Consider the following 49,201-nt stretch of genomic DNA (forward strand, 5'->3'; position numbering starts at 1 on the left):
CAGGAAAAGAGCGCCGCCCTGATGGCGCATCTTCGCGCCTCCCGCGGCAATCTCGAAGACTTCCTCGCCCCGGTCGGCACGGTCAAGGCGACGAGCGACATTGATGGCCTGCGCGTGGCACTGACCGACGGCAGCACCATCCATTTCCGCCCTTCCGGCAACGCCCCGGAAATGCGCTGCTACGTAGAGGCCGCCAACCAGGACGAGGCCGAAACGCTGCTGAATAAGGGCCTCGATCTTATCCGGAATTTCGCCCAAGGATGACGCCGTGCCTCCGGAAAGCAAGCTGGCTTTCAACCACCATCGGAAAGACGACAAAGAACTTCGAAGCACAATGTCGCACCCCGCCATTGCCCTGTTGCTCTTCCCGCCTCCGAGAGCGATAAGGGCCGCAGGGTCCAAGGAGGCGGACGATGAGCGGCGAGACCATTACCCTTTATGAAGCGATCGGCGGCGACGCGACCGTCAGGGCGCTCACCCGGCGCTTTTATGAGCTGATGGACACGCTGCCGGAAGCGGCGCGTTGCCGTGCCATCCACCCGGCCGATCTTTCCGGCAGCGAGGCGAAGTTCTACGATTATCTGACGGGATATCTTGGCGGACCGCCCGTCTATGTCGAAAAACACGGCCATCCGATGCTGCGGCGGCGCCATTTCGTTGCCCCCATCGGCCCCGCCGAGCGCGACGAATGGCTGCTGTGCTTCCGCCGCGCCATGGACGAGACCATCGAGAATGCGAAGCTGCGTGAGATCATCTGGGCACCGGTGGAACGCCTGGCCTTTCACATGCAGAACCAGGAGGCGGATAATCCATGACCCACGAGAGACTGCGCGCCTTCATTCTGCTGCTGGGCGGCCTGCTGGGAGCTGCGGGCGTGATGCTGGCCGCCGCCGCCACGCATACGGGTGAGACCTATATGCTCGGTAATGCCTCGGCCATGGCGCTGGCGCATGCGCCGGTGCTGGTGGCACTCCATATCGGCGCGGACCGCATCAGGACCGCCATTCCGGCGGGCCTGATCCTCGGCCTCGGCACGGCGGTGTTTGTCGGCGATCTGGTCGTGCGGCATTTTTCCGGCCACAGCCTGTTCCCCTTCGCCGCGCCCACGGGCGGTCTCGGCATGATTGGCGGATGGCTGGTACTCTCCGCCGGAGCGTTTTTGAAGCCAAAGGGCTGATCCGGCCTTAACGGCGAATCCACCCAAAAGGCAGGATGTTGCGCCCTCTTTCCGCCGCCTCGCCAAGTTCGAAGGGCGGCGTTTCGCCCGGCTGGCGGGTACGCAGATAAGGAAAGGTCACGACATTGCCGCCGATCCTGGCGGCGCGGTTGCGCCTTTCGCGTTCACCGACGATTTCATAGAGTTCCGTCAGGGCCGGATCGGCCGCCTGCCCGGCCATCTTGTGCAGTTCGACGCAGCAGGCCTCGGCCGCCGGCTCTTCACCCTTAAAATTATTGCGCTCGTCGCTCATCGTTCGAGGTCCGTTCATTCATCGTCTGCAGCGCCCGCTCCAGACTGGATTTGCTGCCATTGCGCAGCGGAATGAATGCCTTGCCGAATTTCTTGCAACCCGACTTCACCCGCAGACACGCATCGTGGCTGATACAGTCGATCGGGCAGAAAACGCAGTCGACGGAGGGAAGCACGGTATCGATGCGTGAGACCGCCTCACGCAGGCCGCCATCGTGATGGATAAGCTCGGCGCCGAAATTGCTGGCGATCTGGCGAAGATGGGCGACCTGGCAGTCACGGCCGCCGACATAAAGAAAGCTTTTCGGACCGGAAAGCTGCTGTTCGGCCACGTCCTTTTCAGTTTGTGGCGCGCCCTTGCCCTGCTTGCCGCCGCGTTCGGCCTTCTTCTTTTCCTTGCGTGCCATTCCCTCACCTGCCGGTTGATTTTTCATGCCCCGGACGTTCGGGATAGCGGCACCATAATAAAGATGAGTTTTGGAGTAAAGTATAAAGGTGATAATTTCCCTCATGTTTCTGCAGAAAGAATCGATCACCCATTCGTGAGAACCCTTGCGTTCAGCCGCTTATCCGCAATCCGCCCATGAAAAGCTGCTCCAGATGCCGGGCCGCATCCTCAAAACGACCATCGCCGCCGTTCTTTTCGCCCAGCACCGCCCGCACCTGCACATCGAAATCCGCATAATGCTGGGTGGTCGACCAGATCGAAAAAATAAGATGGTAAGGATCGCATTTGGCGATCCGCCCGGCCTTGATCCAGGCGCGGATGACTTCCACTTTTTCATCCACCAGTTGCTTCAGCGGGCCTTTCAGCTCGTCCTCGATATGCGGTGCGCCCTGCAGGATTTCATTGGCGAAGAGGCGGCTTTCCCGCGGAAAATCCCGCGACATTTCCAGTTTGCGGCGAATATAGGAGCGGATCTCGCTTTCGGGGTTGCCCTCGGCGTCAAAAGCCCTGAGCGGGTCGAGCCAGGTATCCAGCACCCGCTCGATCAGCGCGCGATGCATCGCCTCCTTGGTGCGGAAATAATAAAGCACGTTCGGTTTCGACATGCCGGCCGCCTCGGCAATCTGGTCGATGGTGGAGCCGCGAAAGCCGTTTGTGGAAAAAACACTGAGCGCAGCCTCCAGGATAGCTTCCTGCTTTTCTTCCTGGATACGGGTCCGCTTCTGTGTTTTCGCTGCTCGCGGTATGGCCATTCTCTACTCTCTGTTTTTTTTCGGTGCAATTGCCGCCACAGTATGCTTAAAAAATAATCGTCGCGCACAGTTTAGGCAAAATTAGTGCGATTCGTCACGAAATTCCCTTGCTGACATCACTGCGAATTTGCAATGTTTACCAGCCGGTCAATTTATCCCCCATCGCCATCTTTAGGCAATGGCTGTTATCTTAACCGGCAAAAAAGGGAACGGCACAAGCTTTGCTTCGATAAAAACAAAACAGGTGAGGACGACACTTCATGGCGGCGGGTAAGAACTTGACGGTCAATGGCGACCGTCTGTGGGACAGTTTGATGGACATGGCGAAGATCGGCCCCGGCATTGCCGGCGGCAATAATCGTCGCACGCTGACGGATGAGGATGCGGAGGGCCGCCGCCTGTTCCAGCGCTGGTGCGAGGCGGCGGGCCTGACCATGGGCATCGACCGCATGGGCACGATGTTCGCCACCCGCCCCGGCGAAGACCCGGATGCGCTTCCCGTCTATATCGGCAGCCATCTCGATACCCAGCCGACCGGCGGCAAGTTCGATGGCGTGCTTGGCGTGCTGGCGGGGCTGGAAGTGGTTCGCAGCCTGAACGACCTCAACATCAGGACAAAACACCCGATTGTCGTCACCAACTGGTCGAACGAGGAAGGCGCGCGATTTGCGCCCGCAATGCTGGCTTCGGGCGTCTTCGCCGGCATTCACGATCTCGATTATGCCTATAGCCGCACCGATACCGACGGCAAGACCTATGGCGAAGAATTGAAACGCATCGGCTGGCTGGGCGAAGAAGAGGTCGGCGCGCGCAGGATGCACGCCTATTTCGAATATCACATCGAACAGGGGCCGATCCTCGAGGCGCAGGGCAAGCAGATCGGCGTCGTCACCCATTGCCAGGGCCTGTGGTGGCTGGAAGTGACGCTGACCGGCAAGGAGGCCCATACCGGCTCGACACCGATGGCCATGCGCGTCAATGCCGGCCTGGCCGCCGCCCGCATTCTTGAAAAGGTGCAGGAAGTGGCCATGGCCCACCAGCCGGGCGCCGTCGCCGGCGTCGGCCAGATGATCTTCACACCCAATTCCCGCAACGTGCTGCCCGGCAAGGTGGTCTTCACCATCGACCTCCGCACGCCGTCTCAGGCGAAACTCGACAGCATGCGCACCATCTTCGAGCGCGAGGTGCCTCGTATCGCCGAAGAACTCGGCGTCGGCTGCAGCGTCGAAGCCATCGGCCATTTCGACCCCGTCACCTTCGATCCCGTGCTGGTGGGCCGCGTGCGCTCTGCCGCCGAAAGACTGGGCTACAGCCACATGGACATCATCTCCGGCGCGGGCCACGATGCCTGCTGGACGGCAAGGGTCGCCCCCTCCACCATGATCTTCTGCCCCTGCGTGGACGGGCTTTCCCACAATGAAGCGGAAGAGATTTCGCAGGAATGGGCGGCCGCCGGCTGCGATGTGCTGCTGCATGCGGTGCTTGAGACTGCGGAGATCGTCGAATGACCGCCACCATCATCAAAAACGGCACCATCGTCACCGCCGACCTCACCTACAAGGCCGATGTGAAGATCGAAGGCGGCAGGATCACCGAGATCGGGCCTGACCTGACAGGCGGCACGCTGCTCGATGCGACCGGATGTTATGTCATGCCGGGCGGCATCGATCCGCATGTGCATCTGGAAATGCCCTTCATGGGCACCTATTCCGCCGATGATTTCGAGAGCGGCACGCGGGCGGCCCTTGCCGGCGGCACGACCATGGTGGTGGATTTCTGCCTGCCGGAGCCCGGCCAGTCGCTGCTTGAGGCTCTCACCCGGTGGGACAACAAGGCGACGCGCGCCAATTGCGACTATTCTTTCCACATGGCCGTCACCTGGTGGGGCGAACAGGTCTTCGATGAGATGAAGACGGTGGTTCAGCAGAAAGGCATCAACTCCTTCAAACACTTCATGGCCTATAAAGGCGCGCTGATGGTGAATGACGATGAGATGTTCGCCTCCTTCTCGCGCTGCGCCGAACTGGGCGCCATTCCCTTCGTGCATGCGGAAAACGGCGATATCGTCGCGCAGATGCAGGAAAAGCTGATGGCGGAGGGAAACGTCGGGCCTGAGGCGCATGCCTATTCCCGGCCGCCTTCCGTGGAAGGCGAAGCCACCAACCGCGCCATCATCATCGCCGATATGGCGGGCGCCCCGCTTTATGTCGTCCACACCTCCTGTGAGCAGGCCCACGAAGCAATCCGCCGCGCCCGCCAGAACGGCATGCGGGTTTATGGCGAGCCGCTGATCCAGCACCTGATCCTCGATGAAAGCGAATATGCCAATGCCGACTGGGATCACGCCGCCCGCCGGGTGATGTCGCCTCCCTTCCGCAACCGGCAGCATCAGGACAGCCTCTGGGCCGGCCTCGCCTCCGGCTCGCTGCAATGCGTGGCGACCGACCATTGTGCCTTCACCACCGAGCAGAAACGCTTCGGCCTTGGCGATTTCCGAAAGATTCCAAACGGCACCGGCGGGCTCGAAGACCGCATGCCGCTGCTCTGGACCCATGGCGTAACGACCGGCCGACTGACGATGAACGAATTCGTCGCCGTCACTTCCACCAACATCGCCAAGATCCTCAACATCTATCCGAGAAAAGGCGCGATCCTCGTCGGCAGCGATGCCGATATCGTCGTCTGGGATCCGGCGCTTACAAAGACCATCAGCGCGGCCAACCAGCAATCGGCCATCGATTACAACGTGTTCGAAGGGCGAAAGGTCAAGGGCCTGCCACGCTACACCCTGTCGCGTGGCCTCGTCAGCATCGAGGAGGCCACCATCGAAACGCAGGAAGGCCACGGCCGGTTCGTGGCCCGCGATCCTTACCCCGCCGTCAGCCGGGCGCTTTCCACGTGGAAAGAACTGGTTTCGCCGCGCAAGGTGGAGCGCAGCGGCATCCCGGCATCGGGTGTGTGAGCCATGAGCAGCAAGCCGAAACGGGAAATCGTCATCGCCGCCGCCATTCTCCTCAACGAGCGCCGGCAGATGCTTGTCGTGCGCAAGCGCGGCACCACGCAATTCATGCAGCCGGGTGGCAAGATCGATCCGGGCGAAACGCCAGAACAGGCACTTCACCGCGAGCTTGCCGAGGAAATCGGCCTGACGCTGCCCGAAAATGCCACGCGTTACGAGGGCATATTTCGCGAGGAAGCCGCCAATGAGACCGGCGCCGAAGTCGTCGCCCATGCCTTCATCGCCAGGCTTGATGCCGATGTCTCCCCACAGGCGGAAATCGAGGAAGTGCGCTGGCTCGACCTCGACAGCCACCCCGGCGTGACGATCGCCAGACTGACGGAAACCCAGATGCTGCCGCTTGCGCGCGCAGCACTTTCGGAAAGCGACAATCAGCCAAGATGAACCAGGCCCCTTCCTATTCCGTCGTTTCCGCCAGAAAACTGGGCCTCACCTTCGAAACGGGGGATGGCCCGGTCCATGCATTGTCGAATGTCGACCTGGAGGTCGGCAAGGGCGATTTCGTCTCCTTCATCGGCCCTTCCGGCTGCGGCAAGACCACCTTCCTGCGGGTCATCGCCGATCTTGAAAAACACACATCCGGCGAGATCACCGTCAACGGCACGACGCCTGAAAACGCCCGCAGGGACCGCTCCTACGGTTATGTCTTTCAGGCCGCCGCCCTTTATCCCTGGCGCAGCATCGAAAAGAACATCGCCCTGCCGCTCGAAATCATGGGTTACAGCAAGGCCGAACAGCGCGAACGCATCGACCGCACGCTCGACCTCGTCAACCTCACCGGCTTCGGTAGGAAATATCCCTGGCAGCTTTCCGGCGGCATGCAGCAACGCGCCTCCATCGCCCGCGCACTCGCCTTCGATGCCGACCTGCTTTTGATGGACGAGCCCTTCGGCGCGCTGGATGAGATCGTTCGCGATCATCTGAACGAACAGTTGCTGAAACTCTGGGACACGACCGGCAAGACCATCTGCTTCGTTACCCATTCCATTCCGGAGGCGGTCTATCTCTCGACGAAAATCGTCGTCATGTCGCCGCGACCGGGGAGAGTGACGGATGTGATCGAGTCCACATTACCACGGGAAAGGCCGCTGGAGATTCGCGAGACGCCGGAGTTTCTGGCGATTGCGCATCGGGTGCGTGAGGGGTTGAAGGCGGGGCATGGCTATGAGGGGTGATACTGGAACCGACGCCGTTGCGGCAAGCGTTACCCCCCTCTGCCCTGCCGGGCATCTCCCCCACAAGGGGGGAGATCGGCAAGCGGCGCTACTAACACTCCATCCACAAGCGTCGAGATGGTCGAGATCCTGCCGCGAGTCGATCTCCCCCCTTGTGGGGGAGATGTCCGGCAGGACAGAGGGGGGTAAACCGCACCCTCGGACTGAGCAGCGGAGCGAAAAACCATGACCCTCCTCCGCCACCGCATCCTCCCCATCCTCACCGTCCTCCTCGCCATCCTCTTCCTATGGCACCTCGCCGTCATCTATCTCAACATGCCCTTCGCCCGCGACCAGGCCACCCGCGCCGGCCAGACGCCGGGTTTCTTCGAACTCCTGCCGCAAACCTTCGCCCAGGAACGCCCGGTCCTCCCCGCCCCGCACCAGATCGCCGCCGAACTCTGGGATACGACGGTCAACAAGGCCATCACCTCCAAGCGCAGCCTGATCTACCACGCCGGCATCACGCTTTCGGCAACCCTGCTCGGTTTTGCCATCGGCGCGGTCCTCGGCATCCTGCTTGCCGTTGCCATCATCCATAATCGCGCCATGGACCGCTCCGTCATGCCGTGGATCATTGCCAGCCAGACGATCCCCATCCTCGCCATCGCGCCGATGATTATCGTCGTCCTGAACTCCATCGGCATTTCCGGGCTTCTGCCCAAGGCGCTGATCTCCACCTATCTCTCCTTCTTCCCGATCGTCGTCGGCATGGTGAAGGGCCTCAGGAGCCCAGAAACCCTCCAGCTCGACCTGATGCACACCTATAATGCCTCACCGGGCCAGATTTTCTGGAAGCTGCGCTGGCCTTCGGCACTGCCCTATCTCTTCACCTCGCTGAAGATCGCCATTGCCATCGCGCTGGTCGGCGCCATCGTCGGCGAATTGCCCACGGGGGCCGTCGCCGGGCTCGGCGCGCGGCTTCTCTCCGGGTCCTATTATGGCCAGACGGTGCAGATATGGGCGGCGCTGTTCATGGCTGCCGGTGTTGCGGCGCTCCTGGTCTCGATCATCGGCATCGCCCACGCCGCGGTGCTGAAAAGAATGGGGGCACGGCCATGACGAACCCCTTCTGGTTTATCGGCGCGATCCTGTTCTGGCTTGCCGCCTGGGCCTTCAACGAATGGCTGGTGCGGCGCAACTTCACCTCCTCCTCGGGAAAGCGCATCAGCCGCATCACCGTGCCGCTCCTCTTCGGCCTTGCCATTCTGGTGCTCTGGGAAGGTGTGGTGCGTGGTTTTTCCGTGCCGCCCATCCTCTTGCCAGCGCCCAGCGCCATCCTCGCGCGCCTTCTCGGCTCGTTGCCGATCCTCTGGGCGGATTTCCGCCAGACCTTCATCAAATCGGTGCTGACCGGTTACGTGATGGGCTGCGGCCTCGGTTTCCTCGTCGCCATCCTCATCGACCGCTCGCCCTTCCTCCAGCGCGGGCTCTTGCCCATCGGCAACTTCGTCTCCGCTCTGCCGGTGGTCGGCATCGCCCCCATCATGGTCATGTGGTTCGGTTTCGACTGGCAGTCGAAAGTCGCCGTTGTCGTCATCATGACCTTCTTTCCCATGCTGGTGAACACGGTGCAGGGCCTTGCCGCTTCCAGCCACATGGAACGCGACCTGATGCGCACCTATGCCGCCGGCTGGTGGCAGACATTGGTGAAGCTGCGCCTGCCCGCCGCGTGGCCTTTCATCTTCAACGCGCTGAAGATCAATTCCACGCTGGCGCTGATCGGCGCCATCGTCGCGGAGTTTTTCGGCACACCCATCGTCGGCATGGGTTTCCGCATCTCGGCGGAAATGGGCCGCAGCAATGTCGACATGGTCTGGGCCGAGATCGCGGTCGCCGCGCTCGCAGGCTCCGGCTTTTATGGTCTCGTGGCGCTCGCAGAGCGGGCCGTCACCTTCTGGCATCCGTCCGTCCGTGGGGGACGAACGTAAATAACGAAAAAGGGAACAGCGATGAAAATGAAACTTGCATCCATGCTTCTTGCCGGCGCGTCACTCCTGACCGCATTCGGGGCTCAGGCCGCCGACAAGATCACCCTGCAGCTGAAATGGGTGACCCAGGCGCAATTCGCCGGTTATTACGTCGCCAAGGACAAGGGCTTTTACGAAGCTGAAGGTCTCGATGTCGATATCAAGCCCGGTGGCCCGGACATCGCCCCCGCACAGGTTCTGGCCGGCGGCGGCGCGGATGTGATCGTCGACTGGATGCCGTCTGCACTGGCGACGCGCGAAAAGGGCGTGCCGCTCGTCAACATCGCCCAGCCGTTCAAGTCCTCCGGCATGATGCTGACCTGCCTCAAGGAAACCGGTGTCACCAAGCCCGATGATTTCAAAGGCAAGACACTGGGCGTCTGGTTCTTCGGCAATGAATATCCGTTCCTGTCGTGGATGGCGCACTTAAAAATCCCGACCACCGGTGGTGCGGATGGCGTCACGGTTTTGAAACAGGGCTTCAACGTCGATCCGCTGCTGCAAAAGCAGGCCGCCTGCATTTCCACCATGACCTATAATGAATATTGGCAGGTCATCGATGCCGGCCTCAAACCGGAGGAACTCGTCACCTTCAAATATGAGGATGAAGGCGTGGCGACGCTTGAGGACGGGCTTTACGTTCTCGAAGACAAACTCAAGGACGCCAAGTTCAAGGAAGACATGGTCAAATTCGTCCGCGCTTCGATGAAGGGCTGGAAATGGGCGGAAGAAAACCCTGACGATGCCGCCGATATCGTTCTTGAAAACGACGCCTCGGGCGCCCAGACCGAAAAGCACCAGAAGCGCATGATGGGCGAAGTGGCGAAACTCACCGCCGGCTCAAAGGGCGCGCTAGACAAGGCGGATTACGAACGCACGGTAAAAACGCTGCTCGGCGGCGGTTCCGATCCGGTCATCACCAAGGAGCCGGCAGGGGCCTACACCACGGAAATCACCGACGCGGCGCTGAAGTAGGTCGCGGCAGGCAAGCGAAGACGCGGGAGTATCCGCACGCCGTCACCCCGGACCTGATCCGGGGTCCAGCGCGATCAAGTCCTTGATCGCAGGAAAGTCCTTTCACGGCGCAGACGCGCCGTGGCTGGATGCCGGATCAAGTCCGGCATAACGAGGGTATTTTTCGCGCCCGTGACTCAAGCGCCGTTGGGTTGTATTGGTAACCCCTCCAGCGAATTACAACATCTGCGCCTATACAAAAATGTATATCAACCATAGCGGCTATGCGGATTGATTTGTACCGCAACAAGAATTACAGTCCCGCCCACAAGACTGCCAAATTTGATCTTGTAAAAAAAGCACGGGGCAAAGGTGCTTAAGATTCGCGTTGAGGGGCGCTTGAATCGGGAGGATCGAAAAGGAAGTATTGTGATCCCTTGTTTCACATTCGCCATCGCATGACCTTTTAAGATACGGCCCCGAGCCGCAGGACATGTGAGCGGATATTGCGCGAGCCAAGACACATGCAGCATAAAGTCACGTTTAACCGCTTCGTTTTCCTGCTTCTTTCCGCAACGGCGCTCCCCCTTTCCGCAGCAGCCGAAGGAGAGGCGCCGGTAAAACAGCAGAACCTGCCCTCGATCATCGTCGCGCATGCCGCAAAACGTGATCTCGTGGACCGCATCATCGCCACCGGCACCATCCGCCCGGTCGATGAAATCTATGTCCAGCCGCTGGTTGACGGCCTGTCGATCGACACGCTGAACGCCGATATCGGCGACAGGGTGGAAGCGAATGCGGTTCTGGCCGTGCTTTCCTCCGACAGCCTCGTGCTGCAGAAAAGCCAGCTTGAGGCCAACAAGGCCAAGGCGGAAGCTTCCGTCACCCAGTCGAAGGCGCAGGTGCTTGAAGCGCAGGCCAATCTGGCTGACGCTGTTCGCCAGCGCGACCGCGCCGCCAAGCTCGGCCAGAGCGGTTCGGGTTCCGTCTCCGAGACGGAAAAGACCGAGGCCGCCGCTCAAGTTGCGCAGGCCCGCCTCGATGCGGCCAAACAAGCCGTTTCCGCCGGCGAGGCCGACATCAAGGTGGTTGATGCGCAGATTGCCGACGTCGACCTGAAGCTGACACGCACCGGCGTGAAAACCCCGGTCGCCGGCATCGTTTCGGCCAAGAATGCCAAGGTCGGCGCGATTGCCAGCGGCGCCGGCAACCCGCTTTTCACCGTCATCAAGGACGGCGCGATCGAACTCGTCGCCGATCTGTCCGAGACCGACATCCAGAAGGTGAAGGTCGGCCAGAAAGCCTATTTGACGGTTGCCGGCGGAGCTGAGAAAATAGTGGGCAAGGTGCGCCTCGTTTCGCCCACCGTCGATCCGACGACACGCCTCGGTTCCGTGCATGTGGTGCTGCCGGAAAACAGCCCGGCGCGATCCGGCATGTATGCCAGCGCGGCCATCATCGTCGAAGAGACGAATGCACTCGCTTTGCCGCTGTCGGCCGTCACCTCCGGACGTGAAGGCTCGACCACCCGCAAGGTGGAAGGCGACGTCGTCAAGCAGGTGAAGATCGAAACCGGCATAGAAGACAGTGGTTTCATCGAGATTGTCAGCGGTCTTGCCGCTGGAGACAAGGTTGTCGAGAAGGCTGGGGCATTCGTGCGTGATGGTGACCGGATAAGACCGGTGGAAGCCCAGACGGCTGCGTCCAACTGACTGAGGGAATGAAATGAACTTTTCCGCATGGTCAATCCGTAACCCGATTGCGCCGCTGCTCGGCTTCGCGCTTTTGATTATCCTCGGCATGCAGGCGTTCAACACCCTGCCGATCACCCGTTTTCCGAACATCGACGTTCCCGTCGTGGCCGTCACAGTAACCCAGAGCGGCGCTTCGCCCTCCGAGCTGGAAATGCAGGTGACGAAGGAGATCGAGGATGCCGTCGCCGCCATCAGCGGCGTCGACGAAATCCAGTCCACCGTGGTCGACGGCCAGTCGACGACGACGGTCGTCTTCCGCATCGAAAAGCCGACTGAAGAGGCGGTTCAGGACACCAAGGACGCCATCGACAAGATCCGCAGCGATCTGCCCGCCGATATCGAAGTGCCGGTCGTCAGCAAGATCGACGTCGAGGGACAGGCGATCCAGACCTTTGCCGTCTCCTCGCCGAACATGACGCTGGAAGAACTGTCCTGGTTCGTGGATGACACGATCAAGCGTTCGCTGCAGGGCCAGTCCGGCATCGGCAAGGTCGACCGTTATGGCGGCGCCGACCGCGAGGTGCGCGTGTCGCTGAGCCCCGAAAAGCTCGACGCCTATGGCATCACCGCCACCGAAGTGAACAGCCAGCTGCGCGGCACCAATATCGACCTCGGTTCCGGCCGCGGCCAGGTGGGCGGCAACGAGCAGACGATCCGCACGCTCGGCGACACACGCGATGTGAGCCAGCTTGCCAACACCACGATCGCGCTTTCCAACGGCCGTTTCGTCAAGCTTTCCGAGCTCGGCACGGTCACCGACACCTATCAGGAACAGAAGTCCTTCTCGCGGTTCAACGGCAACCCCGCCGTCACCTTCGCGGTCTTCCGCTCCAAGGGTGCGAGCGAGGTCTCGGTCGCCGAAACCGTGGCGGCGAGCCTCGAACAGGTGCGCAAGGCCCATCCTGATGTCTCGATAGAGATGGTCGATGATGCGGTCTATTTCACCTATGGCAACTACAAGGCGGCGCTCGACACGCTGATCGAAGGCGCGATCCTCGCCGTCATCGTGGTCCTGCTCTTCCTGCGCAACTGGCGCGCAACCCTGATTGCCGCAGTTGCCCTGCCGCTCTCCGCGATCCCGACCTTCTGGATCATGGATATCATGGGCTTCTCGCTCAACCTCGTCAGCTTCCTCGCGTTGACCCTCGCCACGGGTATTCTCGTGGATGACGCCATCGTGGAAATCGAGAACATCGCCCGCCACATCAAGATGGGCAAGACGCCCTATCGCGCGGCACTGGAAGCAGCGGACGAAATCGGCCTCGCCGTCATCGCCACCAGCTTTACCATCATCGCCGTCTTCGTGCCGGTGTCCTTCATGCCCGGCATTCCCGGCCAGTACTTCATCCAGTTCGGTCTCACCGTCGCCTTCTCGGTGTTCTTCTCGCTGGCAGTGGCCCGCCTCATCACGCCGCTGATGGCGGCCTATCTGATGCGCGCCGAAGACGCGATGGACGACCACCACGACAATGACAGCCGGCTGATGAAGGCCTATACGCGCATGGTCACCGCCACCACCCGCAAATGGTGGGCGCGGTATCTCACGCTGCTCGGCGCGATTGCCTTCCTCGTCGCCTCCGTCATGCTTCTGGCCCAGGTGCCGGGCAGCTTCCTGCCGCCGGATGATGCCTCACGCGTCACGCTTTCGGTGGAACTGCCGCCCAATGCGACGCTTGACGAAACCGATCGCACGACGACGCAGATCTATCATGCGCTGCGTGACATCAACGGCGTCGAAAGCGTCTTCATCCTCGGCGGCGCCTCGCCCAAGGGCGACCTGGAGCTGCGCCGTGCCACCGTCAACGTCATCCTGCAGCATATCGACCATTCGCTGCTCAAGCTGGTGGTCAACAAGGGTCTCGGCTCCATTCCGCTCATCGGCCAATATCTGCCGAAGGTGGAGGAAAAGGGCCGTACACGTCCGCAATGGGATGTGGAGCGGGATATTTTTGCCCAGGTGCGCGGCATTCCGGATGTCCGCATCATCAAGCTCAACGACCGCGCGGAACGCGAGTTGTCCTTCAACTTCCTCTCCACCAACGAGAAGGATCTGAACGACGCCGTCGGCATTCTTGAAAGCCGCCTGCGCGCCTCGCCCATCCTCGCCAACGTCAGCTCGGAAGGTGCTCTGCCCCGTCCCGAACTGCAGATCCGCCCGCGCAAGGATGAAATCGCCCGCCTCGGCATCACGCCGCAGCAGATTTCGCAGACCGTGCGTGTCGCCACCATCGGCGATATCGATGCGCAGCTGACGAAGATCTCGCTGGATGACAGGCAGATCCCGATCCGCGTGCAAGCTTCGCTCGATACCCGCCGCGATCTCGCCACCATCCGCGCGCTGAAGATCAAGACCGCTTCCGGGTCGCTGGTGCCGCTCTACAGCGTCGCCGATATCGACTATTCGGAAGGTCCAAGCTCGATCAAGCGCAACGACCGCAACCGCGTCGTCTCCATCGGCTCCGACGTGCCCTTCGGCACGGCGCTCGATACATCGACGGCCGAATTCAAGCGCATCGTGTCGGAAACCGACCTGCCGGCAAGCGTCCGCCTTGCCGAAAGCGGCGACGCCAAGGTGCAGGGCGAAATGCAGCAGGGCTTCGTCAACGCCATGCTGCTTGGCCTGATGCTGGTGCTGGTCGTGCTCATCCTGCTGTTCAAGGATGTCATCCAGCCCTTCACCATCCTGTTCTCGCTGCCGCTTGCCATCGGCGGCGTGGCGGTCGCTCTCATCATCACGCAGAACGCGCTCTCCATGCCCGTTCTCATCGGCATCCTGATGCTGATGGGCATCGTGACCAAGAACGCCATCCTGCTGGTGGATTTCGCCATCGAAATGCGCCGTCACGGCATGGAACGGGTGCATGCCATGGTGGAGGCCGGCCGCAAGCGCGCCCGCCCGATCATCATGACCTCCATCGCCATGTCGGCGGGCATGCTGCCCTCGGCACTCGGCGTCGGCGAAGGCGGTTCCTTCCGCGCGCCGATGGCGATCGCGGTGATCGGCGGCATCATCGTCTCGACGGTTCTGTCGCTGATCGTGGTTCCCGCCTTCTTCCTGATCATGGACGACCTGTCGCGCCTGCTCGCCCACCTCTTCGGCCGCTTCGTCGGCAAGAAGGAAGTGGAGGAAGAGGCTCTCTCCAACGAGAAACTCTCGGAGATCGCCCACGAGAACAGCCTGGCGCTCTCCTCGCTGGAGGCCCGGGTCGCCAGCATGGAAAAGGGCACCGGCGACAAGGCCAGTGACAAGGGCAGCAATATATTGCGACTACCGCCGCTCGCTGCGGAGTGAAAGCTGCAACGCCGGGCCTTGTGCCCGGCGTTTTTATTTTGGCTTGCTTGTGGCACAGCGCCGCCGCTTGTTTCTTCTCCCCGCCGGGGAGAAGGTGGCCCGAAGGGTCGGATGAGGGGCTAGCTCTCCGTATATCTCGAACCTCGCCCCCTCATCCCGCTGCCGCGACCTTCTGCCCCCTCGAGGAGAAGAAACATGCCGCACCCACCCGCTCCATACTTTCCCCTGTGCTCCGGAGCAGGTCCGATCACATTTCCGCTCCCACAAACCCCATCAAACCCCGTTTGATCGAAATCAATTCGCTTTTCAGGTGAACTGCTAGTCTCCCTCGCATCGGGAATTGCCGGTCGAGGAAAAATGCGATGAGTTCTTTGCAGATAGGCGTGAGGGAGAAGGAACTTCCCCGGTTTCGTGTCGCTTCGGACAGCCCGGCAAAAGGTTTGAGCGGGAGCCGGATGGACGTGAACAAGACCGTGAAGCTGAGCAACAGGGACAGGAACATTCTGCTGCGCGCACCCTTGATCGGGATAGCGGATGACGCGGCGGCGCTGAAGCTGATGGAGGCGGCGGCCATCACCAATGTGAGCGCCCGCCATGTGTTCTTCAAAGAAGGTGAGCCGGCGCAGCATTTTTACTGCGTGCTGTCGGGTTATGTCCGCCTTTACCGGCTGGACCGGCACGGGCGCGAGGCGGATGTGCGCGTCAGCGGCCCCGGCGATACCTTCAACGAATGCCTGATCTTCGGCAGCGATACCTATCGTTACAGTGCGCAGGCGGCGGAAAGCTGCACCGTGGCGCGTTTCGAACTCACACGAATCCGCAGCCTGATCGATCAGGAACCAGCAATCGCCAAGGCCGTCATGCGCTGCCTGTCCAACAGCCTGCTCTCCACCATGGACTGCATTGCCAATGACCGGCTGCAGACGGCGCCGCAGCGCGTCGCCCATTACCTCATCAATCAGGGTCCGCGCGACGCCACATCCTTTTCGCTGCGGCTGCCGTTCCAGAAAAGCCTGCTTGCCGGCAAGCTCGGCCTTGCGCCGGAAGCGCTGTCACGCGCTTTTTCTGCTCTGAAAAAGGCCGGCGTCACCGTGCGCGGCCGCATCGTGCAGGTCAATGACGTCGCGGCGCTGAAGCAGATTTGAAAACACCGGGAGAGGAAGAAGGGCGGGATGCCAGCCGGCATGCCGCCCTTCAGCATTCCGGAAAAGCGGAGATCACGCCGGCTGCGGCAAAAGGCGGAAGCTGTCTCCCTGCCGCTCCACACGGAAAAACCCGCCGAGATGGCCGCCGGAAACCAGTAAGCCGTGATCGGCCACTTCAGCCAGCGCCTTGAGGCGTGTTTCGTAAGCAAGCGCGGCATCGATATCATAGACGAAACCGACGCCCGGATCCTTCGCCTGCAATTCGCTCACATGCAGCACATCGCCCCACAATAACAGCCGGTTATCGCCGCTGCCGATGAGATAGCCGCTATGCCCCGGCGTGTGGCCGGGCATGGCGATCGCCTCGATGTCGTCGTCAATCTTGCCCATGGGGATAGGCAGCAGCATCGCCCCGCAAACATCGAGCAGCCTTGCGGCAAGATCGAAGCCGCCCTGCCGGGCCGGCGGCAAGGTCTTGCGCGCATCCGCGCTGGAGAAAAAGCCGAGATCGGCCTCGGGTACCCATATGTCCGCGTTGGGAAAATAGGGCCGGTCGCCATCGATCAACCCCAGCGCGTGGTCGCCGTGAATATGGGTGAGGATAACACGGCTGACATCGGCAGGCTGAATTCCGGCATCGATCATGGCCGCCCGGGCGTGGCCATAACCAGCGCCCCAGGCGGTGCCGCAACCGGCATCGATCAGAAAAACGCCATCAGGCCCAGAGAGCGCGAAACAGTTGACGTCCATATCCACCGTTTCGCCCTGATGTCCGGCAAGGGCCGCAGCCAACGCTTCGGCACCCTGACGGTGGAGGAGATGGCCAACCGGCGCCTTGTAGACGCCATCGACAAAACGGGAAACCTCGTAAGCGCCGAAACGGCGGGACATGGCCATATTTCAGAGACCACCCTGCTCTTTCAGGAAACCGACGATACGATCAACGCCATCGCCGCGCTTCATATCGGTGAAGACGAAGGGCATGGCGTTGCGCATGCGGGTCGCATCGCTGTCCATCACCGTCAGATCGGCGCCGACATAGGGCGCGAGGTCCTTCTTGTTGATGACCAGCAGGTCGGAGCGGGTAATACCCGGCCCGCCCTTGCGCGGAATTTCCTCGCCCTGGCAGACGGAGATCACATAGATGGTGATATCGGCAAGATCAGGCGAAAAGGTCGCCGCGAGATTATCGCCGCCGGATTCGATGAAGACCACGTCGAGATCGGGAAACCGCGCATTGAGCCCGGCAATCGCCTGCAGATTGATCGTCGCATCCTCACGGATGGCGGTATGCGGGCAACCGCCCGTCTCGACACCGACGATCCGTTCGGAAGGCAGCGCCTGCATGCGCACCAGCGCCTCGGCATCTTCCTTGGTATAGATATCATTGGTGACGACGGCGACGGAATAATCGGCGCTCATCGCCTTGCAGAGCTTTTCCGTCAGCGCCGTCTTGCCGGAACCCACCGGCCCGCCAATGCCGACGCGCAGCGGACCATTACCCGATTTCATCACTCTGTTCCCTTCGCTATGCTTTGGTGTTTTCAACCATAATGCCTTGGACCGACGCTTCAAGGGCAAGCAAGAACCATGCCGCCTGTTTCTTCTCCCCGCCGGGGAGATGGTGGCCCGAAGGGTCGGAGAGTGGGCAGCGCCAGCGATAGATCGCACCCTCGCCCCCTCATCCCACTGCCGCGGACTTCTCCCCGGCGGGGAGAAGAAACGCGTGGCACCCGCTCGCTCCATAGATTGCTATGGCGCTCCCCTCAGGAGCGGAAAAGCCGCGTGCCCTGTGTTTCATGACGCATCGCCGCCGTATCCGCGATGATCGTCGCACTGCCGAGATCGTCGAGCGTGGATTGCACCGCCCGTGCCGCCACCTCCGCGATCACCCCCTCGCTTGCGGCAAGAATCGCAACGCCATCCTTTTGCCCGGCAACACCAAGACGGATACCGGCCGAAACAATCTGCGAAACGCCGGCATGCAGAAAAGCGGCAATTGTTTCACGCAACGGCACTCCGTGGCCGGCAGCCACAGCACCTGTGGCGACAGGATAAGGCGCCTCTTTCGGCAACAGCTCCAGAACCGCATGCGGCCACGCGCCGGCAGCGGCAATGAAGGCATCTCCCAGAAGCACCGTTTCGCGATAACGTTCCGCCGAACCGGCCAGCGCGCGGCCAAGATCCGCCGCTTCGCTCAACGCAACGCCATCCTTTGAGCTTCGCCAGGCATGTGCCAGAAACACCGCATCGTTCCACAGGCTGCCATGGCACAGCAGCGTTTCCACCCAGCCGTGAAGCGCCGCGGCATCACGCGCACGCCCGTCCTCCACGGCTTTTTCCAGCCCGCCGGAATAGGAAAAACCGCCGACCGGAAAGGCCGGCGACATCCAGGCCATGAGCCGCAGCAGCGCGGCAACGCCGCGATCTTCGCTCATTCCTCAGCCGTGGTCATGATGGTGGTGGCCATGCCCGTGATCATGGCCATGGGAGTGACCGCCATGGGCGTGATAGGCGCCGCGTGCCGGCTGGAAAGGTTCCTCCACATCCCGCACGGTGGCGCCGAGGCCTTCCAGCATGGCGCGGATGACGTGATCGCGCAGGATGAGAATGCGCTCTTCCTCGATCTGGGCGGAAAGATGCCGGTTGCCCAGATGCCAGGCGAGCTCGATCAGGTGAAGCCGATCCTTAGCCTTGATTTCGAACAGCTTTTCATCCGCCGCACGAACCTCGATCAGATCACCGTTTTCCACCACCAGCAGGTCGCCATGGGCAAAAAGCACGGCTTCCTTCAGGTCCAGCATCACCATCTCGTCATTCTGCAGATGCAGCAGCTTGCGGCGCAGATGCCGCTGGTCATGCGCCAGCGTGACATAACCGGAGGGCTCATCGCCGGGGGTTCCGGCGGGGTGATAGGAGGTGACGCGCAGCATGGGATGATCCGTTTCAGAAACAGTCTTGGGAAGGTGATTTTTGACGGATAGGCGGGGTGATTTCAAGGCGCGATTTCATAAGGTTGAAAAGGCAATGGCATCGTCGGCTCGGAGGGTTGACGTTACCTGGAAACCTCTCCTCGGTCCTGCCGGGCTTGACCCGGCATCCAGCCACAGCGCGTCTGCGCCATGAAAAGACTCCCACGTGATCAAAGACTTGATCGCGCTGGACCCCGGATCAGGTCCGGGTGACGGAGCTTGGAGAGGCCGTCGCGCGAGAAAGCAGCACCTCAGAAAAAGAAAAAGCCCGGCATCGCTGCCAGGCCTTCACAAAATCATGAAACCGAAATCAGGCCGCGGCGCGTGCCTTCAGGTTTTCGAGAATGTTCTGCGGCGAGGAAACGCCGTAAGGATCGGATTCGCAATTATCCGAATAACCCTCTTCCTCGAACCACTGTTCCACCAGACCGTCATTGATGACGGCGGCGTAACGCCAGGAGCGCATGCCGAAACCAAGATTGTCCTTGGCGACCAGCATGCCCATCTTGCGGGTGAACTCGCCCGAGCCATCCGGAATGACCTTGACGTTTTCGAGGTTCTGGCCCTTGGCCCAGGCATTCATGACGAAGGCGTCGTTGACCGACAGGCAATAGATTTCATCGATGCCGAGCGCACGGAATTCACCGGCCAGCTTTTCGAAATCGGGAAGCTGGTAGGTCGAGCAGGTGGGCGTGAAAGCGCCGGGCAGCGAAAACAGCACGACCTTCTTGCCCTTGAAATAATCGTCAGAGGTCACGTCCTGCCAACGGAACGGGTTCGGGCCACCAACGGCCTCATCGCGAACGCGCGTGCGGAAGGTAACGGCGGGCACTTTTTTGCCGAGCATGTCTTGTCTCCTGTTCTGGCGTTTTACGCGGACCACTTGGGATCGATCCACGCGGAATTCTTTTGCCGCTTCCATAGCGCAAGATGCATTGCGGTGCAGCATAAAAATCCGACTACCAGACGTCAAATGAGCGAAACGCCACACTGCACATTGATTAGTTGTGGAGCTCGACCGACCAGCGCAACAGCGGCGGCAATGGCGTCCACCAGCCGGTGCGAATACCGGCCTGCCGCAACATGGCGGCCGACCAGGTGTTGCAGCCGACCAGCGCATTGAACCAGCCATTGGCCTCGAAAAACGCATCCGTCAGGCCATAGGCGACGCCGGGCACAAGCTGAACTTTATCATCGTTTCTGGCAAAACTTGCCCCGATGCCCTCGACAAGGCGCTGATACCCCGCTTCGGAAATGTGAAGACGTGTCACCCCGGCCAGATCGGCGGGAAAATTCCCGGTCACATCCACATGCATGACGGAACTGTCCAGCGTGAACGAGCGCAGCACCGGCATCGGCTTCAGATCGGCCCAGGTGGGCGTCTGAATGTAAAACGAGCGGCCGCCCCAGCCGAACACCAGATAGGCAGCAGCCGGATGATTGACTGCAATGCCATCCTCCTGCAATTCGGCGAACACCCGCCGCAGATCGTCATCCACCGGCAGGGCGATATCGGTGTGGATCGGGTTGGACAACAGCAGAATTTCGCGATCTTTCGCGCCGTTTCCGTCATCGGCGAAAAAAGGGCGCGGCACGACGGTGCCGAGCACAAGAAGCACGACGATCAGCAGCACCGCGCTGCCGATCCATCTTATGAAACCTCTCAAGACGAAACGCCGTCAGAACAGGAAATAACGCTGCGCCATCGGCAGCACGGTCGCCGGTTCGCAGGTCAGAAGCTCGCCATCCGCCCGCACCTCGTAAGTCTCGGGATCGACCTCGATATGCGGGGTGAGCGAATTGTGGATCATCGACGCCTTGGAAATGCCGCCGCGTACATTCTTCACCGGCAGCAGCTTCTTGGCAACGCCGAGGCGCTGGGCAAGGCCGGCATCCAGCGACGCCTGCGAAACGAAGGTGACCGAGGAATTGGTGCGCAGCTTGCCATAGGCGGCAAACATCGGCCGATAATGCATTGGCTGCGGTGTGGGAATGGAGGCATTAGGATCGCCCATTGGGGCTGCGGCGATGGAACCGCCGAGCAGCACCATTTCAGGCTTCACGCCAAAAAAGGCCGGGTTCCACAACACCAGATCGGCACGTTTGCCGACTTCGATGGAGCCGATCTCATGGCTCACACCCTGAGCGATGGCCGGGTTGATGGTATATTTGGCGATGTAACGGCGCACCCGGAAATTGTCGTTTTCGCCGGTCTCTTCCTTCAGGCGGCCGCGCTGGCGTTTCATCTTGTCGGCGGTCTGCCAGGTGCGGATCGCCACCTCGCCGACACGGCCCATGGCCTGGCTGTCCGACGAAATGATCGAAAACGCGCCGATATCGTGGAGGATATCCTCCGCCGCGATGGTTTCCTTACGGATGCGGCTTTCGGCAAAGGCGATGTCTTCCGGGATGGACGGCGACAAATGGTGGCACACCATCAGCATGTCCAGATGTTCGGCCAGCGTATTGACGGTATAGGGCCGCGTCGGATTGGTGGAAGACGGAATGACATTCGGGTTGCCGCAGACCTTGATGATGTCAGGCGCGTGCCCGCCGCCCGCTCCTTCGGTATGGAAAGCATGGATGGTGCGGCCCCTGATGGCGGCGACCGTGTCTTCCACGAAACCGCTTTCATTCAGCGTATCGGTGTGGATCATCACCTGCACGTCATATTCGTCGGCGACCGTCAGGCAATTGTCGATGGCGGCCGGTGTGGTGCCCCAGTCCTCATGCAGCTTCAGCGAGGAGGCGCCGGCAAGGATCATTTCTTCCAGCGGTGCCGGCAGCGAGGCATTACCCTTGCCGGCCAGCGCCAGATTCATCGGGAAAGCATCGAAGCTCTCGATCATCCGCTCGATATGCCATGCGCCGGTGCAGGTGGTGGCGAGCGTGCCATGGGCGGGACCGGAACCGCCGCCCAGCATGCAGGTCACGCCGCTCATCAGCGCTTCCTCGATCTGCTGTGGGCAGATGAAGTGAATATGCGCATCCATACCGCCGGCGGTCAGGATCTTGCCTTCGCCGGCGATCGCTTCCGTCGAGGGGCCGACGATGATCGTCACGCCCGGCTGCGTATCCGGGTTGCCGGCCTTGCCGATGGCGTGGATGCGGCCGTTCTTCAACCCCACATCCGCCTTGTAGATACCGCTATGGTCAACGATGACGGCATTGGTGATGACGGTGTCCACAGCCCCTTCCGCCCGCGTCGCCTGGCTCTGGCCCATGCCGTCGCGAATGACCTTGCCGCCGCCGAATTTCACTTCCTCGCCATAGGTCGTGTGGTCCTTCTCGATCTCGATGAAGAGTTCGGTATCGGCAAGACGCACCTTGTCGCCAACGGTGGGGCCGAACATGCCGGCATAGGCGGCGCGGGAAATCTTGTATGGCATGGGCTCAGGCTCCTTCGGACGCGGAGAAAATCGATGTGGGAGAAATTCGTGTCAGCCGGCCCTCGTTTGTGAGGGTTTCGACCAGCTGTTGTTCGGCAGCAAATGGATGGCCGCTCCAGCCGCTATGGCCGAAACCGGCAATCGCCACCTCATCACCATCGTCGCTCACGCTCTCCAGAACATGGGCAATGGCAAAAAGGCCGGTGCTGGGGCAGACATAGGGTGCCGGGGCATAGGCCGCGAGCGCCGTATCAAGCCGCTCATGCACGCCACGAGGAATGACGATATGGCTCTTGCCGGTTTCCGCAGCGATTGCCGCAAAACCGGGGGTATAATCGGCGCAGAAATCGGTCAACTCCGGCCAGCGCGCGCGGATATCCGGCTCCATCTCTGAAAACTTCGCAGGATCACGCACCGACCAGATGGTGGAGGCCTGCCGCACGCCGTCGCTTTCGCGCCAGTCGCTGCCCTCCGTCATCTCGCGGCCCGGCCGCCCGGTATTGCAGACGGCCACCACATCCGTGCGACTGCCGCCGGCGCCCAGCGACCGGCAATCATTAAAGCGGATGACAATGTCGGAAAGATCGATGAAATCAGCCACGCCCGGCGGCAGCTCCCCGTTTCCGACAATCATGATCCGCCGCCCCATGCCGTTCAGAAACCTTCCGACAGCTGGCGCAATTCATTGGCGCGCTTGCTGCTCATATCGGCGAGGCAGGAAGCGATCAGCATCGGCTCCATCGTGCCGCCGCGCGCCTGAAAACCGGCGAGCGCGCAATTGGCGTCACGAAAAGCCACCCATGCGCGCTGGGCTGTCACCAGGGCGTCGGTCGCCCCCTTGCTGCTTGCGTCGGCCGTCTTGTCGCGCTCGGCAAGCTGCTTGCGAAGCTTCTGATAGGCGGCGTTCAGATCCTTGTCGGCCTTTTCATGGTCCTTGCCGGCGCAGATAGTCATATCCGCCTGCGTCTGCGGCGCCTTGCAATCGGGCGCGTCGTCGGCAAGCGCCGGGCCTGCCGCGCTGCCCGTCAGAAACAGCAGCGCCGCGACGGCCAAACGGAAATTTTGCGGGTTCATCACCATCGCTCAGGCCGCCGCGCCATCAAAAGCCTGCGATTTCAGCGCCCTTGGATCGACACCATCGAGACAATTGGCGTTCACCGCCACCATCGGCGTACCGTCAGGCCCATCGGCATAAGCAAAGCTTTCAATGCCGCAGGTGGAGCAGAAAAAATGGTGGATCTTGTGTTTGTTGAAGAGATATTCGCTCAGCTTGTCCTCACCGGAAAGCAGGGTGAATTGCTCCCGCGGCGCAAAGGCGAGCGTGGAGCCCAGGCGCTTGCAGCGCGAACAATTGCAGATGACGGTATGATCGAGATCCGCATCGACCTCGAAGCTGACGCTGCCGCACTGGCAGCTTCCATGATAATGCGCCGTCGCCATTTCATAACCTCCCCATGACCTGTTGACGGAAACCATAAACCTCACGCTTGCCGGAAAGCGGCACCAGCGTCACTTCCCGCTTCTGGCCGGGTTCGAAACGAACCGCCGTGCCAGCCGGAATATCGAGACGCATGCCACGTGCCTTGTCGCGGTCGAACAGGAGCCCGGCATTGGTTTCGAAGAAATGATAGTGGCTGCCCACCTGCACCGGCCGGTCGCCCGAATTGGCCACCTCGATCGTCACCGTCGGCTGGCCGGCATTCAGTTCGATGGTGCCTTCTGCGGCAATGATTTCGCCTGGCTTCATGGTGCTCCCCTTGTTTCTGTCTCAGGCGGCGGTAGCGGCAACGCAGCCTTCGGCCTTCAGGACGCGCCGTGTCGACGCGGGATTGTTGACGAGTTTTTCCGCCGGGCGAACGGGCCTGCGCACCAGTTCGCCGCCGCAATTCGGGCAGGCGCCCTTCAGCACGCCGTTCACGCAATCGGCGCAGAAGGTGCATTCGAACGAGCAGATCATCGCATCCCGGCTGTCAGGCGCGAGATCGCGGTCGCAGCATTCGCAATTGGGCCTCAGTTCCAGCGCCAAATCTGTCTCCCTTTACCGGATCGGTTCGTGAACGGTCACCAGCTTGGTGCCATCGGGAAAGGTCGCTTCCACCTGCACGTCGTGGATCATCTCGGCAATGCCATCCATCACCTGATCGCGGGAAATCACATGCGCGCCGGCTTCCATCAGATCGGAAACGGCACGGCCATCACGGGCACCCTCGACCACAAAATCGGTAATCAGCGCAATCGCTTCGGGATAGTTCAGCTTCACGCCGCGCTCCAGCCGGCGACGCGCCACCATGGCGGCCATGGAAATCAGCAGCTTGTCTTTTTCTCTTGGGCTAAGATTCATCGTCGTCCCGCAGCTTGGCACCTGCTCCGCAAACAGCGCGATTGCGGCAGACAGATCCGACTTGTTGACAGACCCCGAGGGATGCCTGTCACGGGGCGATCCGAAGGGTTTACAGATTCCAGACTTTCGGCACTGGCGCGCCGTTTCGCAAGAGCGAAATGATCGGAAAAAGCAATTTTCTCAAGGAGAAACCATCGGCGGCGGAAACACGCACGACAAGCTTGCCCTGCCATTCGCTGGCGCCGCCGCTTTCCCCGGCAATCGCCCGGATTTTAGGCAGAAGCGCCTCGGAGAGAGGCCCGATATAAAGAAGTGTGGCAAAGGCGACCTGACCGGCAAGCACCGCCGGTTTCGCGGTCAGCGCCGCCACCTCGCCCTCAAGCAAAAGCTCTTCGGCATGCACCAGCCTGCCGCCATGGCGAATGCGCCAGCGGTCACGGAAAAGGCCATGTGTCATCGCCTCGCCCATGGCCTGACGTCCAAGCAGCACGGCTTCGACGGCGATGAATTCGGAGGATTGGTCGAGATCGGCTTCCAGCCGGCGGGTGAGCGATGCACGGTCGAAGAGGATGGTTTCCTGCGGCAGCCAGTGCAGTTTCGCGCCTGGCCCGGCGGAAACACGGGCGGTGACGGTGGCCGTGCCGGAGGATGCCTTATAGACCTTCTCGCAAGCCTGCGTGGTCACCACCAGCGAGGTGCCGGCCCCGGCCGAGGCCTGCCATTCGATCTCGTCGCCGCCGGTCAGCCCGCCGGAGGAATTGATGAGAATGGCCTCGGCTTCATTCGAGAAGGTTTCCGGCAAGCGGATTTTGGCGCAGCCTTCCTGAAACAATTCGTCCAGCCGGCTGCGCCCTTCAACCGCCTTGGTTACAATGCGTCCTCTGCCACGGGCGCGCTGCTGCCGGACAGGTTGAGCGTCTTCGCCACCGGAAGGGCGGATGGCTGGCTGTTGTTGCTGCACGCGGTCTCCGAAGCGGTTGCGGAAGCGGTGGTGGCCTTGGCGCCGCAATCCTTCTTGACGACGGCATCCACCACCAGCTGCCCTTCCGTGTTACGGAAGAAATCCCACATTCTTTCGGCCGCATCAACCGTGCGCGTCACTTCGCCTGTGGGCATCTTGCGCTCCACGGCGGGTTCGGCCTTCGGCGTCTGCTCGCCGCCCGGCTTGCGGGTAACGACGGCAGCGGCGGCCAGAACCTCGGCCTTCATGGTGGCGCGTGGCCAGGCGTGATCCCATTCGTTGATGACATAGGACTGAATACGTGCGCCAGCCTTGCAGACGTCATAGGAATTGACGGTGAAGCTCTCGCCCACCTTGCTTTTAGCGGCGCCCTTGCAGCCGTCCATTTCGGCCCAGCGCTTCAGCGCCGTCTCGCCGCCATATTGCCAATAGGACTTGCCGCCGCCCTGATAGGGATTGGCGGGGTCTTTCAGCCCGGCAAAGGCGATGATCGACATCGGCCGTGCAGGCGTGCAGCTTGCCGCATCCGGTCCCCACTTGCCTTCGGTCTCCAGCGGATAACCGGCGCGCAGCGAAGCGACGAAACCGGCAGCGGCGAAATCCGCGCTGCCATTGCAGATGAATTGCGACAGCATGCGCCCGCCGCCGGAATAACCGGAACCGTAAAAGCGCTCCTCATCCACGCAGAACCTGCCCTTCACCATGGTGATGGCATCGCGGATGAAACCGACTTCATCCAGCCCGCCCGGACGTTTGGTGACACCGGGAACATTCCAGGCGTGGGTGCCGGGCAATTCGCCGTTGAGGCTGCCGGCCAGCGCCACGACCACAAGGCCGTCACGCTCGGCCAGCTTGTCCCAGCCGCTGCGGTTCAGCTGGCCATGCGGATTGCTGTTGGAGCCATGGAAATCGAACACCACCGGCAGCGGCTTTTTGCCATCATAGGCGGAGGGAACAAAATAGACGCCGTCGCGTTTTTCGCCACTGGAGAGAATGGAAAAATCATGCCGGCCCGGTTCCATGCCGGGGCCAATGCCCTGACCGCAGGTCGATGCCGACGCTGCGGCCCCTGCGCACGCGCTGATGACCAGCCCGAGGAACAGGCTGCGTGCGGAGCGAACCAACCGGGAAACCCGGCCCACTGCGAAGTCTGGATTCATTGACACGCCTTTATTGGCACAGTTTCCCCGACGATACGTCGGGCGTGCATGGAATGTAAGGGATCAACTGTCGCGGCGTGCGAATAGACTTTTCCTGTGTCTCGCATGCAGCATTTCCGCTGCCAATATCACAGGCTTTTATTCAACGAAATGCTAAAATTGCGCATGAAAGCGATGTCGAGGCGCATAGGCTTTCAAAATATTAATCGGCCGTTTGCACGCCGTGATCGGCGTGCGGCGGTTTTAATCTCGATTTATACTGTCAGATGGCGCCGGGCTTCGGGCGTATCCAGCGTTTCGGCCAGCCCCTCATGCACGATTTCGCCCCGGTCCATGATGTAGACGTAATCGGCAAGCTCGCGGCAGAAATCCAGATATTGCTCGACCAGCAGGATCGCCATGCCGGTGGAATCGCGCAGATATTTGATCGCCCGGCCGATATCCTTGATGATCGACGGCTGAATGCCCTCGGTCGGCTCGTCGAGCACGAGAATCTTCGGCCGCGTCACCAGCGCCCGGCCGATGGCTAGCTGCTGCTGCTGGCCACCGGAAAGATCGCCGCCGCGCCGCGACAGCATGGATTGCAGCACGGGAAACAGGCTGAAAATATCGTCCGGGATGAAGCGTTCCCTGCGCGGCAGCGGCGCATAGCCGCTCTCCAGATTTTCCTGCACGCTGAGCAGCGGAAAGATTTCGCGGCCCTGCGGCACGTAGCCGACACCGCGCTTGGCCCGCTGGTAAGGCGCCAGCCCATCGAGAGCCGCATCGCCGAAACGGATAGTGCCGGCGCTGGTGGCCTGCTGGCCGGTGACGGCGCGTAAGAGCGAGCTTTTGCCGACACCGTTGCGGCCAAGCACGCAGGTGATCTTGCCCATCTCCGCCTTGAGCGAGACACCGCGGAGCGCTTGAGCCGCGCCGTAGTGGAGGTTGATGTTTTCGACTGTCAGCATGGCGTTACTCCAATGACGGTATGGCGGGCGGCGCTACCCCCCTCTGCCCTGCCGGGCATCTCCCCCTCAAGGGGGGAGATCGGCAAGCGGCGAACACCCTGCTCCACAACAGCTTGGAATTGGAGCGAGCGGGACCGGCATCTGATCTCCCCCCATGAGGGGGAGATGCCCGGCAGGGCAGAGGGGGGTACGGCAAACGCAAACGTTCCCATCACCGCCCCAGATAATTCTCGATCACCTTCGGATCGTTCGACACAAAATCGATCGACCCCTCGGCCAGCACCGAGCCTTCGGCAAGGCACGTCACCTTCACGCCCAGTTCGCGGATAAAGCCCATGTCGTGCTCCACCACGACAACAGAACGGGTCCTGGCGATTTCCTTCAAAAGCACGGCGGTTTCCGCCGTTTCCGCGTCCGTCATGCCCGCCACCGGCTCATCCACCAGCAGCAGCTTCGGTTCCTGTGCGAGCAGCATGCCGATTTCCAGCCATTGCTTCTGGCCGTGGGAAAGATTGGCGGCGAGGTCGTCGCGGCGGTGGCCAAGGCGCACGGTGGCGAGGATTTCCTCGATGCGTGCCTTGTCCTCCTCGCTCAGCTGGTAAAACAGCGTGGCGAAAACGCCGCGCTTGCGGTTGAGCGCCAGTTCCAGATTGTCCCAGACGGTATGGCTTTCAAACACCGTCGGTTTCTGGAACTTCCGGCCGATGCCCAGCTGGGCGATGTCCGCCTCGTCCTTTTTCGTCAGGTCGATGCTGTCTTCAAACAGCACCGTACCCGTATCCGGCCTTGTCTTGCCGGTGATGATGTCCATCATCGTCGTCTTGCCGGCGCCATTCGGGCCGATAATGGCGCGCAGTTCACCCGGCTCCACCACGAAGGAAAGGGAATTCAGCGCCTTGAAACCATCGAAGGACACGGAGACGCCATCGAGATAAAGCAGGCTTTTGGTTCTGTTTTCAGAAATCGTGTTCATGTCCGCTCACTCCGCCGCCTGCTGTGCCACTGTCGAACCGCTATCGTTACCGGCCTGCGCTCCGCCAACGGCCGCCCGCGCCACACGCTTTTCACGCCTCCCCGCCAGATAATGCTGCACGGTGCCGACGATGCCCTTGGGAAAAAACAACGTCACCGCGATGAACAGTCCGCCCAGCGCAAACAGCCAGAATTCGGGAAATGCGCCGGTGAAGTAACTCTTGCCGCCATTCACCAGCAGCGCGCCGATGATCGGCCCGATCAGCGTGCCGCGCCCGCCCACCGCCGTCCAAACCACAACTTCAATGGAGTTGGCGGGCGAAAATTCGCCGGGATTGATGATGCCCACCTGCGGCACGAACAGCGCGCCGGCGATGCCCGCCATCATGGCCGAGACAACGAAGGTGAAGAGCTTGATGTTTTCCACCCGGAAACCGAGGAAACGCACCCGGCTTTCAGCATCGCGCACGCCCACCAGCACCTTGCCGAATTTGGAATTGACGATGCCGGATGCGATGAGCAGCGACAGCGCCAACATCACGGCGGTCATCGCAAACAGCACGGCACGTGTGCCATCCGCCTGCACGGAAAAGCCGAGAATGTCCTTAAAATCGGTAAGGCCGTTATTGCCACCGAAACCCATGTCGTTGCGGAAGAAGGCAAGCAGCAGGGCATAGGTCATGGCCTGGGTGATGATGGAGAGATAAACGCCGTTGACGCGCGAGCGGAAGGCGAACCAGCCGAACACGAAGGCGAGCAGACCCGGCACGACAAGCACCATCAGCGCCGCAAACCAGAACATGTCGAAACCCTGCCAGAACCACGGCAGTTCCTTCCAGTTGAGGAACACCATGAAGTCCGGCAGCACCGGATGGCCATAAACCCCGCGCGTGCCGATCTGCCGCATCAGATACATGCCCATCGCATAACCGCCGAGTGCGAAGAAGGCGGCGTGGCCGAGCGAAAGAATGCCGCAATAACCCCAGACGAGATCGAGCGCGAGCGCCAGCAGCGCATAGGCCAGATATTTGCCGAGCATCGACATGATGTAGGTCGGGATGCGGAACGCGCTGTCGGCCGGCAACAGCAGGTTGGAGGCCGGCACCAGCACGGCAATGGCCAGAATGATGCCGATGGCGATGGAAATGCGGCGATCGAGCGCGCGCAGGAGGAAGCCGGTAATCATGCTTCGATCGCCCTTCCCTTGAGTGCGAAGAGACCACGCGGCCGCTTCTGGATGAACAGGATGATGAGAACGAGCACGAGGATCTTGCCGAGCACGGCGCCGACCGTCGGCTCGAGGAACTTGTTGAGCACGCCGAGCGAGAGCGCGCCGACAAGCGTTCCCCAGAGATTGCCGACACCGCCGAACACCACGACCATGAAACTGTCGATGATGTAGCTCTGGCCGAGATTGGGCGAGACATTGTCGATCTGCGACAGCGCCACCCCGGCAAGACCGGCAACGCCGGAACCGAGCGCGAAGGTGAAGGCATCCACCCAGGGGGTGCGAATGCCCATGGAAGAGGCCATGCGGCGGTTCTGGGTGACAGCGCGCATCTGCAGGCCGAAGGCGGAACGTTTCAAGAGAACGAGCAGCGCGAAGAACACCGAGAGCGAGAAGCAGACGATCCAGACCCGGTTCCAGGTGAAATTGAGATAACCGACGCTGAAGGAGCCGGACATCCAGCTCGGGCTGCCGACCTCACGATTGGTCGGGCCGAAGATGGAGCGCACACCCTGTTGCAGGATGAGCGAGATGCCCCAGGTGGCGAGCAGCGTTTCCAAGGGCCGCCCATACAGGAAACGGATGACACCACGCTCCATGACAAGCCCGACGCAGGCCGTGACCAGAAAGGCGGCGGGCAAAGCGATGGCAAGCGACCAGTCGAACAGGCCGGGAAAATGGCTGCGGATCACTTCCTGCACCATGAAGGTGGAATAGGCGCCAATCATCACCATCTCGCCATGCGCCATGTTGATGATGCCCATCACGCCGAAGGTGATGGCAAGGCCGATGGCAGCGAGCAGCAGCACGGAACCGAGCGACAGGCCGTACCAGACATTCTGCGCATAGTCCCAGAAGGCGAGTGCGCTTTCGATGCTGGCAATGGCATTGTCGATATCCGGTTTCAGGCTCTGATCCACGGAAGCGGACGCCGCCATGAGGATGCCGATCGCATCGCGCCCGCCAAGGTTCTTGATGGTGGCGATCGCTTGCCTCTTCTGGTCCAGCGGACGGTCGGAGGAGAGCAGCGAAACAGCCCGCGCCTCCTCCATCCGGGTCCGCACCTCGGCATCACTCTCCCTGGCGATGGCCGCTTCCAGCAATTCGAGATTTTCGGCGCTCGGGGCTTTCAGAACCGCATCGGCGGCGGAAAGCCTGACGGAGCGTTCCGGGCTGAGCAACGTCAGCCCGCCAAGGGCAGCACGGATGACGCGGCGAAGATTGTTGTTGACCTTGATCTTGGTGACGGCCGCCTTCGGCGCTTCGCCGGCGCTTTCGCCGGTCAGCGGGTCGATGAGCGTGAAATTGGAGCCTGCTGGCTTCGTCATGAACACCAGATTGTCGGCCTTGCGCACATAAAGATCGCCCGACGCGAAAGCCTCGAGCGCCGGCACGACGCGCGCATCACCCGTGGCCGCGATCTGGCCGATCAGCACTTCGGCCTGCTTGAAATCAGCCGTGCCGAGCTGGTCGATCAGCGCCTTCGGATCGCTTTGCGCGACGGAGTGGGCTGCGATCCCCATGGTGAGCCAGAGGAAGATGGCTCCGAGAAAAGATCGGATCGTCATGTCGGGGTCCTTGGGCGTTTTACGGCGGGGCGTTTGTAGGTAATGCCACTTGAGTATGCCGCCACCCCCCTCTGCCCTGCCGGGCATCTCCCCCACAAGGAGGGAGATCGGCAAGGTGCGCTTGCGTCGCTCTATCTCAACCCATGAGAAGGGCGAAACCTTGCCTCGAGTCGATCTCCCCACCTGTGGGGGAGATGCCCGGCAGGGCAGAGGGGGGGCATGCTGGTTCAGTTTCCAATGATAAAACCGCCCCCCAGCAAGGGGAGCGGCACCCACCTCGCTAATCAGCTACCCTTGCCGCCGCACTTGCCGCTGGCCACATTGAAGTTCCCGCACGACATCGGCTTCCGCCAATCCGAGATCAGATCCTTCGAATCCGGCAGGTAATCCGACCATTCGTCACCCACGACCTGCGGTGTCTGCTGCACGATCTCGAACTGCCCGTCGGCCTGGATTTCGCCGATCAGCACCGGCTTGGTGATGTGGTGGTTCGGCATGACGGTGGAATAACCGCCCGAAAGGTTCGGCACCGAAACGCCGATGATCGAGTCGAGCACCTTGTCCGTATCGGTGGTGCCGGCGGATTCCACGGCCTTTACCCAGGCGTTAAAGCCGATGTAGGCGGCTTCCATCGGGTCGTTCGTCACGCGCTTGTCGTTCTTGGTAAAGGCGTGCCAGGTCTTGATGAACTCGGCATTGACGGGCGCATCGACGGACTGGAAATAGTTCCAGGCGGCAAGGTGGCCGACCAGCGGTGCCGTATCGAGACCGGCGAGTTCCTCTTCACCCACGGAGAAGGCGACGACCGGAATATCTTCGGCCTTGATGCCCTGGTTCGCCAGTTCCTTGTAGAAAGGCACGTTGGCGTCGCCGTTGATGGTGGAGACCACGGCGGTCTTCTTGCCGGCCGAACCGAACTTCTTGATGTCAGACACGATCGTCTGCCAGTCGGAATGGCCGAACGGCGTGTAGTTGATCATGATGTCCTCTTCCTTGACGCCCTTCGACATCAGGTAGGCCTTCAGGATCTTATTGGTGGTCTGCGGATAGACATAGTCCGTGCCGGCCAGAACCCAGCGCTCCACACCTTCGGTGCTGGCAAGATAATCGACGGCCGGAATGGCCTGCTGGTTGGGGGCGGCACCCGTGTAGAAGATGTTGCGCGAGGATTCTTCACCCTCGTACTGAACCGGGTAAAACAGGATCGAATTCAGCTCCTCGAAGACCGGCAGCACGGATTTGCGCGAGGACGACGTCCAGCAGCCGAACACGGCCGCTACCTTGTCCTGCGAAATCAGCTGGCGGGCCTTTTCGGCAAACAGCGGCCAGTCGGAGGCCGGGTCAACCACCACGGCTTCGAGTTTCTTACCGAGAACGCCGCCCTTCTTGTTCTGCTCGTCGATGAGCATCAGCATGGCGTCCTTCAGCGTCGTTTCTGAAATCGCCATGGTGCCGGACAGCGAATGCAGAACGCCGACCTTGATGGTGTCATCTGCGGCAAAAGCGCCATGGAAGGCGGTGGTGGACAGGATCGCGCCAAGCAGCGCGGCACTAAGCGTCTTGCGGAACATCATCGGAAGAACCCCTCTCCTTGTTGGCCTCTCGTGGAGGCTCAGCGGCATCTGCGGCCGCTGCTGGGAGGGACTATCGATCTCGCGGACGCGAAACCGTATACGTCAATTGACGTAGGCGGGGTGGCGAAAGGTGCAGGGGATGTGTGGGGTGATACGCGAGAGCATATGTGGAGCAAGGCGTCTCCACTTGTTTCTTCTCCCCGCCGGGGAGAAGTCCGCGGCAGCGGGATGAGGAGGCGACGCCAGAGATATACGGAGGGGTTGCCCCCTCATCCGACCCTTCGGGCCACCTTCTCCCCCACGGGGAGAAGAAAAAGGTGGCACCGGCTCAGATCAGGAATGCGGCTTACCGTCCCGCTCTTCGTCGCGGATCGCGTCATCATGATACCAGGAGCCGAAATCCACATGCGGCTCGCGCGCCTCACGCTCGAGCTCGCTCAGCCCGCTGTTGCGGAACTTGGAAACGCCCGCGCGCCCGCCGACCGGGAATTGATAGATCGTTGCCGTTTCGCGATGAAAGCCAGTTGCCATGTCAACCATCTCACTCTGTTTGCATCGAAACACTTCATGCCTGAAGCAAACCCATAAAGACCGGATTCGCTCCGTTTGATTAAAAAAAAATCACGTTGCGAAAAATATAGGCATTAATCGTCTCATCTACAAGAAAAACCATTCCGAAAGCGCCGGTTTTTGGGGCAAATGCCAATCCCTCGCGCGCAATTGAAATCATTGCGTCGCAACAGGCCGTTTTCACGGAAGACGCCGGCTATCTATCAGGATTCAATGATGAAACCTGAGGGGTGAATTTGCCCGCCGCAGTGCAGCAAAAATCAGTTCGCGTCATATCATGGCCTTTGCCCGCCAGGGCCCCTGAAAGATTTTTCGAAAAAATCGCCACATATGCTCAATCTGGCACGCGGCATGCATCTAGGGGGGCAGCCCTTGAACGCGAATGCGCTTCCGGTGGCGAAAGCCACGGAAGCCTCAAGGCTTCGCATTGTTACCTATGAGAGGTTCGTAATGACTAAGTTCAAACTCGAGTACATCTGGCTGGACGGATACAAGCCGGTCCCCAACCTGCGCGGCAAGACCCAGGTCAAGGAATTCGACGAATTCCCGACACTCGAGCAGCTGCCGCTTTGGGGCTTTGATGGCTCGTCCACGCAGCAGGCCGAAGGCCACAGCTCGGATTGCGTGCTGAAGCCCGTCGCGATCTACCCGGATCCGGCCCGCACCAACGGTGCACTCGTCATGTGCGAAGTCATGATGCCGGATGGCGTCACCCCGCATTCGTCCAACAGCCGCGCCACCATCCTCGACGACGAAGATGCATGGTTCGGTTTCGAGCAGGAATATTTCTTCTACCAGGACGGCCGCCCGCTCGGCTTCCCGGAACAGGGTTACCCGGCTCCGCAGGGCCCGTACTACACCGGCGTCGGCTACAAGAATGTCGGTTCGGTTGCCCGCGAAATCGTTGAAGAACATCTCGATCTCTGCCTCGAAGCCGGCATCAACCACGAAGGCATCAACGCCGAAGTGGCCAAGGGCCAGTGGGAATTCCAGATTTTCGGCAAGGGCTCCAAGCGCGCCGCCGACCAGATCTGGGTTGCCCGTTACCTGCTGCTGCGTCTTTGCGAACAGTACGGCATCGACGTTGAATTCCATTGCAAGCCGCTCGGCGACACCGACTGGAACGGTTCGGGCATGCACTGCAACTTCTCCACCAAGTTCATGCGCGAAGTTGGCGGCAAGGATTATTTCGAAGCCCTCATGGCCGCTTTCGCCAAGAACTGGAAAGAGCACATCGACGTTTACGGTCCGGACAACCATCTGCGCCTGACCGGCAAGCACGAAACCGCTCCGTGGAACAAGTTCTCCTATGGCGTGGCAGACCGTGGCGCCTCGATCCGCGTTCCGCATTCCTTCGTCAACAACGGCTACCGCGGTTACCTTGAAGACCGTCGTCCGAACTCGCAGGGCTGCCCCTACCAGATCGCTTCCGTCGTTCTGAAGACGATCGCAGAAGTGCCGCTCGCAAAGTCGGCCGCTGCCTGATTATTAAAGACATGGCGTCGCCCGAAACCGGGCGACGCCATTTTTGTGTCCACCGAACGGCCTGAGGCAGGGGTGACCTTTCGCCAGCCGCCGCACGCGGCATAATCTTCCGACGCGCCAACGGAGTGCGCGGCTTTCAACAACGGCATCGCATATTCGGGAAACAGCTGCGCGGTTTCCGCTCCGATGCCCTGAAGCAAGAAGGTGAGCGATGGGCATTCTCGACAAATTCTCTCTGAAAAACCGCACGGCCATCATCACCGGCAGCGGCCGTGGTCTCGGTTTCGAAATCGCCGGCGCCTTTGCCGAGGCGGGCGCCCATGTGTGGCTGACCGGCCGCAATGCCGAGACGCTGGAACAGGCGGTCGACACACTGCGCAAGGCCGGCGGCAAGGCCGACTACGCCGCCTTCGATATAGCCGATACAGCGGCCGGCAGCGCGCTCGTCCGCCGTATCGTGAACGAGACCGGCCATCTCGATATTCTCGTCAACAATGTCGGCGCGCGTGACCGCCGCCCGCTTGCCGAATTCAGCGACGAGGATGTGCTGGAACTGATCCGCACCGACCTCACCTCCTCCGTCTCCCTGTCGCGTGATGCCGCAGAGGCCATGAACACCAACGGTTACGGCCGCATCATCACCATCACCTCCATTCTCGGCCACATCGTCCGGCCAGGCGATGCCATCTATCCCGTCGCCAAACAGGGGCTGACCGGGCTGATGCGGGCGATCGCCGTGGAATATGGCGCGCGCGGCATCACCAGCAACGCGATTGCGCCGGGCATGTTCGCCACCGAAACCAATGCCGCCCTTTCCGAAAATCCTGACATGGTGGCCTTTGCAAAGATGCGCGTGCCACTGGAGCGCTGGGGCCGGCCGGACGAGATCGCCGGTGCCGCCCTGTTTCTCGCGAGCGACGCGGCCTCCTTCGTCAACGGCCACGTGCTGACGGTGGATGGCGGCATGTCGGTGCGGCTGTGAGAAGCCCGTTGCGGAAAGGCGCTCGATAGCCATGGCCGCACGGCAACGCATCATCCCCGTCAGGCGCGAATATAACCGATGGGTCGCCAACCAGACGCTGGAAGATTATGCGCTGCGCTTCACCGCCAAGAGCGCCCGGCAATTTTCCTCCAACCGCATTTCCCACACCGCCATCGGCGCGATTTCCTTTCTGGCGCTGGAAGCCATCGGCGGGGCGATAACGCTCTCCTACGGCACCACCAACGCCTTTTACGCTATCCTCGTCGCCGCCGTGGCCATGCTGGCCGTTGGCCTGCCGATCAGCCGCTACGCCATCCGCCACGGCGTCGATATCGACCTTCTGACCCGCGGCGCGAGCTTCGGTTACATCGGCTCCACCATTACTTCGCTCATCTATGCCGCCTTCACCTTCATGCTCTTCGCCATCGAGGCGTCGATCATGTCCGGCGCGCTGGAGCTGGCGCTCGGCATACCGCTATGGATCGGCTACATCGTCTCCGCCGTCATGGTCATTCCGCTCGTCACCCATGGCGTGCGCCTCATCAGCCGTTTCCAGATCATCACCCAGCCCTTCTGGATCGTGCTGAACATTTTACCCTTCATCTTCATCGCCCTGATGGACTGGGAAAAATACGATCTCTGGCGGGCCTTTGCCGGCATTCACCACGCCTCCGGCCCACCCGGCACGGCAGCGAATTTCAATCTGGTGGAATTCGGCGCGGCCTCGGCCGTCATTCTGGCGCTGATGTCGCAGATCGGCGAACAGGTGGATTTCCTGCGCTTCCTGCCGGCCGAAGGCCAGAGCCGGCTGCGCCACCGCATCGCCGTTTTCCTGGCGGGCTCGGGCTGGGTCGTCGTCGGCGTGCCGAAGCTTCTCGCCGGCTCCTTCCTCGTGGTGCTCACCTTCAGCTCCGGCGTCTCGGTGGACCGCGCCGCCGATCCGGCGCAGATGTATCTGACAGCCTTCGGTTACATGATCCCCAACGAGACCGCGGCCATGCTGCTGATGGTTGCCTTCGTGGTCGTGTCGCAGTTGAAGATCAACGTCATGAATGCCTATGCGGGCTCGCTCGCCTGGTCGAATTTCTTCTCCCGCCTCACCCACAGCCATCCCGGCCGCGTCGTCTGGTTGATCTTTAATGTGGTGATCGCGCTGCTTCTGATGGAACTCGGCATCTACCGGCTGCTGGAAGAAACGCTCGGCATCTTCTCCATCATCGCCATGGCGTGGCTCTGCACCATTTCCGCCGATCTCTTCGTCAACAAGCCGCTCGGCCTTGCGCCCCCCGGCATCGAATTCAAGCGCGCCCACCTCTACGATATCAACCCCGTTGGCGTTGGCTCTATGGCGCTTTCGGCCACCATTGCCCTGATGGCGCATTTCGGCACCTTCGGTCCGCTCGCCGCCTCGCTCGCACCCTATCTGACGCTGATCGTCGCCTTCATCGCCTCGCCGCTGATTGCCTGGGGCACGAAGGGCAAGTTCTACCTTGCCCGCAAACCGCGCCAGAAATGGCGCGAAGAAAGCAGCATCACCTGCTCGATCTGCGAACACCCCTTCGAGCCGGAAGACATGGCCTGGTGCCCGGCCTATGCCGCACCGATCTGTTCGCTCTGCTGCTCACTGGACAGCCGCTGCCACGACATGTGCAAGCCGAAGGCAAAGCTCAACTACCAAGTGGCAACCGTCGCAAAAACCTTCCTGCCAAGGCAGCTGGTGGCCAAGCTCGCCACCCGGCTCGGGCGTTACGGCATGGCGGCGGCGATTGCCGTCACCGCCATCGGCGGCATATTGGCGCTAATCGCCCATCAGGTCGGCACCGCCTCGCCGGAAACGGCCGATGTGGTGAACCGCACCATCCTCATCGTATTTTTCGTCTTCGCCGTCATTGCCGGCATCGTCTGCTGGTTCCTCGTGCTTGCCCATGACAGCCGGGTGGTGGCGGAAGAGGAATCCTCCCGCCAGAACACGCTGCTCCTGAAGGAAATCGCCGCCCACAAGAAGACCGACGCCGCCCTTCAGGACGCCAAGGAAACCGCTGAGGCCGCCAACCGTGCCAAGAGCCGTTATGTGGTCGGGCTCAGCCATGAACTGCGCACGCCACTCAATGCCGTTCTGGGTTATGCCCAGATCCTCGAGCGCGACGACACCATTCCGCCGCCCCGGCAATCGGCCATCAAGGTTATCCGCCGCTCGGCAGACCACCTGTCCGGCCTGATCGACGGGCTTCTCGATATTTCCAAGATCGAGGCCGGCCGCCTGCAGGTCTATTCCAACGAAATCAACATTCAGGATTTCCTCGACCAGATCGTCGATATGTTCCGCCCGCAGGCGCAGGCCAAGGGGCTGGAATTCCGTCATGACCGGTCGCGGGCTCTGCCGCAATATGTCCGCACCGATGAAAAGCGGCTGCGGCAGATCCTCGTCAACCTGCTTTCCAACGCCATCAAATTCACCGACGCGGGCGCGGTCACCTTCGATGTCGGTTATCGCAGCCAGGTGGCAAGTTTCACCGTGTCCGATACCGGCCGTGGCATCGCACAAAAGGATCTCGCCCGCATCTACGAACCCTTCCAGCGCGGCGAGGCAGACAGCGTGCGGCCCATGCCGGGCCTCGGCCTCGGCCTCACCATCACCCGGCTTCTGACCAATACGCTCGGCGGCGAGATTGCCGTTAGCAGCGAAAAGGATGAGGGCTCCACCTTCCGTGTTCGTCTGATGCTCTCGGCCGTCCACCGGCCAAGCACCGCACCTGCGCCGGAAAAGACCATCCGCTCCTATTCCGGCCCGCGCCGCACCATCGTCGTGGTGGATGACAATGAGGATCACCGCGAGCTGATGCGGCAAGTTCTTTCGCCACTCGATTTCGTGGTGCTGACCGCCCAGAGCGGGCCGGAATGCCTGACGCTGATCGAAGGCGTGAAACCCGATCTCTTCCTCATCGATATTTCCATGCCGGGCATGACCGGCTGGCAGCTTGTGACGAAGTTGCGCGAGGCCGGCCAGACCGCCCCGCTCATCATGCTTTCCGCCAATATCGGTGACGGCACCGTGGCGGGTGCGGGCGAGGACAACCACAACGACGCCATAGCCAAGCCGGTGGACATCCGCCACCTCTGCGACAGGCTCGCCGTGCATCTCGGCCTGAAATGGATTTACGAGACGGACGTGCCGCCGGCACCCACACCGCAACCGCCTGCTGAGATCATCCATCCGGGCGCGATCCATATTCAGGATTTGCAGCGGCTCGGCGAAATAGGCTACATACGCGGCATTGAGGCGAAACTCGCCGATCTTGCCCGCAACACGGATAACCTGCCCTTCACGCAAGAGCTCGGCACCTATGTGCAGGCCTTCGATCTGGCCGGTTATGCCCATTTTCTCAAGCGGTTCGCAGACGGTGACAGGGGAGACGGCAAGGCATGAGCGGTCAGGCGGCGGCAGCCCCGAGAGACATCGTATTGCTGGTGGATGACAGCCCGGAAGCGCTCGGGTTCCTCACCGATGCGCTGGAACAGTCAGGATTTTCCGCCCTCATCGCCACCTCGGGTCAGGCTGCCCTCAACATTGCCGAACGCATCACGCCCGATATCATCCTGCTCGACGCCGTCATGCCGGCCATGGACGGTTTCGAAACCTGCCGCCGCCTGAAGGCCAATGCGGCAGTGGCGCAGGTGCCCGTCATCTTCATGACCGGGCTGACGGAGACCGAACATGTGGTCAGGGCGCTGGAATCGGGTGGCGTCGATTATCTGACCAAGCCGATCAATATCGACGAGCTGCGCGCCCGCATCCGCGTGCATCTCTCCAATGCCCGTTCGGCCCAGAGCGCCCGCGTGGCGCTTGATGCCGCCGGCCGGCATCTGCTTGCCGTGCGCGCCAGCGGCGCAATCCACTGGTCGACACCGCAGGCAACGCGGCTGGTCAACGCCGCCACTGGCCGCGATGACGGCATGGAAATCGTCGTAAGCCATATCGGCCGCTGGCTCGGCGAAAGGGCGGCAGCGGAAACCGGTCGCGATGCCCCGCTGACGATCACCGAAGCCGGGCGGCCCGCTTTGCAGCTCGCTTTCCTCGGCGCCATGGGTCCGGATGAATTCCTCTTCCGCCTGACCGCCGCCAGCGAGAAATCCGGCGACCACCTGCTGCGCGAGCATTTTTCCCTCACCGCGCGGGAATCGGAAGTGCTGCTATGGATCGCCAAGGGCAAATCCAATCGTGATATCGGCGATATTCTCGGCCTGTCCGCCAGAACGGTGAACAAACATCTGGAACAGATTTATGTGAAGCTCGGGGTGGAAAACCGGGCATCGGCTGCCGTCAAGGCGGCGCATATTCTGCATCAGGGGTGACGACTGCACGGAGTGTGGTAAGGTTCATCCAACATATATTTTCCACTCGAATGCACAGCATCGGCTTTTAGGCCGAGCGGCAGCCCCCTGTTTCTTCTCCCCAAGGAGGAGAAGTCCACGGCAGCAGGATGAGGGGTTTAGGGTCGATATGTTCGGAGAGCGAGCCCCTCATCCAACCCCTCGGGCCACCTTCTCCCCGGCGGGGAGAAGAAACAAGTGGCAACATTCCTCCCCAAAATCACGAGCCTGTAACCCTGATCCCAACACAGGAATAAACACCCATGGACCGTTTCATCATCCTTTCCGGCTGCTCCGGCGGCGGCAAATCCACTCTCCTTGCGGAACTTGGCCGGCGCGGTTTCGCCACCGTGGAAGAACCGGGCCGTCGTATCGTCATCGAAGAAACCGGCAATGGCGGCACCGCCCTGCCCTGGGTCGACATCGAAGCCTTCGCCCGCCACGCCATCGCCATGACCCTCGAAGACCGGCAGAAAGCGCCGCCGGAAGGCCTCGTCTTCTTCGATCGCGGCCTGATCGACGCCGCCTCCGCGCTGCGCCATGTCAGCGGCGACAGCTTCATCGATGGGCTGCGCCATGCGCACCGCTATAGCAGGCTGGTTTTCCTCACCCCGCCTTGGCCGGAAATCTACCGGGGCGATAACGAGCGCAAACATGGTTTCGATGCGGCCATTGAGGAATATGAGCGCCTGTTCCGGGATTATGACGAGCTTGGCTACGATATTGCCGTCCTCCCAAAATCAACCGTCGAGGAACGTGCGGACTTCATCCTGACTCGGATCGGCTGAACGACATCAACGGGCTCGGCTTCAGAAATTTTCGAGCAATTGCGCAACGGTGACAAACTCGAATCCGCGTTGACGCAGGCCGTCGATGATCAGGGGCAATGCCTGCCGGGATACCTCGCGGCTTCGATACATGACATGCATGATGATGATTGAGCCGTTTTTCGTTTGCTCGATGACGTGCTTTGCAAAGGCTGCCGTATCCTCAGCGACATCGGGAAATGATTCCGGCTCGACATCCCACATGATGGTCTTTCGGTCATGACGTGAAAGATACCAGGGCAAGGTGAGCAGCTTCTTGCCATAAGGCGGGCGAAACATGATTTCGCCCTCATAGCCCGCAGCCCGGATAGCCGCATCGGTGCGCTCGATCTCCTCCGTGATCCGCGCCAACCCCATGAACATCATATTGGAATGCGTATAGCTGTGGTTACCGACCTGGTGTCCATCGCCCACGATCATACGTGCCTGCGGCCGGTTTTCTTCGGTCTCCTTGCCCGTCAGGAAAAAAGTCGCTTTTACCTCGCGCTCCCTGAGGATCGCCAGAACATTCTGCGTGTAGCGTGCCGAAGGCCCGTCATCGAAGGTCAGCGCCACCACCGGCTTGGCTGTTTCAACCCGCGCGATGATGCTTCCGAATGATTGCACCGTCCGGGATTTGCTGAAGAAATGCAGGCCGAGGAGTGCCACCGCCAGCCCGGCAACAACAAGGAACAGAAACAAGGCCCGCTTTATCGTCATTGCCACCCCTCATTGCAGTTTCCCTGAGAGGCTTTTGTTTCCCGCCTTGTTGTCTCCAGTGTGGCAAGCTGGGACCACAAAACAAAAAGCCCGGCATCGCTGCCGGGCTTCGATCGTTTATCGCAGAAAAGCTTAGCTGCCCTGCTGGATGTAGGTGAACTTGCCGTCCGGACCCTTCTTCCATTCGTACATGACGTAACCAGGAAGCTTCGGGTCACCCTTCTCGTCGAAGGAGATATCGCCGAGCGCGGTCGGGAAGGTGCCTTTCTTCAGGGCTTCGGCAACCTTTTCCGGCTCTGCGGAACCGGCGGCCTTTGCAGCGCCTGCAATCGCCTGCATCGCGGCATAGGAGTAGAGCGTGTAAGCTTCCGGGTTGAAGCCGGCGGCCTTGAACTTCTCCACGAGTTCCTTGTTTTCCGGGCGCAGTGTCGGGTCGGGGCCGAAGGTGTTGAGCGTGCCTTCGACGGCGTCGCCGGCGATGGAGGCGAGTTCGTTCGAGACGATGCCGTCACCCGAAACGAGCTTGGCCTTCAGGCCCTGGTCAGCCGCCTGGCGGATGATCAGGCCGGCTTCGGTGTGCAGGCCACCCCAGTAGATGATGGAAACGCCGGCTTCCTTCATCTTGGAGATCAGCGCGGAGAAGTCCTTGTCGCCGACGTTTACGCCTTCATACATGGCTTCGGTCACGCCAGCCGCGTTGGCGGCCTTCTTGGTTTCGTCGGCAAGGCCCTGACCATAAGGGGTCTTGTCGTGAATGATGGCGATCTTGGCGTCCTTGAAGTGGTCGGCCAGATATTTGCCGGCAATGCCACCCTGCTGGTCGTCGCGGCCGCAGGTGCGGAAGGTGTTCCACAGGCCACGCTCGGTGAAGACCGGGTTGGTTGCAGCAGGCGTGATTTCGAGAATGCCGTTTTCGGCGTAAACTTCAGAGGCCGGAATGGAAACGCCGGAGTTGAAGTGGCCGACAACGAATTTCACGCCGTCAGCAACGAATTTGTTGGCAACCGAAATGCCCTGCTTGGGGTCGGATACGTCGTCGCCCAGCACGATCTTGATCTGCTCGCCATTGATGCCGCCGGCGGCGTTGATGTCTTTCGCAGCCTGTTCGGCACCCTTCTGGATCTGAGCGCCGAAAGCAGCGTTCGGGCCGGTCAGCGGTGCGCCTACAGCGATCACGACATCGGCCCAGGCCGAACCGCCAAACGCGACCATGGCGGTCAGCGCGACAGCGGAAAGAAGAGACTTCTTCATTACTTTACTCCCAGTTCCTTTGGATGGGTTGATTGCGAGGACCTGTTCGGTACCCACCTTAACCGAACAGGAAACGTTCCACTCTGCCGAGTATTAGTGACCCCGGAAAAGACCGGCTGTCAATTTTTCTTTTTATAGGAAAATGCCGACGTGCGATCGTAAAGCCAATAGTAGTTATTGACCATCTGGCTCGTCCGGCGCATGCGGAAACCGATGCTGGAAAAGACCAGAAGAAGAACGACGTCAAACACGTAATAGAAGCCGTTGATGAACGGCCCGTTGAAGAGCGCGTGATGCAGAAACCGCAAAACGAGCCCCAGTGCGAGCGTGTAGATTACCACCCGCGTATAACCACCCCAGCCATCGGCCACGGACCTGCCCGTGCGCCATGCCGTCCAGAAACCCAGAAGAACAACCATCGCGCGCAGAACATAACGCACGCCGTTATCGGTTTCGAAAAAAAGGCCCTGCATCTCTTTCCCCATCAGTGCCGGGCTTGAACGCCCTGGCCCTGCCTTGTCTGTCGTCCCGCCGTTTTCCCGCCGGGCATTTTATTGTTTACGTCCCGCCGCCCGGCACCGGGGCCGCGGCAGGACGCCGTTCGCAATCTTGCGCCGCAAAACGTCCGGCGCAAGTAAAATCTTCAGTGCCTTCCGCCTTCCAGATAGGCGGCGCGCACCTGCGGATCGGCGAGCAGTTCCCTGCCCGAACCGCTCATCGTCACCTTGCCGTTGACCATCACATAAGCGCGGTCGGAAAGCTTCAAAGCGGCGAATGCGTTCTGCTCCACGAGGAAGACGGTCAGGCCTTCTTCCTGGTTCAGTTTCTTGATCGCCTCGAAGATGCCCTTGACGATCAGTGGCGCAAGACCAAGCGACGGCTCGTCGAGCAGCAGCAGTTTCGGCCGTGCCATCAGCGCGCGGCCGATGGAGAGCATCTGCTGCTCGCCGCCGGAAAGCGTGCCGCCGCGCTGGCTCTGACGCTCCTTCAGGCGCGGGAACATCACGAAGATCTTCTCGACGTCTTCCTTGAAATGTTTGAGATTGTCGAGATTGGCGCCCATCTGCAGGTTTTCCAGCACCGTCATGCGCGGGAAAATCCGGCGGCCTTCGGGCGACTGGGCAATGCGCTTGCGGGCGATCAGATGGGTCGGCAGGTGGGTAATGTCCTCACCGTCGAAGATCACCTGGCCGGCACGCGCCTGCGGGCTGCCGCAGATGGTCATCATCAGCGTCGACTTGCCGGCGCCATTGGCACCGATCAGGCTGACGATCTCACCCTTGTTGACTTCGACATCCACACCGGCCAGAGCCCGGATATTACCATAATAGGTTTCGACACCCTGGACTTTCAGAAGCGGTTCACCGGACATCAGGCCGCTCCTCCGTCGAGTTCTTCCGCAATCACGTCTTCCACTTCATCATCCTCGACACCCAGATAGGCGGCGATGACCTTCGGGTCGTTCTTCACATGGTCCGGCGAACCGTCGGAAATCTTCTGACCATATTCCAAAACCACCACATGGTCGGAAATCTGCATCACCACCGACATGTCATGCTCGATGAGAAGCAGCGACGTGCCCTCGTCACGGATGCCGCGCAGCAGCGTGTTGAGCGCCAGCGATTCCTTCGGATTGAGACCGGCAGCCGGTTCATCGAGGCACAGAAGCTCCGGCCCCGTGCACATGGCGCGGGCGATTTCCAGACGGCGCTGCGCGCCATAGGGCAGATCGCCGGCCGGATCGTCTGCGCGGTCGGTCAGATCGGCCTTTTCCAGCCAATATTTGGCCTTTTCGATCGAGGCATCCACCGCCCGCCGGTAAGCGGGCAGGCCGAGAAGGCCGAGGATCGTATAACCGGAGGCCTTCATCAGCACATTGTGCTGGGCCACCAGCAGGTTTTCCAGAACCGTGAGACCCGAAAACAGGCGAATGTTCTGGAAGGTACGCGCGACCTTGGCCTTCTTGGTGATTTCGAAATCCGGCAGGCGCTCGAGAAGATGCGCCTCGCCATTTTGCTGGCGCATGGTGATCATGCCCATGGTCGGCTTGTAAAAACCGGTGATGCAGTTGAAGACCGTGGTCTTTCCCGCACCGTTGGGGCCGATGAGCGCCGTGATCTCGCCGCGCTTCGCCTCGAAGGAGAAGTCGTTGATGGCCATCAGGCCGCCGAAGCGCATCGAGAGATGTTCGACCTTGAGGATCGTGTCATTTGTCATTGTTGTCGTTCCGGAAGCCATCAACCGTGACCTTCCTTGGTAAAGCTGCCGGAGACGGCCTTGCGCTCCTTGAGGAAGGCCGTGGGTTCACGCGAGCCGACGAAGCCGCGCGGCTTGAACAGCATGACGATGACCATGCCGAGACCGAAGAGCAGCATACGGTAGAGTTCCGGCGTGAAATCGGGTCCGAAGACATGCTTCAGGAATTCCATTTCACGCAGCGCTTCGGTGCCGCCGACCATGACCAGCGCCGCAATGGCGATGCCCGTGAGCGAACCCATGCCACCGAGAACGACGATGGCGAGAATGACGGCGGATTCCACAAACGTAAAGCTTTCCGGCGATACGAAACCCTGGCGGGCGGCAAAGAAGGAGCCGGCAAAACCGCCGAGCATCGCCCCCGTCGCAAAGGCACTGAGCTTGGTGATGACGGTGTCGATGCCGAGCGAACGGCAGGCGATCTCGTCCTCGCGCAATGCTTCCCAAGCCCTACCGATCGGCATGCGGCGCAGCCTGATCGTAACATAGGCCGTTAGCAAACACAGAAAGAGGATCACGTAGAACAGGAAGATTTTGTAATAAGCCGAAGACGGCGGAAGACTGAAGACCTTGATGAAGTAATTGGGTGCTTTGGCATCGAAGGACCAGATACCGAAGACAGACGCCTTGGCGATGCTTGAGATGCCGAAAGTGCCCTTGGTCACTTCCGTCCAGTTCACGATGACAAGACGGATGATCTCACCGAAGGCAAGCGTGACGATCGCCAGATAGTCGCCGCGAAGACGAAGGACCGGGAAACCGAGGATGATGCCCCAGAAGCCGGCGAGAATGCCGGCGACCGGCAGAAGCACCCAGAAGGACAGGCCGAAATGGCTTGATAGCAGCGCATAGGAATAGGCGCCCACCGCATAAAAGGCCACGTAACCGAGATCGAGCAGACCGGCCAGGCCAACGACGATATTGAGACCCCAGGCCAGCATCACATAGATCAGGATCTGGACGCCGAAGTTATCGACCATTTTCAGCGAACCCTGGACACCGAAAAGCTGCACGGCGATGACCGGATAAAGCAGCAGAAGAACCAGTGCCAGCTTCAGAAAGTGCTTATGAAAAAAGCCCTTCTCTTCGGAAATCTCCAGCACGCCGCTCTTGGCCTTGGCAAGCTTGCGACGATCGAGCGACGGCTTGATGAAACCGACCACGAGGAAGCGGCCGACGGCGGCAATGCCGACGAAAACCGCCAGCAGACCCCAGCGGGTGCCCCAGATCAACTGGTTGTTGATATCCTGATAGGTGACGATGCCGACATAAAGAACGAACATGCCGAACGAGATGAGGCCTGCAATCAGGCCCTCCTTCACGGCCGTCGCCATCAGGCTCGGGCCGGAAGAGGTGTTTTCGGAAACGATATTGGCCATGATGTCACACCTTCTCGACTTCCGGACGACCGAGAATACCGGTCGGCTTGAAAATCAGCACGAATGCCAGGATGCCGAACGCTGCAACATCCTTATAGGCAATGGAGAAATAGGCGGACCAGAGGGACTCGATGAGGCCGATCAGCAAGCCACCCAGCACGGCGCCCGGCAGCGAGCCGATGCCGCCCAGAACGGCTGCGGTGAAGGCCTTGACCCCCGGGATGAAGCCGTCGTTGAACGTGGTGACGCCGTAATACATCAGGTACATCGTACCTGCGACGGAGGCGAGCGCCGCACCCATGATGAAGGTGATGGAGATCGTCTTGTCGACATCCACGCCAAGAAGCGCCGCCATCTTGCGGTCCTGTTCGGTAGCGCGCTGGGCACGTCCAAGCGGAGTCTTGTTGACGATATACCAGAAGGCAAAGAGCAGCACTGAGGTGACGACCATGATGATCAGCTGCTTCAGCGAAACGGTGACGGTGCCGAAATGGTAGCTTTCCGTCACCATGGACGGGATCGGCTTGTTGCGCGGACCCTGGGTGACCTGGATGAAGTTGGACAGCACGATCGACATGCCGATGGCAGTGATCAGCGGTGCGAGACGGAAGGAACCTCTGAGCGGGCGGTAGGCGACACGCTCGATCACCCAGTTCCACAACCCGGTCATCAACATGGCGACGACCATCATCAAAAGCAGAAGAAGCGCCACCGGAATGCCGGCGACAAAGGATGTCACGATCAGGAAAACGATCAGCGCGGCGAAGCCGCCAAGCATGAAAATATCGCCATGGGCGAAGTTGATCATGCCGATGATGCCGTAAACCATCGTATAGCCGATAGCGATGAGGCCGTAGATCGATCCAAGAGTCAGCCCGTTGATGAGCTGCTGGATAAAATACTCCATGTCTTTCCCCCGGGCACGACCTCGAATGGGTCACACCTCGTTATGTTAATTATAGGGGAAACCTTCAGGCAGACCCCCACCCTCAAAATGCATATCGTGTTCGTTAAAAATGTGAAGTCAAAAACGGGCGATCCTGCACAAAATTTGGAATTTCCACATGGACTGCCACTTTCCCGGTCAAAAGGGCCATGATTTTGGCAGGAAGTGCTGAAAAAATGACGGCCGGATGCTTATTTTAGCATTACGCAAGCCCGTTATTTGACGGGCAGCGGGCAAAGGAGTAGCGAAGATCGAAATGGCAAAATCCCCTTACGGGATGGCCCCGTCGCCGGATGGCTGTGGCAAAGAGATGATCGACATATTGACGAAAGCGGCGCTGGACGCCGGGCAGGCGATCATGGCGGTTCACCGCGCCGGCCCGCATGTGTCTTATAAGGATGACTGCTCGCCGGTGACCGAAGCCGATCAGCGCGCCGAGACGATCATCCTTGCGGCGCTGGCCGCCCACTTCCCGGAAATCCCCGTGGTTGCCGAAGAAGCCGTGTCGAACGGCATCCTGCCGGAAACCGGGGCGGAGTTCTTTCTGGTCGATCCGCTTGACGGCACCAAGGAATTCATTTCCGGCAAGGACGATTTCACCGTCAACATCGCGCTCATCCGCAACGGCGTTCCGGTGGCCGGCGTGGTCTACGCCCCCTGCCGCGGCCAGGCATGGACGGGTGAAGACAACGCCGCCGAAAAACTCGCAATATCAGGCGACGGCGCGATCCTGTCGCGCCACCCCATCCGCGCCCGCCGTCGCGGCGCCTCCCCGGTGGCGCTGATCAGCCGTTCGCACTGCACGGCGAAAACGGAAGCCTTCGTGGCCGAACACGGGCTGAAGGACTGCATCTCCGTCGGTTCCTCGCTGAAATTCTGCATGCTGGCGGAGGGCGCCGCCGACATCTACCCCCGCTTCAGCCGCACCATGATGTGGGACACGGCCGCCGGCGACGCCGTGCTGCGTGCCGCAGGCGGCCGGACGCTCGATAGCGAGGGGCGGCTGCTTGCCTATGCGGTGAGGGGCGAGGGCGAGGATGCGCTGGCCAATCCGGATTTCATTGCCGAAGGGGCGATGGCGGTGGAACACGCGGGGTAATACCCGCTTGCCGTCTCCTGTGGTTCTTGCTGCGTGTGGCATCGGATTTTTGCGTTGATGAGCTTTGCATATGCGGCTCACCCCCCTCTGCCCTGCCGGGCATCTCCCCCTCAAGGGGGGAGATCGGGAAGTCGCACTCCCCCGCTTCATTCTCAAGCGTTGAGATGACCGAGGCATAGCCGCAAGTCGATCTCCCCCCTTGAGG

At 60.9% G+C, this 49,201-nt stretch carries 48 protein-coding genes and 2 pseudogenes; 19 read left to right on the forward strand and 31 right to left on the reverse strand.

The window, feature by feature from the left end; genetic code table 11:
• The 3 genes and pseudogenes from QD336_RS22780 to QD336_RS22790 all read left to right on the forward strand — a co-directional run.
• Positions 1-264, forward strand: a pseudogene (locus QD336_RS22780) (phosphomannomutase); the annotation flags it as partial.
• Positions 265-413: 149 nt separating this feature from the next.
• Complete coding sequence (locus QD336_RS22785; protein WP_269340343.1) at positions 414-815, forward strand: globin domain-containing protein; 402 nt, start codon at positions 414-416, stop codon at positions 813-815.
• Positions 812-1,177 (forward strand): DUF423 domain-containing protein, encoded by a 366-nt coding sequence (locus tag QD336_RS22790; protein WP_499172253.1) that lies wholly within the window; start codon positions 812-814, stop codon positions 1,175-1,177. Before QD336_RS22785 ends, QD336_RS22790 begins: the two co-directional genes overlap by 4 nt.
• A 7-nt stretch (positions 1,178-1,184) precedes the next feature.
• Here QD336_RS22790 and QD336_RS22795 read toward each other — a convergent pair whose 3' ends face one another.
• The 3 genes and pseudogenes from QD336_RS22795 to QD336_RS22805 all read right to left on the reverse strand — a co-directional run bounded on the left by QD336_RS22795 (position 1,185) and on the right by QD336_RS22805 (position 2,668).
• Positions 1,185-1,469, reverse strand: a complete 285-nt coding sequence (locus tag QD336_RS22795; protein ID WP_269340341.1) for a hypothetical protein — start codon at positions 1,467-1,469, stop codon at positions 1,185-1,187.
• Positions 1,450-1,773, reverse strand: a pseudogene (locus QD336_RS22800) (DUF2325 domain-containing protein); the annotation flags it as partial. The pseudogene QD336_RS22800 and the gene QD336_RS22795, both read right to left, overlap by 20 nt.
• 253 nt (positions 1,774-2,026) lie before the next feature.
• Positions 2,027-2,668 (reverse strand): TetR family transcriptional regulator C-terminal domain-containing protein, encoded by a 642-nt coding sequence (locus tag QD336_RS22805; RefSeq protein ID WP_499172254.1) that lies wholly within the window; start codon positions 2,666-2,668, stop codon positions 2,027-2,029.
• 260 nt (positions 2,669-2,928) lie between these two features.
• On the opposite strand from QD336_RS22805, the gene QD336_RS22810 reads away from it, so the two are divergent.
• The 10 genes from QD336_RS22810 to QD336_RS22855 all read left to right on the forward strand — a co-directional run bounded on the left by QD336_RS22810 (position 2,929) and on the right by QD336_RS22855 (position 16,016).
• A complete protein-coding gene (locus tag QD336_RS22810) occupies positions 2,929-4,176 on the forward strand; it encodes a Zn-dependent hydrolase (protein WP_499172255.1) in 1,248 nt (415 codons plus the stop codon).
• A complete protein-coding gene (hydA, locus tag QD336_RS22815) occupies positions 4,173-5,630 on the forward strand; it encodes a dihydropyrimidinase (RefSeq protein ID WP_269340335.1) in 1,458 nt (485 codons plus the stop codon). The genes QD336_RS22810 and hydA overlap by 4 nt, the downstream gene beginning before the upstream one ends.
• 3 nt (positions 5,631-5,633) lie before the next feature.
• A complete protein-coding gene (locus tag QD336_RS22820; RefSeq protein WP_269340333.1) occupies positions 5,634-6,071 on the forward strand; it encodes an NUDIX hydrolase in 438 nt (145 codons plus the stop codon).
• The gene (locus QD336_RS22825) at positions 6,068-6,862 is read left to right on the forward strand and encodes an ABC transporter ATP-binding protein (protein WP_269340332.1); all 795 of its coding nucleotides are present in this window, start codon (positions 6,068-6,070) and stop codon (positions 6,860-6,862) included. Before QD336_RS22820 ends, QD336_RS22825 begins: the two co-directional genes overlap by 4 nt.
• Positions 6,863-7,087: 225 nt before the next feature.
• Entirely contained in the window at positions 7,088-7,963 is an 876-nt protein-coding gene (locus QD336_RS22830) for an ABC transporter permease (RefSeq protein WP_499172257.1), read from the forward strand.
• Positions 7,960-8,832 (forward strand): ABC transporter permease, encoded by an 873-nt coding sequence (locus QD336_RS22835; RefSeq protein ID WP_499172258.1) that lies wholly within the window; start codon positions 7,960-7,962, stop codon positions 8,830-8,832. Before QD336_RS22830 ends, QD336_RS22835 begins: the two co-directional genes overlap by 4 nt.
• A gap of 21 nt (positions 8,833-8,853) precedes the next feature.
• A complete protein-coding gene (locus tag QD336_RS22840) occupies positions 8,854-9,846 on the forward strand; it encodes an ABC transporter substrate-binding protein (RefSeq protein WP_499172260.1) in 993 nt (330 codons plus the stop codon).
• A gap of 503 nt (positions 9,847-10,349) precedes the next feature.
• Positions 10,350-11,537 (forward strand): efflux RND transporter periplasmic adaptor subunit, encoded by a 1,188-nt coding sequence (locus QD336_RS22845; protein WP_499172261.1) that lies wholly within the window; start codon positions 10,350-10,352, stop codon positions 11,535-11,537.
• Positions 11,538-11,550: 13 nt separating this feature from the next.
• Positions 11,551-14,871, forward strand: coding sequence for an efflux RND transporter permease subunit (locus QD336_RS22850; RefSeq protein ID WP_499172263.1), 3,321 nt, complete (start codon positions 11,551-11,553; stop codon positions 14,869-14,871).
• A gap of 455 nt (positions 14,872-15,326) precedes the next feature.
• A complete protein-coding gene (locus tag QD336_RS22855; protein WP_269341372.1) occupies positions 15,327-16,016 on the forward strand; it encodes a Crp/Fnr family transcriptional regulator in 690 nt (229 codons plus the stop codon).
• A gap of 72 nt (positions 16,017-16,088) precedes the next feature.
• Here QD336_RS22855 and aidB read toward each other — a convergent pair whose 3' ends face one another.
• The 21 genes from aidB to QD336_RS22960 all read right to left on the reverse strand — a co-directional run bounded on the left by aidB (position 16,089) and on the right by QD336_RS22960 (position 33,671).
• Positions 16,089-16,913, reverse strand: coding sequence for an AidB family quorum-quenching N-acyl homoserine lactonase (gene aidB / locus QD336_RS22860; protein ID WP_269340326.1), 825 nt, complete (start codon positions 16,911-16,913; stop codon positions 16,089-16,091).
• 3 nt (positions 16,914-16,916) lie between these two features.
• Positions 16,917-17,528 (reverse strand): urease accessory protein UreG, encoded by a 612-nt coding sequence (gene ureG / locus QD336_RS22865; RefSeq protein WP_003520595.1) that lies wholly within the window; start codon positions 17,526-17,528, stop codon positions 16,917-16,919.
• A gap of 254 nt (positions 17,529-17,782) precedes the next feature.
• The gene (locus QD336_RS22870) at positions 17,783-18,454 is read right to left on the reverse strand and encodes an urease accessory protein UreF (protein WP_269340324.1); all 672 of its coding nucleotides are present in this window, start codon (positions 18,452-18,454) and stop codon (positions 17,783-17,785) included.
• Between the two features lie 3 nt (positions 18,455-18,457).
• Positions 18,458-18,949, reverse strand: coding sequence for an urease accessory protein UreE (ureE, locus tag QD336_RS22875; RefSeq protein WP_173987519.1), 492 nt, complete (start codon positions 18,947-18,949; stop codon positions 18,458-18,460).
• 349 nt (positions 18,950-19,298) lie between these two features.
• Positions 19,299-19,835, reverse strand: coding sequence for a peroxiredoxin (locus QD336_RS22880; RefSeq protein WP_499172264.1), 537 nt, complete (start codon positions 19,833-19,835; stop codon positions 19,299-19,301).
• A gap of 154 nt (positions 19,836-19,989) precedes the next feature.
• On the reverse strand, positions 19,990-20,655 hold the full coding sequence (locus QD336_RS22885) for a TIGR02117 family protein (protein ID WP_499172265.1): 666 nt from the start codon (positions 20,653-20,655) through the stop codon (positions 19,990-19,992).
• 12 nt (positions 20,656-20,667) lie between these two features.
• Entirely contained in the window at positions 20,668-22,377 is a 1,710-nt protein-coding gene (gene ureC / locus QD336_RS22890) for an urease subunit alpha (protein ID WP_269340321.1), read from the reverse strand.
• 4 nt (positions 22,378-22,381) lie between these two features.
• Positions 22,382-23,026, reverse strand: coding sequence for a Urease operon accessory protein (locus tag QD336_RS22895; protein WP_499172267.1), 645 nt, complete (start codon positions 23,024-23,026; stop codon positions 22,382-22,384).
• Between the two features lie 5 nt (positions 23,027-23,031).
• Positions 23,032-23,451, reverse strand: coding sequence for a lysozyme inhibitor LprI family protein (locus QD336_RS22900; RefSeq protein ID WP_499172269.1), 420 nt, complete (start codon positions 23,449-23,451; stop codon positions 23,032-23,034).
• Positions 23,452-23,460: 9 nt separating this feature from the next.
• A complete protein-coding gene (locus QD336_RS22905; RefSeq protein WP_499172270.1) occupies positions 23,461-23,817 on the reverse strand; it encodes a GFA family protein in 357 nt (118 codons plus the stop codon).
• 1 nt (position 23,818) lies between these two features.
• Positions 23,819-24,124: an urease subunit beta gene (locus tag QD336_RS22910; protein WP_063948241.1), complete on the reverse strand. Its 306-nt coding sequence runs from the start codon at positions 24,122-24,124 to the stop codon at positions 23,819-23,821.
• Positions 24,125-24,145: 21 nt separating this feature from the next.
• The gene (locus tag QD336_RS22915; protein ID WP_499172271.1) at positions 24,146-24,403 is read right to left on the reverse strand and encodes a DUF1272 domain-containing protein; all 258 of its coding nucleotides are present in this window, start codon (positions 24,401-24,403) and stop codon (positions 24,146-24,148) included.
• Positions 24,404-24,415: 12 nt separating this feature from the next.
• Positions 24,416-24,718 (reverse strand): urease subunit gamma, encoded by a 303-nt coding sequence (locus QD336_RS22920; RefSeq protein ID WP_063948239.1) that lies wholly within the window; start codon positions 24,716-24,718, stop codon positions 24,416-24,418.
• 109 nt (positions 24,719-24,827) lie between these two features.
• A complete protein-coding gene (locus QD336_RS22925) occupies positions 24,828-25,679 on the reverse strand; it encodes an urease accessory protein UreD (protein WP_499172272.1) in 852 nt (283 codons plus the stop codon).
• Positions 25,586-26,839 carry a CE1 family esterase gene (locus tag QD336_RS22930; protein WP_499172273.1) on the reverse strand — a complete coding sequence of 418 codons (1,254 nt, stop codon included), beginning with the start codon at positions 26,837-26,839 and terminating at the stop codon, positions 25,586-25,588. Before QD336_RS22930 ends, QD336_RS22925 begins: the two co-directional genes overlap by 94 nt.
• Before the next feature lie 254 nt (positions 26,840-27,093).
• Complete coding sequence (urtE, locus tag QD336_RS22935; protein ID WP_269340309.1) at positions 27,094-27,789, reverse strand: urea ABC transporter ATP-binding subunit UrtE; 696 nt, start codon at positions 27,787-27,789, stop codon at positions 27,094-27,096.
• A 211-nt stretch (positions 27,790-28,000) separates the two neighbouring features.
• Entirely contained in the window at positions 28,001-28,762 is a 762-nt protein-coding gene (gene urtD, locus QD336_RS22940) for an urea ABC transporter ATP-binding protein UrtD (RefSeq protein ID WP_499172274.1), read from the reverse strand.
• Between the two features lie 6 nt (positions 28,763-28,768).
• Positions 28,769-29,947, reverse strand: a complete 1,179-nt coding sequence (urtC, locus tag QD336_RS22945) for an urea ABC transporter permease subunit UrtC (RefSeq protein WP_499172275.1) — start codon at positions 29,945-29,947, stop codon at positions 28,769-28,771.
• Positions 29,944-31,557 carry an urea ABC transporter permease subunit UrtB gene (gene urtB / locus QD336_RS22950; RefSeq protein WP_499172276.1) on the reverse strand — a complete coding sequence of 538 codons (1,614 nt, stop codon included), beginning with the start codon at positions 31,555-31,557 and terminating at the stop codon, positions 29,944-29,946. Before urtB ends, urtC begins: the two co-directional genes overlap by 4 nt.
• Before the next feature lie 284 nt (positions 31,558-31,841).
• Positions 31,842-33,131, reverse strand: a complete 1,290-nt coding sequence (gene urtA / locus QD336_RS22955) for an urea ABC transporter substrate-binding protein (protein ID WP_003510158.1) — start codon at positions 33,129-33,131, stop codon at positions 31,842-31,844.
• A gap of 333 nt (positions 33,132-33,464) precedes the next feature.
• Positions 33,465-33,671 carry a DUF2735 domain-containing protein gene (locus QD336_RS22960; RefSeq protein ID WP_269340299.1) on the reverse strand — a complete coding sequence of 69 codons (207 nt, stop codon included), beginning with the start codon at positions 33,669-33,671 and terminating at the stop codon, positions 33,465-33,467.
• 480 nt (positions 33,672-34,151) lie between these two features.
• Here QD336_RS22960 and QD336_RS22965 point away from each other — a divergent pair, with 480 nt between their 5' ends.
• The 5 genes from QD336_RS22965 to QD336_RS22985 all read left to right on the forward strand — a co-directional run bounded on the left by QD336_RS22965 (position 34,152) and on the right by QD336_RS22985 (position 41,327).
• Positions 34,152-35,186 (forward strand): glutamine synthetase beta-grasp domain-containing protein, encoded by a 1,035-nt coding sequence (locus tag QD336_RS22965; protein ID WP_269340298.1) that lies wholly within the window; start codon positions 34,152-34,154, stop codon positions 35,184-35,186.
• 211 nt (positions 35,187-35,397) lie between these two features.
• The gene (locus tag QD336_RS22970) at positions 35,398-36,168 is read left to right on the forward strand and encodes an SDR family oxidoreductase (protein WP_499172278.1); all 771 of its coding nucleotides are present in this window, start codon (positions 35,398-35,400) and stop codon (positions 36,166-36,168) included.
• Between the two features lie 31 nt (positions 36,169-36,199).
• Positions 36,200-39,595: a hybrid sensor histidine kinase/response regulator gene (locus tag QD336_RS22975; protein ID WP_499172279.1), complete on the forward strand. Its 3,396-nt coding sequence runs from the start codon at positions 36,200-36,202 to the stop codon at positions 39,593-39,595.
• Positions 39,592-40,521, forward strand: a complete 930-nt coding sequence (locus tag QD336_RS22980) for a response regulator (RefSeq protein ID WP_269340294.1) — start codon at positions 39,592-39,594, stop codon at positions 40,519-40,521. The genes QD336_RS22975 and QD336_RS22980 overlap by 4 nt, the downstream gene beginning before the upstream one ends.
• Positions 40,522-40,802: 281 nt before the next feature.
• Positions 40,803-41,327 carry an AAA family ATPase gene (locus tag QD336_RS22985; protein WP_499172281.1) on the forward strand — a complete coding sequence of 175 codons (525 nt, stop codon included), beginning with the start codon at positions 40,803-40,805 and terminating at the stop codon, positions 41,325-41,327.
• Between the two features lie 21 nt (positions 41,328-41,348).
• On the opposite strand, the gene QD336_RS22990 is transcribed toward QD336_RS22985, so the two are convergent.
• The 7 genes from QD336_RS22990 to QD336_RS23020 all read right to left on the reverse strand — a co-directional run bounded on the left by QD336_RS22990 (position 41,349) and on the right by QD336_RS23020 (position 47,858).
• Positions 41,349-42,065: a polysaccharide deacetylase family protein gene (locus tag QD336_RS22990; protein ID WP_499172283.1), complete on the reverse strand. Its 717-nt coding sequence runs from the start codon at positions 42,063-42,065 to the stop codon at positions 41,349-41,351.
• Between the two features lie 132 nt (positions 42,066-42,197).
• A complete protein-coding gene (locus QD336_RS22995; protein WP_269340289.1) occupies positions 42,198-43,316 on the reverse strand; it encodes a branched-chain amino acid ABC transporter substrate-binding protein in 1,119 nt (372 codons plus the stop codon).
• 119 nt (positions 43,317-43,435) lie between these two features.
• On the reverse strand, positions 43,436-43,789 hold the full coding sequence (locus QD336_RS23000; protein WP_269340288.1) for a DUF6867 family protein: 354 nt from the start codon (positions 43,787-43,789) through the stop codon (positions 43,436-43,438).
• Positions 43,790-43,959: 170 nt separating this feature from the next.
• Positions 43,960-44,688 (reverse strand): ABC transporter ATP-binding protein, encoded by a 729-nt coding sequence (locus QD336_RS23005; protein WP_499172285.1) that lies wholly within the window; start codon positions 44,686-44,688, stop codon positions 43,960-43,962.
• The gene (locus tag QD336_RS23010; protein ID WP_269340285.1) at positions 44,688-45,554 is read right to left on the reverse strand and encodes an ABC transporter ATP-binding protein; all 867 of its coding nucleotides are present in this window, start codon (positions 45,552-45,554) and stop codon (positions 44,688-44,690) included. Before QD336_RS23010 ends, QD336_RS23005 begins: the two co-directional genes overlap by 1 nt.
• Positions 45,554-46,906, reverse strand: a complete 1,353-nt coding sequence (livM, locus tag QD336_RS23015; RefSeq protein WP_442864872.1) for a high-affinity branched-chain amino acid ABC transporter permease LivM — start codon at positions 46,904-46,906, stop codon at positions 45,554-45,556. The genes QD336_RS23010 and livM overlap by 1 nt, the downstream gene beginning before the upstream one ends.
• 49 nt (positions 46,907-46,955) lie before the next feature.
• Positions 46,956-47,858 (reverse strand): branched-chain amino acid ABC transporter permease, encoded by a 903-nt coding sequence (locus tag QD336_RS23020; protein WP_269340282.1) that lies wholly within the window; start codon positions 47,856-47,858, stop codon positions 46,956-46,958.
• 349 nt (positions 47,859-48,207) lie between these two features.
• On the opposite strand from QD336_RS23020, the gene cysQ reads away from it, so the two are divergent.
• Entirely contained in the window at positions 48,208-48,996 is a 789-nt protein-coding gene (cysQ, locus tag QD336_RS23025) for a 3'(2'),5'-bisphosphate nucleotidase CysQ (protein ID WP_269341371.1), read from the forward strand.
• Positions 48,997-49,201 lie beyond the last annotated feature (205 nt).

The sequence above is a fragment of the Rhizobium sp. BR 250 genome, from assembly GCF_047445855.1.
GTDB classification, from domain to species: domain Bacteria; phylum Pseudomonadota; class Alphaproteobacteria; order Rhizobiales; family Rhizobiaceae; genus Agrobacterium; species Agrobacterium tumefaciens_I.

What these genes read in the sequence shown, in the direction of transcription:
- QD336_RS22905 (WP_499172270.1), bottom strand. Translation starts at nt 23,817, where the DNA reads ATGGCGACGGCGCATTATCATGGAAGCTGCCAGTGCGGCAGCGTCAGC.
- QD336_RS22790 (WP_499172253.1), top strand. Translation starts at nt 812, where the DNA reads ATGACCCACGAGAGACTGCGCGCCTTCATTCTGCTGCTGGGCGGCCTG.
- QD336_RS22980 (WP_269340294.1), top strand. Translation starts at nt 39,592, where the DNA reads ATGAGCGGTCAGGCGGCGGCAGCCCCGAGAGACATCGTATTGCTGGTG.
- QD336_RS22930 (WP_499172273.1), bottom strand. Translation starts at nt 26,839, where the DNA reads ATGAATCCAGACTTCGCAGTGGGCCGGGTTTCCCGGTTGGTTCGCTCC.
- QD336_RS23000 (WP_269340288.1), bottom strand. Translation starts at nt 43,789, where the DNA reads ATGCAGGGCCTTTTTTTCGAAACCGATAACGGCGTGCGTTATGTTCTG.
- urtD (WP_499172274.1), bottom strand. Translation starts at nt 28,762, where the DNA reads ATGAACACGATTTCTGAAAACAGAACCAAAAGCCTGCTTTATCTCGAT.
- QD336_RS22805 (WP_499172254.1), bottom strand. Translation starts at nt 2,668, where the DNA reads ATGGCCATACCGCGAGCAGCGAAAACACAGAAGCGGACCCGTATCCAG.
- QD336_RS23020 (WP_269340282.1), bottom strand. Translation starts at nt 47,858, where the DNA reads ATGGAGTATTTTATCCAGCAGCTCATCAACGGGCTGACTCTTGGATCG.
- QD336_RS22985 (WP_499172281.1), top strand. Translation starts at nt 40,803, where the DNA reads ATGGACCGTTTCATCATCCTTTCCGGCTGCTCCGGCGGCGGCAAATCC.
- QD336_RS23010 (WP_269340285.1), bottom strand. Translation starts at nt 45,554, where the DNA reads ATGGCTTCCGGAACGACAACAATGACAAATGACACGATCCTCAAGGTC.
- QD336_RS22995 (WP_269340289.1), bottom strand. Translation starts at nt 43,316, where the DNA reads ATGAAGAAGTCTCTTCTTTCCGCTGTCGCGCTGACCGCCATGGTCGCG.
- urtC (WP_499172275.1), bottom strand. Translation starts at nt 29,947, where the DNA reads ATGATTACCGGCTTCCTCCTGCGCGCGCTCGATCGCCGCATTTCCATC.
- QD336_RS22895 (WP_499172267.1), bottom strand. Translation starts at nt 23,026, where the DNA reads ATGGGGCGGCGGATCATGATTGTCGGAAACGGGGAGCTGCCGCCGGGC.
- urtB (WP_499172276.1), bottom strand. Translation starts at nt 31,557, where the DNA reads ATGACGATCCGATCTTTTCTCGGAGCCATCTTCCTCTGGCTCACCATG.
- QD336_RS22840 (WP_499172260.1), top strand. Translation starts at nt 8,854, where the DNA reads ATGAAAATGAAACTTGCATCCATGCTTCTTGCCGGCGCGTCACTCCTG.
- QD336_RS22825 (WP_269340332.1), top strand. Translation starts at nt 6,068, where the DNA reads ATGAACCAGGCCCCTTCCTATTCCGTCGTTTCCGCCAGAAAACTGGGC.
- aidB (WP_269340326.1), bottom strand. Translation starts at nt 16,913, where the DNA reads ATGGCCATGTCCCGCCGTTTCGGCGCTTACGAGGTTTCCCGTTTTGTC.
- QD336_RS22900 (WP_499172269.1), bottom strand. Translation starts at nt 23,451, where the DNA reads ATGAACCCGCAAAATTTCCGTTTGGCCGTCGCGGCGCTGCTGTTTCTG.
- ureG (WP_003520595.1), bottom strand. Translation starts at nt 17,528, where the DNA reads ATGAAATCGGGTAATGGTCCGCTGCGCGTCGGCATTGGCGGGCCGGTG.
- QD336_RS22855 (WP_269341372.1), top strand. Translation starts at nt 15,327, where the DNA reads ATGGACGTGAACAAGACCGTGAAGCTGAGCAACAGGGACAGGAACATT.
- QD336_RS22960 (WP_269340299.1), bottom strand. Translation starts at nt 33,671, where the DNA reads ATGGTTGACATGGCAACTGGCTTTCATCGCGAAACGGCAACGATCTAT.
- QD336_RS22830 (WP_499172257.1), top strand. Translation starts at nt 7,088, where the DNA reads ATGACCCTCCTCCGCCACCGCATCCTCCCCATCCTCACCGTCCTCCTC.
- cysQ (WP_269341371.1), top strand. Translation starts at nt 48,208, where the DNA reads ATGATCGACATATTGACGAAAGCGGCGCTGGACGCCGGGCAGGCGATC.
- ureC (WP_269340321.1), bottom strand. Translation starts at nt 22,377, where the DNA reads ATGCCATACAAGATTTCCCGCGCCGCCTATGCCGGCATGTTCGGCCCC.
- QD336_RS22970 (WP_499172278.1), top strand. Translation starts at nt 35,398, where the DNA reads ATGGGCATTCTCGACAAATTCTCTCTGAAAAACCGCACGGCCATCATC.
- hydA (WP_269340335.1), top strand. Translation starts at nt 4,173, where the DNA reads ATGACCGCCACCATCATCAAAAACGGCACCATCGTCACCGCCGACCTC.
- QD336_RS23005 (WP_499172285.1), bottom strand. Translation starts at nt 44,688, where the DNA reads ATGTCCGGTGAACCGCTTCTGAAAGTCCAGGGTGTCGAAACCTATTAT.
- QD336_RS22845 (WP_499172261.1), top strand. Translation starts at nt 10,350, where the DNA reads ATGCAGCATAAAGTCACGTTTAACCGCTTCGTTTTCCTGCTTCTTTCC.
- urtE (WP_269340309.1), bottom strand. Translation starts at nt 27,789, where the DNA reads ATGCTGACAGTCGAAAACATCAACCTCCACTACGGCGCGGCTCAAGCG.
- livM (WP_442864872.1), bottom strand. Translation starts at nt 46,906, where the DNA reads ATGGCGACGGCCGTGAAGGAGGGCCTGATTGCAGGCCTCATCTCGTTC.
- urtA (WP_003510158.1), bottom strand. Translation starts at nt 33,131, where the DNA reads ATGATGTTCCGCAAGACGCTTAGTGCCGCGCTGCTTGGCGCGATCCTG.
- QD336_RS22975 (WP_499172279.1), top strand. Translation starts at nt 36,200, where the DNA reads ATGGCCGCACGGCAACGCATCATCCCCGTCAGGCGCGAATATAACCGA.
- QD336_RS22990 (WP_499172283.1), bottom strand. Translation starts at nt 42,065, where the DNA reads ATGACGATAAAGCGGGCCTTGTTTCTGTTCCTTGTTGTTGCCGGGCTG.
- QD336_RS22835 (WP_499172258.1), top strand. Translation starts at nt 7,960, where the DNA reads ATGACGAACCCCTTCTGGTTTATCGGCGCGATCCTGTTCTGGCTTGCC.
- QD336_RS22880 (WP_499172264.1), bottom strand. Translation starts at nt 19,835, where the DNA reads ATGCTCGGCAAAAAAGTGCCCGCCGTTACCTTCCGCACGCGCGTTCGC.
- QD336_RS22870 (WP_269340324.1), bottom strand. Translation starts at nt 18,454, where the DNA reads ATGAGCGAAGATCGCGGCGTTGCCGCGCTGCTGCGGCTCATGGCCTGG.
- QD336_RS22850 (WP_499172263.1), top strand. Translation starts at nt 11,551, where the DNA reads ATGAACTTTTCCGCATGGTCAATCCGTAACCCGATTGCGCCGCTGCTC.
- ureE (WP_173987519.1), bottom strand. Translation starts at nt 18,949, where the DNA reads ATGCTGCGCGTCACCTCCTATCACCCCGCCGGAACCCCCGGCGATGAG.
- QD336_RS22965 (WP_269340298.1), top strand. Translation starts at nt 34,152, where the DNA reads ATGACTAAGTTCAAACTCGAGTACATCTGGCTGGACGGATACAAGCCG.
- QD336_RS22910 (WP_063948241.1), bottom strand. Translation starts at nt 24,124, where the DNA reads ATGAAGCCAGGCGAAATCATTGCCGCAGAAGGCACCATCGAACTGAAT.
- QD336_RS22785 (WP_269340343.1), top strand. Translation starts at nt 414, where the DNA reads ATGAGCGGCGAGACCATTACCCTTTATGAAGCGATCGGCGGCGACGCG.
- QD336_RS22810 (WP_499172255.1), top strand. Translation starts at nt 2,929, where the DNA reads ATGGCGGCGGGTAAGAACTTGACGGTCAATGGCGACCGTCTGTGGGAC.
- QD336_RS22795 (WP_269340341.1), bottom strand. Translation starts at nt 1,469, where the DNA reads ATGAGCGACGAGCGCAATAATTTTAAGGGTGAAGAGCCGGCGGCCGAG.
- QD336_RS22820 (WP_269340333.1), top strand. Translation starts at nt 5,634, where the DNA reads ATGAGCAGCAAGCCGAAACGGGAAATCGTCATCGCCGCCGCCATTCTC.
- QD336_RS22920 (WP_063948239.1), bottom strand. Translation starts at nt 24,718, where the DNA reads ATGAATCTTAGCCCAAGAGAAAAAGACAAGCTGCTGATTTCCATGGCC.